General features: G+C 66.1%; 53 protein-coding genes, 2 tRNA genes and 2 pseudogenes (2 of these 57 cut by a window edge). 24 read left to right on the plus strand and 33 right to left on the minus strand.

Annotated elements, in window-relative coordinates; translation table 11 throughout:
* The 14 genes and pseudogenes from ABT392_RS04955 to flgB form a co-directional block, all read right to left on the minus strand.
* A protein-coding gene (locus ABT392_RS04955) for a sensor histidine kinase (RefSeq protein ID WP_464970979.1) crosses the window boundary here: on the minus strand, nt 1-845 show its 5' portion. Its footprint begins 172 nt before the window's first position; the window shows 845 of its 1,017 coding nt (coding positions 1-845); it begins with the start codon at nt 843-845; its stop codon lies beyond the left edge, outside the window.
* Nucleotides 846-944: 99 nt separating this feature from the next.
* Nucleotides 945-2,804: pseudogene (locus ABT392_RS04960) on the minus strand (PAS domain-containing protein); the annotation flags it as partial.
* Between the two features lie 13 nt (nt 2,805-2,817).
* Entirely contained in the window at nt 2,818-4,017 is a 1,200-nt protein-coding gene (locus ABT392_RS04965; protein WP_334277327.1) for an EAL and HDOD domain-containing protein, read from the minus strand.
* Between the two features lie 99 nt (nt 4,018-4,116).
* Complete coding sequence (gene flgL, locus ABT392_RS04970) at nt 4,117-5,325, minus strand: flagellar hook-associated protein FlgL (RefSeq protein ID WP_334277326.1); 1,209 nt, start codon at nt 5,323-5,325, stop codon at nt 4,117-4,119.
* Between the two features lie 14 nt (nt 5,326-5,339).
* Nucleotides 5,340-7,337, minus strand: coding sequence for a flagellar hook-associated protein FlgK (gene flgK, locus ABT392_RS04975; RefSeq protein ID WP_334277325.1), 1,998 nt, complete (start codon nt 7,335-7,337; stop codon nt 5,340-5,342).
* 17 nt (nt 7,338-7,354) lie between these two features.
* Entirely contained in the window at nt 7,355-8,245 is an 891-nt protein-coding gene (locus tag ABT392_RS04980; protein WP_334277324.1) for a glucosaminidase domain-containing protein, read from the minus strand.
* Between the two features lie 2 nt (nt 8,246-8,247).
* The gene (locus ABT392_RS04985) at nt 8,248-9,384 is read right to left on the minus strand and encodes a flagellar basal body P-ring protein FlgI (RefSeq protein ID WP_334277323.1); all 1,137 of its coding nucleotides are present in this window, start codon (nt 9,382-9,384) and stop codon (nt 8,248-8,250) included.
* Nucleotides 9,385-9,427: 43 nt separating this feature from the next.
* Nucleotides 9,428-10,102, minus strand: a complete 675-nt coding sequence (locus tag ABT392_RS04990; RefSeq protein WP_334277322.1) for a flagellar basal body L-ring protein FlgH — start codon at nt 10,100-10,102, stop codon at nt 9,428-9,430.
* 12 nt (nt 10,103-10,114) lie between these two features.
* On the minus strand, nt 10,115-10,897 hold the full coding sequence (gene flgG / locus ABT392_RS04995; protein WP_334277321.1) for a flagellar basal-body rod protein FlgG: 783 nt from the start codon (nt 10,895-10,897) through the stop codon (nt 10,115-10,117).
* 11 nt (nt 10,898-10,908) lie between these two features.
* Entirely contained in the window at nt 10,909-11,634 is a 726-nt protein-coding gene (gene flgF / locus ABT392_RS05000; protein WP_334277320.1) for a flagellar basal-body rod protein FlgF, read from the minus strand.
* A 22-nt stretch (nt 11,635-11,656) separates the two neighbouring features.
* Nucleotides 11,657-13,051 carry a flagellar hook protein FlgE gene (flgE, locus tag ABT392_RS05005; RefSeq protein WP_334277319.1) on the minus strand — a complete coding sequence of 465 codons (1,395 nt, stop codon included), beginning with the start codon at nt 13,049-13,051 and terminating at the stop codon, nt 11,657-11,659.
* A 48-nt stretch (nt 13,052-13,099) separates the two neighbouring features.
* Nucleotides 13,100-13,738, minus strand: coding sequence for a flagellar hook assembly protein FlgD (locus ABT392_RS05010; protein ID WP_395386440.1), 639 nt, complete (start codon nt 13,736-13,738; stop codon nt 13,100-13,102).
* 10 nt (nt 13,739-13,748) lie between these two features.
* A complete protein-coding gene (flgC, locus tag ABT392_RS05015) occupies nt 13,749-14,159 on the minus strand; it encodes a flagellar basal body rod protein FlgC (protein WP_334277317.1) in 411 nt (136 codons plus the stop codon).
* Nucleotides 14,160-14,172: 13 nt separating this feature from the next.
* Entirely contained in the window at nt 14,173-14,574 is a 402-nt protein-coding gene (flgB, locus tag ABT392_RS05020; protein ID WP_334277316.1) for a flagellar basal body rod protein FlgB, read from the minus strand.
* Nucleotides 14,575-14,735: 161 nt separating this feature from the next.
* Between flgB and flgA the strand changes: the two genes are divergently transcribed.
* The 3 genes from flgA to ABT392_RS05035 all read left to right on the plus strand — a co-directional run bounded on the left by flgA (nt 14,736) and on the right by ABT392_RS05035 (nt 16,369).
* Entirely contained in the window at nt 14,736-15,443 is a 708-nt protein-coding gene (gene flgA / locus ABT392_RS05025) for a flagellar basal body P-ring formation chaperone FlgA (protein ID WP_334277315.1), read from the plus strand.
* Between the two features lie 151 nt (nt 15,444-15,594).
* A complete protein-coding gene (flgM, locus tag ABT392_RS05030) occupies nt 15,595-15,906 on the plus strand; it encodes a flagellar biosynthesis anti-sigma factor FlgM (RefSeq protein WP_395386439.1) in 312 nt (103 codons plus the stop codon).
* A gap of 52 nt (nt 15,907-15,958) precedes the next feature.
* Nucleotides 15,959-16,369 carry a hypothetical protein gene (locus ABT392_RS05035; protein ID WP_395386438.1) on the plus strand — a complete coding sequence of 137 codons (411 nt, stop codon included), beginning with the start codon at nt 15,959-15,961 and terminating at the stop codon, nt 16,367-16,369.
* A gap of 51 nt (nt 16,370-16,420) precedes the next feature.
* Here the strand turns inward: ABT392_RS05035 and ABT392_RS05040 are convergent, their stop codons facing one another.
* The 3 genes from ABT392_RS05040 to kefF are packed head-to-tail and all read right to left on the minus strand — an operon-like array spanning nt 16,421 to nt 19,341.
* On the minus strand, nt 16,421-16,852 hold the full coding sequence (locus ABT392_RS05040; protein WP_334277312.1) for a DUF1841 family protein: 432 nt from the start codon (nt 16,850-16,852) through the stop codon (nt 16,421-16,423).
* A gap of 34 nt (nt 16,853-16,886) precedes the next feature.
* The gene (gene kefC / locus ABT392_RS05045; protein ID WP_334277311.1) at nt 16,887-18,713 is read right to left on the minus strand and encodes a glutathione-regulated potassium-efflux system protein KefC; all 1,827 of its coding nucleotides are present in this window, start codon (nt 18,711-18,713) and stop codon (nt 16,887-16,889) included.
* A complete protein-coding gene (gene kefF / locus ABT392_RS05050; protein WP_334277310.1) occupies nt 18,703-19,341 on the minus strand; it encodes a glutathione-regulated potassium-efflux system oxidoreductase KefF in 639 nt (212 codons plus the stop codon). The genes kefC and kefF overlap by 11 nt, the downstream gene beginning before the upstream one ends.
* 88 nt (nt 19,342-19,429) lie before the next feature.
* Here kefF and ABT392_RS05055 point away from each other — a divergent pair, with 88 nt between their 5' ends.
* From ABT392_RS05055 to ABT392_RS05065, 3 genes are read left to right on the plus strand one after another with little or no spacing between them, the layout of a single operon-like run.
* Nucleotides 19,430-20,056 carry a ParA family protein gene (locus tag ABT392_RS05055; RefSeq protein ID WP_334277309.1) on the plus strand — a complete coding sequence of 209 codons (627 nt, stop codon included), beginning with the start codon at nt 19,430-19,432 and terminating at the stop codon, nt 20,054-20,056.
* A gap of 7 nt (nt 20,057-20,063) precedes the next feature.
* Nucleotides 20,064-20,516 carry a MaoC family dehydratase gene (locus ABT392_RS05060; protein WP_395386437.1) on the plus strand — a complete coding sequence of 151 codons (453 nt, stop codon included), beginning with the start codon at nt 20,064-20,066 and terminating at the stop codon, nt 20,514-20,516.
* A 50-nt stretch (nt 20,517-20,566) separates the two neighbouring features.
* Nucleotides 20,567-21,283 (plus strand): response regulator transcription factor, encoded by a 717-nt coding sequence (locus ABT392_RS05065; protein ID WP_334277307.1) that lies wholly within the window; start codon nt 20,567-20,569, stop codon nt 21,281-21,283.
* A gap of 15 nt (nt 21,284-21,298) precedes the next feature.
* Here the strand turns inward: ABT392_RS05065 and ABT392_RS05070 are convergent, their stop codons facing one another.
* From ABT392_RS05070 to ABT392_RS05090, 5 genes are all read right to left on the minus strand, one after another.
* On the minus strand, nt 21,299-22,135 hold the full coding sequence (locus ABT392_RS05070) for a segregation and condensation protein A (protein WP_334277376.1): 837 nt from the start codon (nt 22,133-22,135) through the stop codon (nt 21,299-21,301).
* A 29-nt stretch (nt 22,136-22,164) separates the two neighbouring features.
* On the minus strand, nt 22,165-22,368 hold the full coding sequence (locus ABT392_RS05075; RefSeq protein ID WP_334277306.1) for a DUF3460 family protein: 204 nt from the start codon (nt 22,366-22,368) through the stop codon (nt 22,165-22,167).
* A gap of 38 nt (nt 22,369-22,406) precedes the next feature.
* Nucleotides 22,407-24,062, minus strand: coding sequence for a SulP family inorganic anion transporter (locus ABT392_RS05080; protein WP_334277305.1), 1,656 nt, complete (start codon nt 24,060-24,062; stop codon nt 22,407-22,409).
* Between the two features lie 51 nt (nt 24,063-24,113).
* A complete protein-coding gene (gene metG, locus ABT392_RS05085; protein ID WP_395386436.1) occupies nt 24,114-26,159 on the minus strand; it encodes a methionine--tRNA ligase in 2,046 nt (681 codons plus the stop codon).
* Between the two features lie 116 nt (nt 26,160-26,275).
* Nucleotides 26,276-26,467 carry a hypothetical protein gene (locus ABT392_RS05090; RefSeq protein WP_334277303.1) on the minus strand — a complete coding sequence of 64 codons (192 nt, stop codon included), beginning with the start codon at nt 26,465-26,467 and terminating at the stop codon, nt 26,276-26,278.
* Between the two features lie 660 nt (nt 26,468-27,127).
* Here ABT392_RS05090 and minC point away from each other — a divergent pair.
* The 3 genes from minC (at nt 27,128) to minE (ending at nt 29,152) form a co-directional block, all read left to right on the plus strand.
* Nucleotides 27,128-28,003: a septum site-determining protein MinC gene (gene minC / locus ABT392_RS05095; RefSeq protein ID WP_395386435.1), complete on the plus strand. Its 876-nt coding sequence runs from the start codon at nt 27,128-27,130 to the stop codon at nt 28,001-28,003.
* Between the two features lie 61 nt (nt 28,004-28,064).
* Nucleotides 28,065-28,877: a septum site-determining protein MinD gene (gene minD / locus ABT392_RS05100; protein WP_334277301.1), complete on the plus strand. Its 813-nt coding sequence runs from the start codon at nt 28,065-28,067 to the stop codon at nt 28,875-28,877.
* 14 nt (nt 28,878-28,891) lie between these two features.
* Entirely contained in the window at nt 28,892-29,152 is a 261-nt protein-coding gene (gene minE / locus ABT392_RS05105; RefSeq protein ID WP_334277300.1) for a cell division topological specificity factor MinE, read from the plus strand.
* Between the two features lie 27 nt (nt 29,153-29,179).
* On the opposite strand, the gene ABT392_RS05110 is transcribed toward minE, so the two are convergent.
* Nucleotides 29,180-29,431, minus strand: coding sequence for a VF530 family protein (locus ABT392_RS05110; RefSeq protein WP_395386434.1), 252 nt, complete (start codon nt 29,429-29,431; stop codon nt 29,180-29,182).
* A 244-nt stretch (nt 29,432-29,675) separates the two neighbouring features.
* Here ABT392_RS05110 and ABT392_RS05115 point away from each other — a divergent pair, with 244 nt between their 5' ends.
* Nucleotides 29,676-31,340 (plus strand): serine hydrolase domain-containing protein, encoded by a 1,665-nt coding sequence (locus ABT392_RS05115; RefSeq protein WP_395386433.1) that lies wholly within the window; start codon nt 29,676-29,678, stop codon nt 31,338-31,340.
* A gap of 4 nt (nt 31,341-31,344) precedes the next feature.
* Here the strand turns inward: ABT392_RS05115 and ABT392_RS05120 are convergent, their stop codons facing one another.
* Nucleotides 31,345-31,650, minus strand: coding sequence for a 2Fe-2S iron-sulfur cluster-binding protein (locus ABT392_RS05120; protein WP_395386432.1), 306 nt, complete (start codon nt 31,648-31,650; stop codon nt 31,345-31,347).
* A gap of 27 nt (nt 31,651-31,677) precedes the next feature.
* Here ABT392_RS05120 and ABT392_RS05125 point away from each other — a divergent pair, with 27 nt between their 5' ends.
* Together ABT392_RS05125 and ABT392_RS05130 are read left to right on the plus strand one after the other, a co-directional pair.
* The gene (locus tag ABT392_RS05125) at nt 31,678-32,196 is read left to right on the plus strand and encodes a YgjP-like metallopeptidase domain-containing protein (protein ID WP_395386431.1); all 519 of its coding nucleotides are present in this window, start codon (nt 31,678-31,680) and stop codon (nt 32,194-32,196) included.
* On the plus strand, nt 32,193-33,143 hold the full coding sequence (locus ABT392_RS05130) for a tRNA dihydrouridine synthase (RefSeq protein WP_334277295.1): 951 nt from the start codon (nt 32,193-32,195) through the stop codon (nt 33,141-33,143). The genes ABT392_RS05125 and ABT392_RS05130 overlap by 4 nt, the downstream gene beginning before the upstream one ends.
* A gap of 4 nt (nt 33,144-33,147) precedes the next feature.
* Here ABT392_RS05130 and ABT392_RS05135 read toward each other — a convergent pair.
* The 4 genes and pseudogenes from ABT392_RS05135 to ABT392_RS05150 form a co-directional block, all read right to left on the minus strand.
* Nucleotides 33,148-34,399 (minus strand): annotated as a pseudogene (locus tag ABT392_RS05135) (DNA polymerase Y family protein).
* A gap of 89 nt (nt 34,400-34,488) precedes the next feature.
* Nucleotides 34,489-34,959 (minus strand): hemerythrin domain-containing protein, encoded by a 471-nt coding sequence (locus ABT392_RS05140; protein WP_395386429.1) that lies wholly within the window; start codon nt 34,957-34,959, stop codon nt 34,489-34,491.
* Nucleotides 34,956-36,359: an argininosuccinate lyase gene (gene argH, locus ABT392_RS05145; RefSeq protein WP_395386428.1), complete on the minus strand. Its 1,404-nt coding sequence runs from the start codon at nt 36,357-36,359 to the stop codon at nt 34,956-34,958. The genes ABT392_RS05140 and argH overlap by 4 nt, the downstream gene beginning before the upstream one ends.
* A 114-nt stretch (nt 36,360-36,473) precedes the next feature.
* Nucleotides 36,474-36,914, minus strand: coding sequence for a hypothetical protein (locus ABT392_RS05150; protein WP_464970921.1), 441 nt, complete (start codon nt 36,912-36,914; stop codon nt 36,474-36,476).
* On the opposite strand from ABT392_RS05150, the gene ABT392_RS05155 reads away from it, so the two are divergent.
* From ABT392_RS05155 to ABT392_RS05175, 5 genes are all read left to right on the plus strand, one after another.
* Nucleotides 36,913-37,530 carry a sensor histidine kinase gene (locus ABT392_RS05155; protein WP_464970922.1) on the plus strand — a complete coding sequence of 206 codons (618 nt, stop codon included), beginning with the start codon at nt 36,913-36,915 and terminating at the stop codon, nt 37,528-37,530. The genes ABT392_RS05150 and ABT392_RS05155 overlap by 2 nt on opposite strands.
* A 10-nt stretch (nt 37,531-37,540) precedes the next feature.
* Complete coding sequence (locus ABT392_RS05160) at nt 37,541-38,344, plus strand: LytR/AlgR family response regulator transcription factor (protein ID WP_395386427.1); 804 nt, start codon at nt 37,541-37,543, stop codon at nt 38,342-38,344.
* Nucleotides 38,278-39,630 (plus strand): hypothetical protein, encoded by a 1,353-nt coding sequence (locus ABT392_RS05165; RefSeq protein ID WP_395386426.1) that lies wholly within the window; start codon nt 38,278-38,280, stop codon nt 39,628-39,630. Before ABT392_RS05160 ends, ABT392_RS05165 begins: the two co-directional genes overlap by 67 nt.
* A gap of 233 nt (nt 39,631-39,863) precedes the next feature.
* Entirely contained in the window at nt 39,864-40,784 is a 921-nt protein-coding gene (locus ABT392_RS05170; RefSeq protein WP_395386425.1) for a hypothetical protein, read from the plus strand.
* A gap of 37 nt (nt 40,785-40,821) precedes the next feature.
* Nucleotides 40,822-42,129 carry a hypothetical protein gene (locus tag ABT392_RS05175; RefSeq protein WP_395386424.1) on the plus strand — a complete coding sequence of 436 codons (1,308 nt, stop codon included), beginning with the start codon at nt 40,822-40,824 and terminating at the stop codon, nt 42,127-42,129.
* 36 nt (nt 42,130-42,165) lie between these two features.
* On the opposite strand, the gene ppc is transcribed toward ABT392_RS05175, so the two are convergent.
* Nucleotides 42,166-44,991: a phosphoenolpyruvate carboxylase gene (gene ppc / locus ABT392_RS05180; RefSeq protein WP_395386423.1), complete on the minus strand. Its 2,826-nt coding sequence runs from the start codon at nt 44,989-44,991 to the stop codon at nt 42,166-42,168.
* 217 nt (nt 44,992-45,208) lie between these two features.
* Between ppc and hemC the strand changes: the two genes are divergently transcribed.
* The 6 genes from hemC to ABT392_RS05210 all read left to right on the plus strand — a co-directional run bounded on the left by hemC (nt 45,209) and on the right by ABT392_RS05210 (nt 49,637).
* The gene (gene hemC / locus ABT392_RS05185; protein ID WP_395386422.1) at nt 45,209-46,147 is read left to right on the plus strand and encodes a hydroxymethylbilane synthase; all 939 of its coding nucleotides are present in this window, start codon (nt 45,209-45,211) and stop codon (nt 46,145-46,147) included.
* A gap of 17 nt (nt 46,148-46,164) precedes the next feature.
* Nucleotides 46,165-46,938, plus strand: coding sequence for a uroporphyrinogen-III synthase (locus tag ABT392_RS05190; RefSeq protein ID WP_464970923.1), 774 nt, complete (start codon nt 46,165-46,167; stop codon nt 46,936-46,938).
* A gap of 3 nt (nt 46,939-46,941) precedes the next feature.
* Nucleotides 46,942-48,045, plus strand: a complete 1,104-nt coding sequence (locus ABT392_RS05195; RefSeq protein WP_395386420.1) for a uroporphyrinogen-III C-methyltransferase — start codon at nt 46,942-46,944, stop codon at nt 48,043-48,045.
* Nucleotides 48,046-48,062: 17 nt separating this feature from the next.
* Nucleotides 48,063-49,310, plus strand: coding sequence for a heme biosynthesis HemY N-terminal domain-containing protein (locus ABT392_RS05200; RefSeq protein WP_395386419.1), 1,248 nt, complete (start codon nt 48,063-48,065; stop codon nt 49,308-49,310).
* Nucleotides 49,311-49,373: 63 nt separating this feature from the next.
* Nucleotides 49,374-49,450, plus strand: a tRNA-Arg gene (locus tag ABT392_RS05205).
* A 110-nt stretch (nt 49,451-49,560) separates the two neighbouring features.
* Nucleotides 49,561-49,637 (plus strand) — tRNA-Arg (locus ABT392_RS05210).
* Between the two features lie 92 nt (nt 49,638-49,729).
* Here the strand turns inward: ABT392_RS05210 and ABT392_RS05215 are convergent.
* Nucleotides 49,730-50,848 carry a CaiB/BaiF CoA transferase family protein gene (locus ABT392_RS05215; protein ID WP_464970924.1) on the minus strand — a complete coding sequence of 373 codons (1,119 nt, stop codon included), beginning with the start codon at nt 50,846-50,848 and terminating at the stop codon, nt 49,730-49,732.
* A gap of 37 nt (nt 50,849-50,885) precedes the next feature.
* Here ABT392_RS05215 and greB point away from each other — a divergent pair, with 37 nt between their 5' ends.
* Entirely contained in the window at nt 50,886-51,443 is a 558-nt protein-coding gene (gene greB / locus ABT392_RS05220) for a transcription elongation factor GreB (RefSeq protein WP_395386417.1), read from the plus strand.
* Here the strand turns inward: greB and ABT392_RS05225 are convergent, their stop codons facing one another.
* From ABT392_RS05225 to gmk, 3 genes are all read right to left on the minus strand, one after another.
* Complete coding sequence (locus ABT392_RS05225; RefSeq protein ID WP_395386416.1) at nt 51,444-53,708, minus strand: RelA/SpoT family protein; 2,265 nt, start codon at nt 53,706-53,708, stop codon at nt 51,444-51,446.
* Between the two features lie 115 nt (nt 53,709-53,823).
* Nucleotides 53,824-54,027 (minus strand): DNA-directed RNA polymerase subunit omega, encoded by a 204-nt coding sequence (gene rpoZ, locus ABT392_RS05230; RefSeq protein WP_124452325.1) that lies wholly within the window; start codon nt 54,025-54,027, stop codon nt 53,824-53,826.
* A gap of 20 nt (nt 54,028-54,047) precedes the next feature.
* Nucleotides 54,048-54,653, minus strand: the 3' portion of a protein-coding gene (gene gmk / locus ABT392_RS05235) for a guanylate kinase (RefSeq protein ID WP_395386415.1). Its footprint extends 15 nt past the window's final position; 606 of the gene's 621 nt are visible here — the last part of the coding sequence; its start codon lies off the right edge, out of view — the gene reads right to left on this strand; its stop codon occupies nt 54,048-54,050.

The raw sequence follows: 54,653 nt of genomic DNA on the forward strand, positions 1-54,653 counted from the left end.
AGCGAGCCCCGGTTGCGAATCTCGATCAACACATGGTCGGCCTCGCAAACCACCGTGCAATGCAGGCCATCGGCCGGGCCATGCTTGACCGCATTGGTCAGCAGTTCATTGAGCGACAGAGCAATCGGAATCGACTCGGCCTCGGGCAGCGACCATTGATGCACCTGCTCGGCCTGCGGGCCGGTCACGGCCAGGTGGATGACCCTGCCAAACGTTCGTTGCACCGAACCGGTGATCGACTCCACCACGCGGCGCAGCCGCAAAGGCCCGGTGCTGCCGACCTGCAGCCCATAGACCTGGGCGATGGCCTGGACCTGGCCCACCGCTTCGTTGATGACGCCCGCCACCTCGGGGCGCCGCGCCGCGATCTGTTGCAGGAGCCCGGCCACGCCTTGCAGATTGTTCTTGATGCGATGGTGTACCTCGCGCACCAGCAGTTCGCGCTGCGCGATGGCTGCTTCCAGGCGCGCGGCCTCGGCGGCGCGCTGCGAGGTCACGTCGCTGGCAACCAGCAGCAACTGCTCCGGGCTGCCGTCGCTCAGATCCACGAGATGCGTGTAGCGGGCGTCCCAGATGCGCATCTCGCCGTGCAGCGAGAGCTCGTAGTCGCGCTGGGTCACCTCGCCCGAGCTGCGCGCTGCCAGCATGTCGGCGCGAATGTGGCCGCCGCGCTCGGGCCCGAACAGCTCCTCTGGCGAGCAGCCCAGCAGCTCGGCTTCGGGCCGGCCGGCCAGCGCGGCCGCGGCCTGGTTGATCTGTTCGATGCGCAGCGTGCCGGCATCGAAGAGGCCGATCGCCAGCGGCGCCGTCTCGATGATGCGGCGCAGCGAGGCCTGGGCCTGCAGCGTTTGCGCCTCGGCCTGGCGGCGCCGCTCGACATCCAGCAGCGCATAGGTGAGCTGCCGACCCTGCGTGCCTTGGCCGGTGCTCACCACATTGCCGAATACCCAGAACACCCGGCCGTCGCGCGCCTGCAATTGGCATTCGAAGTTCTCGGCCTCGCCTTCCGCCAGTTGCTCAAGCCAGCTGCTGCGGCGGAATGGATGCTTCGGGTCGCTGGTGGCCACCACGCTGATCGGTGCGCCGGCGAAATTGACCAGGTCGCCACCGAACATGCGGCGGGCCGAGCGGTTCATCCATTCGATGCCCGTGCTGCCCACGGTGACGATGCCGGCCTGCACCGAATCGAGCACCGCACGCTCGCGCTCCAGTGCCAGTTCGCGCTCCTGCAGGAGCGCCTGCAGCTGCGTCTGCTGGGTTTTCAGGCGGCTGATGTCGCTGATCACCACAATCGTTTCGGGCTCGCTCGGTTCATGGCCGAGGGCCGGCCGCACGCGGCGCAGGCTCAGCGCCAGCCAGCGCTGCGATTCGCCCGTGGGCTGGAACTCGGCCTCGAAGGCCTCCTGCGGGTCGAGCGAGGGCAGGGCGGCCGTCAGCTCGCGGCCCAGCGTCGGCAGGCCGGCGAACAACTCGGCCACCGGCGTGCCGGCGCTGGCAGCGCGCGGCTGCAGGTCCAGCATCTGGGCAAAGCCGGGATTGCAGCGCACCAGGCGCTCGCCGCGCAGATAGGCCATGCCCAGGCCCGAGCTGTCCATGATGGTGGTCAGCTCGCGCAGCAGTTGCTCGTTGCGTGTCTGCGCCTGGTGGCGCGCCGTCACGTCCAGCGTCACCACCGACAGCGTCTGCTGACCCGAGGCCAGGGCGCCAGGCTCGACGCGGGTCAGCAGCCAGCGCTGCCCGAGCTCCGGGTGGCGAACGGCGTACTCGACCTCCAGCCGCTCGCCCTTCTTCAAGGCCTGTTGCAGCTTCTCGAATTCGGGCAGCGATTCGGGCTCGACGATGTCGCGGCCCACGCCCTGCAGGCCGGCCAGCGGATGGCTGCTACCGCCGCCGCTGTCCTTGGCGGACGTGCGCGGCCGCAGCCAGCCGGCATCCTGCTGGAAGGTGGCCAGGCCGACGCCGGCGGTGTCCATCAGGGCATCGAGCTGCTGATGCGCCAGGTCGCGCTCCTGTTCGGCCGTTCGGTCCAGCAGCACGGCCATGTAGCGCTGTGCGGTACCGGCCTGGCGCTGCACCTGCGCCTGCAGCCAGCGCGTGCGGCCGCTGGTGTCGACCAGGCTGGCCTGCGTCTGCAAGGCCTGCGTTCCCTGCAGGGCCGGCAGCATGCGGCCGCGTTGCCAGCCCAGGAGATTCTGGATGGCGGCGGGTGTTTCGTGCAGGGTGCTGGGCGAGCCCGGCATCAGCGCTGCGAAGCTGGCGTTGCAGCGCAAGAGCAGGCCGCCGGCTTCGAACAGCACCATCGGCTGCGGGCTCAGCGCCAGCCATTGATCGATTTCGTCGTAGGCGCGCTCGGCCTGCTCGCGGCTGGACTCCAGCGCAGGTTCGGCATGCTGAGGCGCCATCGGCTTGACTGCTGCCTTGCGCGCCTTGCGGGGCCGGGCCACTTCCGGCTGGGCTTGCAAGAGCCATCTCGCCGGGTCGCCGGGCTGCGGCTCCTGGCTCGCCAGGCTGACATGGGCGCAGCTGCCGTTGCGCAGCTGTACCGAGGGTGCCGCCGGCATCCGCCGGCCTTCAGCATGGGCCTGGACCGCCAGTCGCAGCCAGTCCAGCAGCTTGGTTCCGGTGGCGGTGAGCAGGCCGTGCAGTTCGCCGCCGACCTGCAGCTCCAATTGCAGGACCGCTGCCTCGTTGGCCTCCAGCACCTGTAGCGAGGCGTCCAGCAGCAGCATGGGCTCGACGGCCGCGGCCATGAGGCTGCGCAGGGCGGTCGGATCTTGAGGCAGCAGGGTCAGTTGCGAGGGCATTGGCGCCCGGTGCTCATTCGAGTTGGGAGGCCTTGGCCAGTGCGCGCATCACGCCGTCATTGATTTCCTGGGCACCGAGCATCAGCTGGTCGGCGGCACTGCGAAAGTCGAAGGCCGACTCATGCTCAATGGCCTTCACCAGCTCCAGATAGGGCTGGTACGGGCCGCTTTCATCGACCAGCGCCTGGCGCACGCGTTCAGGCATGGGGATGGCTTCGAGCAGCTTGGCGAAGGGCTGCTTGAGCATGTGGTCGAGGAAGGAGAACAGGCCGCAGATGAACATCTCGTCGCGCATGTCGGACTCGTCCATGCCCCGGGCCAGCTCTTCCATGATCAGGCCTCGGCGCAAGGCGCCGAACATGATGGGACGCATGCTGTGGTCCTTGCTCGCTGTCGCCAGCAGAAGGGCCAGCCAGCGCTTCAGGCGTGCGTAGCCGAGCAGCATGATCGCGTGCTTGAAGGAGCTGACCTCGACCGGCAGGCCGAAGGCGGCGGAGTTCATGTAGCGCAGCAGCTTGAAGGCCAGCGTCGGGTCGCGCTGCAGCGTGCGCTCGAGCTTGTCGCTGTCTTCGCCCTGGTCGAGCTGGGCCATCAGTTGCACGATGATCTGCAGGTCGCTGTGCATCTCCACCTTGGCCGGCGCGCCGGCCGGCGGCTCGTACGGGCCTTGCATCGGCCAGCCGAGCACGGCGGCGGCATTGCGCTTGAAGACCTCCAGGATGTCGGCATCGCTGCGCACGCCGGACACCAGCTTGGGAATGCCAGGCCAGGGCGGGGTGCCATCGCCGCCGCGTTCATCGTCGAGATCGAGCAGCGAATGGTTGAAGCAGGCCTGCAGCTCCGCGGTGATGGGCTGCAGGGGCCGGCCCTTCAAGACCAGCTTGCCACCGCGCGCACGCACCCCGGCCAGTGCCGCAGCATGGGCCGGGTCGCTGGCCATGAAGGCGGGCAGCTCGATCAGGAGATTCTTGGGCGCCGGTGTCTGCAGGAGCTCGGTCAGCAGGCTTTCGCTGACCGCGTTGAGCACCACGGTCTTGCCGCCTTCGGGCCAGGCTTGGGCCAGGGCCGTGATCAGTTCGGCGGCGTCCAGGCGCAAGTCCGGACGCAGGGGGAATACCGTCAGCCGGGTTGCGACAACCTGATGCTGGCGATCAATCATCGGGGCATAGCCCAGGGCCACCGAACCCCAGATTGCGAAACTGCTGCTGCTCATCGAATTTCTCAGGTAAACATTGGGCCGCAGCCGAGTTTACCTAAGGCCTCAGCGGGCGCAGCACAAGAGTGGCAGCCAAATGCAACGCCGGGTGGAACTTCAGCGGATGTAGTCGAACAGCGTCATGCGCTGTACGGTCGCATAGGTCTTCAGCGCTGCGTCGTAGCCGCTTTGCTGGTTCTGGAAATCCGAGATGCCCTGGATCATGTCCAGGTCCTCGGCCGAGGAGCGTTCGGACTGGTTGTACTGCTTGAGCGCGGCCATGCGGCCTTCCGTGCCGTCCAGGTTGTTCAGCTGTTCGCCGACCTGGCTGCGCACGTTCTGCATGTTGCTGATCAGCGAGTCGAGGTCGCGCAGCCGCCCCGAGTTGCTCTGGGTGATCTCGATATTGCTGCGCGAGCCGGTGAACAGTTCGCTGATCGCCCGGTCGAGCACGTCGAAGAGCTTCAGGTCGCTGGTCGAGGGCCGGATCTCGAACTGGTCGCCGTCCACCACGCTGCCCGAGAGCGACACGGCGATGCCGTCGAAGGTGAGGCTCTGGCCAGGCAGGTAGGGACCGCTGGCGACGCTGGCACCCAGCGTCACGTCCACGACGTTGTAGGTGGCGGCCGGGTGGTCGCCGGTGATCTGGACCTGGTAGCCGTGGCCGGTCAGCAGGGTGGCGTCGGTCACGCGGCCGGAATCGATCCAGCCCTTGGGTGCGGCACCGGTCGTCAGGTTGGGCATCGGCTCGGTCTCGAAGGTGCCGTTGCCGGTGCGGGCCTGCTCCCAGGTGCGGCGGCCGTCCACCGTGAGCGGGAAGTTGTCGAAGTTGCCGGTCTGCACCGAACCAGGGGTGCCATTGAAGCGCACGCCACCGGCCTGGTCGACAAACGGCGGGCTGGCCGAGCCCTGGCCCGAAAACAGAAAGCCGCCCGCGCCATCGGGCCGGTTGGCAATGCCCAGGAGCTGCGAGCGCAGGCCCTTGAGCTTGTTCGCGAGGCCTTGGCGCTCGGCATCGGTGTAGCTGAAGTTGCCGGCGGCGAGCATGGTCTCCCGGGCCTGTTGCAAGAGCTCGGTGGCGTCCCCCAGGGCTGCTTCACTGAGCGTCATGCCGTTGCGGCTGGCTTCCAGGGCGCGCTGGTTGGCGTCCACACGGCCGATCGCCGCCATGGCGCGCTCTGCACGCGCGGCGCCGGTTGGGTCGTCGCTGGCCAGCAGCACGCGCTTGCCCGAGGTCAGCCTCTGCTGCGCGATCGACATGCTTTCCTGGCGTTGCTGCAGGTTGGCAATGCTCGCATCAAACATGTTGGCGGTGCTGATTCTCATGATGTCTTCCTTCCTCAGCCGCCGAGCTTGAGCAGTTCGTCAAAGATGGTCTGGGCCGTCTGCAGCACCTTGGCCGCGGCCTGGTAGCCCTGCTGGTACTGCATCAGTCGCGCGGCTTCCTCGTCGATATTGACGCCGGCCTGGCCGGCGCGCGTGGCTTCAGCGCTGCTGGCCACGCTGGTCGAGACATTGCTGAGGTATTGCGCACCCTGCACCCGGGAGGCGATGTCGGTCATCGCCGTGGCGTAGGCGTCCGAGGGTGTGCTGCCGGCGCGCACGCTGCCATCGGGCTGGGGCGTGCGTCCGATGAAGGTCTCGGTCTGGATGTTCAGGAAGGCCTTGGCATTGGCGTTGTTGCTGCCCGGGAACTGCGTGATGCCCGTGGTGATCACGTCGTTCTCGCGAGGCACGCCGTTCAGGCGCAGCTCGAAGCCGAGGTCGATGCCCGATGCGGGCTCGTTGCCGATCTTGGAGCCGGGTCGCCACTTGCCGGGCAGCACCGAACCATCGGCCATGGTGATCGTGTAGTTGACGCTGGCGTCCGCAGGATCGACCGCGCCGAACAGCACCGTCATCGGCTGCTTGGTGGCGTCGTACTTGCTGTTGACGACATAGAGCGACTCGACCGTGGCCGTGCCGGTGTTGTCGACATTGGTCACCGCGGTGATCGGCGCGGCAGCCGCGATGCCATTGGTGCTGTCGAGGGCCCGCTTCATCGTCACCGCAGCCTGGGCCAGCGGTTCGACCAGGAAGCTGTCGTCGGCCGTCATCGGCAAGCCGCTGGCAGTGACCCTGAAACCGTACTGAGCTTCGATCTGCGTGGCACTGAGCGCGACGGTGACGCCGCCCGGGCGGGTCGTCATCAGATACTGGTCAGGCACGCCGCTCGGGTCGGCCTTGAACACATAGCTTTCGGGACGCAGGCGAGTGGCGTCGACAACGCTGACGGTCAGCATCGACTGATAGGTGCCGTCCGGGTTGCGCGCATTGGTCGATGCGGGCAAGGTCACTGGGTCGGCATAGCTGAAGATCGGCGAGCCCGATCCCGGTGGCGTCGACTGGTCCAGGCCCAGCGCCTGCTGATCGTTGACGCGCTTGGCAAAGCCCACGGCCAGCTGGCCCACGAGGTTGCGGGCGTCCTGCAAGTCCTGGTTCTGGTAGCGCAGCAGCGAGGTGATCGAACCACCGGTCAGCACGCTCTCGTCGAGCTTGCGGCTGCCGTTGGACTCGGTGATGCTCAATTGCACTCGCGTGCCGTCATAGGTGTCGGGCTGCAGGCCCAGCTCCTGGGAAATCGAACCGAGCACCAGGCGCTGGCCACCGCCGATGAAGACGCCCATGGTGCCGTCTTCTGAGGGCAGGGTGGTGACAGCGACGTACTCGCTCAGTCGCGAGATCAATTGATCGCGTTGGTCCAGCAGGTCGTTCGAGGTGTGGCCGGAGCCGGTGGTGCGGGCGATCTGGTCGTTGGCCGCACCGATCTGCTTGGCCAGCTGGTTGACCACATTGATATTGGCGCGCAGGTCGCTGACGATGCCCGACTGCAGATCGGCCAGTTGCTGGCCGGTGCTGCTGTAGCGCGAGGCCAGTTCCTGGGCGCGGCCCAGCACCACCTGGCGGGCCGAGGGGTCGCTCGGGCGGCTGGCCACGTCGACCATGGCATTGAGGAACTGGTTGGCGGCGGCGCCCAGGCCCTGGTCGCCCGGGGGAAAGAGCTTCTCCAGCTGCTGCAGATTGGTCAGCCGGGTCGAGTCCATGAAGGCCTGCGACTTGGCGGCGGCGGCGTCCTTGGTCAGGAAGGCGTTGTACGAGCGCGTGACCGTCTCGACGTTGACGCCCTTGCCGAAGAAGCCCGAGCCGGTGAACTGGCCTTCCGGCGTGGTCAGCGTGACCTGCTGGCGCGAATAGCCGGGCGTGTTCGCATTGGCGATGTTCTGGCCGATGGTGGTGAGCGCCGCCTGGTTGGCGAACATCGCCCGCATGCCCAGGGACAAGAGCGCGGAGGTTCCCATCGCCTAGCCCCTTTCCTTCAGGCCAGGGCGCGCTGCACGCGCACCGTGGTATTGATCACCCGGGCCAGCTTGCTGGCGTATTCGGGATCGGTGGCGTAGCCGGCCTTCTGCAGGCCCTGGGCAAAGCGCTCGGCACCGCCAGGACTGCTGATGCCGGTGCTGGCGCTTGCCTGCTGAGTCTGCTGGGCCTGGGCCACGACCTGAGCATAGCGCTGGTTGCTGCCGAGCAGCTGGCCGTAGTCCTTGAAGGCGGCCTCGTAGCTGTCGTAGGCGCGGAACTTTGCCACGACTTTCTGTGCCCGTCCGTCCACGAACTCTGTGGTCTTCACCTCGACCGTCTTGCCGGTCCAGTTGGCGCCGGCCTTGATGCCGAAGACGTTGAAGGAATTCGTGCCGTCCTTGGCCACGATCTCGCGCTTGCCCCAGCCCGACTCATGCGCGGCCTGCGCGATCATGAAGCTGGCCGGAATGCCGGTGGCCGCGGAGGCCGCCTTGGCGGCGCTGTCGTGCTTCTGGATGAACTCCTGCACATGGGGCGCGATGTTCTTCCTGGTCAGCGTGGGCAAGGCGGCCGGCTTGGCTGTGTCGGCCTTGTCGGTCTTGTCTGGCGTGATTCCCATCTGGCGCTGCAGCTGCCTGGTGATCGCATCGGACAGGCCGCCGGGCAGGCCGGTCATCTTGCTGGCGAACTGGGTATCCAGCATCTCGGTACCGAGCTGCGTGGCCGAGTTCTCCATGAGGCCCGAGGACATCGTGGCGGCGCGCATGCTCTTCATCACTTCCTGCATGAAGAGCGCTTCGAACTGCTTGGCAGCCTCGCGCACCGACGACTTGGGGTCGCGCGCGGCCGCAGCGCGCAGCGCCTCGATCGAGCGGTTGTCGGTATTGGCGATGGGGCTGCTGGACATGATCAGATCACTTCAAGTTCGGCGTTCAAGGCGCCGGCACTCTTGATCGCCTGCAGGATGGCCAGCAGGTCCTGCGGGGTTGCGCCAAGCGCGTTCAGGGCATTGACCACGTCGCTCAGCTTGGTGCCGGCCGGCAGGCGCACCAGCGCGCCGGGCTCCTGCTTGATCGCGATATCGGTCTTCTCTGCCACCGTGGTCTGGCCGCTGGACAGCGGGCCCGGCTGGCTGATGATGGGCGTGGAGCTGATGGTCACCGACAGGCTGCCATGCGCGACGGCGCAGGCGGACAGCTGTACGGCCTGGTTCATCACGACCGAGCCGGTGCGGGCATTGATGACCACGCGGGCGGCCGGTTCGGCCAGCTCCAGCGGCAGGTTTTCCACATCGGCCAGGAAGTTGACGCGGTCATCGGCGCCCATGGGTACCTTGACGCGCACCACGCGGCCGTCGAGCGCCTGCGCGACGCCGTCGCCCTTGGCCCGGTTGATCGCTCGAGCCACGGCGCGCGCGGTGGCGTAGTCGGAGGCATTCAGGTCGAGCTGGATGGTTTCGCCGCTTTGCAGCGCGCTCTGCACCGCACGTTCAACCAGCGCGCCGCTCGGGATGCGGCCAGCGCTCAAGTGATTGATCTGCACCTTGGAGCCGCCCGCCGAAGCACCGGCGCCAGCGACGATCAGGTTGCCCTGGGCAATCGCGTAGACCTGGCCGTCGGCACCGCGCAGGGGCGTGGTCACCAGCGTGCCGCCGCGCAGGCTCTTGGCATTGCCGATGGAAGAGACATTGATGTCCAGCTGCTGGCCAGGCTGCGCGAACGGCGGCAGGTTGGCCGTGACCATCACTGCGGCGATATTGCGCGGCTGCATCTGCACGCCTTGCGGCAGGATGACGCCGAACTGCTGCAGCATGGCGCTGAGGCTCTGTCCGGTGAAGGGGGCCTGGGTGGTCTGGTCGCCGGTGCCGTCCAGACCCACGATCAGGCCGTAGCCGACCAGCGGGTTGCTGCGCACGCCCTGCACGGCGGCCACTTCCTTGATGCGCGCGGCATCGGCTTGCAGCGGCAAACTCAGCAGGCCAGCGAGCAAGCCCAGGCCGAGGCAGGTGTGCAGCAGATTTTGAAGGGCTTGGGCGGGGGCTTGCATGACGGCAGCAGGGAGGGGTCCTGTCTGCCGATTCTGAAGAAACTTAAGTGGGCCAAAGATTCAAGAAGAACCTGGATAGCCAGCCTATTCCGTGCGCATCGGCGGTGGCACCGCGGCCGCGCTGCTCGATCCGCACATTGGCGATCGAGGCGGACGGCACGGTATTGCCCTGGGCGATGGCGCGCGGGTCGACCTGGCCAGAAAAGCGCAGCACGTCGACGTTGTGATTGACGCCGATCTGCTTCTCGCCGGTGATCATCAGGTGCCCATTGGGCAGCACCGCCGTGACCACGGCCGTGATCGTGCCCGAGAACTCGTTGTTGTTCTGGTTGGCGCCCTTGCCGGTGGACTTGTTCGCCGACGTGGCGCCGGCCGTGGCGCGGCCGAAGGAGTTGGGTGCGATGCCGGGCAGGGCGGTGATGCCGGCCGACAGCGCGCCGTCCTTGCTCAGCTCGCTGGTCGAGCTCTGGCTGGCCGAGACGCGCTCGACGATCTGCACCGTCAGGGTGTCGCCGACCAGGCGGGCCCGGTGGTCTTCGAACAGTGGGCGGTAGCTGTTCGCCTGGTAGATCGAGCCATTGGCCGGGCCGGCTGGCGGCAGGGCCGGCATGTTCACGACCGGGGTCGACTGCAGTTCCACATGCGGCTGCGTGTAGAGGGCGCCACAGGCGCTCAGCAGGGGTGCGGTGGCAGCGAGCAGCAGCAGGCGGGTTTTCATGGCAACACTCCTTCAGATCTGCGCGAGCTTCTGCAGCATCTGGTCCGAGGTCTGCACGGCCTTGGAGTTGAGCTCGTAGGCGCGCTGTGTCTGGATCATCTGCACCAGCTCTTCGACCACGTTGACGTTCGATGTCTCGACGAATCCCTGCTGCAGCGCGCCGATGCCGTTGGCGTTCGGTGCGCCGGCATTGGGTGTGCCGGAAGAGGCGGTTTCCGAGAACAGGTTCTGGCCGCGTGGCTCCAGGCCGGCCGGATTGACGAAGGTCGCCAGCTGGATCTGCCCCACCGTCTGCGGCGTGGCCTGGCCGGGCACCGTCACGCTGACCGTGCCGTCCTGGCCGATGGACAGGCTCAGGGCATTGGCCGGCACGGTGATGCCGGGCAGCACCGTGTTGCCATTGCTGGTGACGATCTGGCCATTGGCGTCGAGCTGGAAGGCGCCGTCGCGGGTGTAGGCCGTGGTGCCGTCGGGCATCTGGATCTGGAAGAAGCCATTGCCCTTCACGGCCAGGTCCAGGTTGTTGCCGGTCTGCTGCAGGTTGCCCTGGCTGAAATTGCGCGAGGTGGCGACCGGGCGCACGCCCAGGCCGACCTGCAGGCCGGTGGGCAACTGCGTCTGCTCGGTGCTGTTGGCACCGCTCTGGCGCAGGTTTTGATAGATCAGGTCCTCGAACACGGCATGCGAACGCTTGAAGCCGTTCGTCGCGACGTTGGCGAGGTTGTGCGAGATGGTGTCCAGCTGGGTCTGCTGGGCCTCCATGCCGGTCTTGGCGATCCAGAGTGATCGAATCATGGCGGGCTTTCTTAAGTGGTTCCGAGCAGCTTGGCCGACTGCTGGCCTTGCGTCTGGGCAATCTGCAAGAGCTTCATCTGCTGTTCGAACTGACGCGAGGCCGCGATCATGGCGACCATGGTTTCAACCGGGCTGACATTGGAGCCTTCCAGCGCACCGTCCTGCAGCCGTGCATTCGGGTCGGCCGGCAGGTCGCCGTCGGCGGCGCGAAACAGGCCGTCGGTACCCCGCGTCAGCGGGCCTTCCGAGGTGACCAGCTTCAGCCGCCCGATGGCCGTGGGCCGGCCGGTCGGGCCTTGGGCAGAGATGGTGCCGTCGCTGCCGATGATCAGCTCGCTGTTGGGTGGCACGGTGATCGGGCCGCCATCGCCCATCACCTGCAGGCCGTTGCGCTGCACCAGCAGGCCTTCTGCGTTCACGTCCAGCGCGCCAGCGCGGGTGTAGGCCTCGGTGCCGTCCGCTGCCTGCACGGCCAGCCAGGCCTTGTCCTTCATCGCCACATCCAGGTTGCGGCCGGTGGGCGTGATCGCGCCGGGGTCGGCGTTGTAGCCGATGGTGGTTTCCAGTGCATAGGCGCGGGTGCTGGCGCCGTCGCCGCGCACCGGCACCGCCCGAAACGCGGCGAGTTCGGCGCGGAAACCGTTGGTCGAGACATTGGCCAGGTTGTTGGCGAGCACGTCCTGGCGCTGCATCGAGGCCTTGGCCCCGGCCATCGACAGATAGATCATGCGGTCCATGACGTGCTCCTAGGTCTCAGGATCAGCGCAGGTTCACCAGCGTCTGCAGCACCGAGTCCAGCGTCTTGATCGACTGGGCATTGGCCTGGTAGACGCGCTGGGCGGTGACCATGTTCACCAGCTCGGCGGTCAGGTCGATGTTGGACTCTTCCAGTGCGCCGGGCTGCAAGACGCCCAGGTTGCCATCGCCAGGCACGCCGACGACAGGTTCACCCGAGGTATTGGTGCGGCCCCAGACGTTGCCGCCCTGGGGCTGCAGACCCTGGTTGTTGCGGAACGAGGCCAGCTCGACCTGGCCGGCCGGCTTGGACTCGCCGTTGGAATAGCGGGCGGTGACGATGCCGTTCTTCTCGACCACGATGCCGGTCAATTGACCCGGTGCGTAGCCGTTCTGCGTCAGGTCGGTCACGCCGAAGCTGGCACCGTTCTCGGTCGCGCCGGTGATGTCGAACTCGATGCCAACCAGGGTCGGACTCGGCGCCAGCGGGTCGTCGTAAGGGATGGGCAGCGTGGCCGCGCCAGCGGCATTGGTGCCGGCCGGGATGCGCAGGTCCAGCTTGATGCCCGGGCCTGGCACGACAGGCACGCCGCCCGTCGGTGCGAACTTGATCTGCGTGTAGGGCGTGGTCGGGTTGTTGTTGGCGTCCAGCGTGATCGCGGCGCCCGCAGAGTCGAGCTGCACCGGCGTGCCATTGGCCGTGACGTAGAGGTTCCAGACGTCGTAGCCGGTGCCCGCTTCGGGGTTGTTGGCCTTCTGGAAATACATGGTCACCGCCACCGGCTGACCCTTGGCGTCATAGGCCGTCATCGAGGTGGCGTTGTTGTAGCTACTCGGGTCGTTCAAGGTGATGCCCAGCGTGTCGACCTTGGAGGTCGGGTCGGCCGGGTCGGACAGCACATAGGGCGCGGTGGACTTGGCGCGCGAATCCAGGTTGAACTCCATGCCGATGGTGGTTGTCGGCTTGGGCTCGATGCCCTTGGTCGGCAGCGACAGCGGCTGGGCCAGGCCCGGCTGGATCTTGCCGTTGCCGTCCGCCGGATAGCCCAGCAGCTTCAGGCTGCCGTTGTTGACGATATTGCCGTCCCGGTCGACCTTGAACTGGCCGTTTCGGCTGTAGACGGTCGGGCTCTTGCCGTCGCTCAGCTGGAAGAAGCCGCCACCGTTGATGGCCAGGTCCATCGAGCTTTCGGTGATGGTGATGTTGCCCTGCGTGAACTGCTGGGCCACGGCCGCCAGCTGCGTACCGATACCGATGTTGCTGGCGCCGCCACCGCTCAGGCTGGCCGCGTACAGGTCGGCAAATTCGACGCGCGAGGACTTGGAGCCATAGGTGTTGGCATTGGCAATGTTGTTGCCGATCACCTCGAGGTTCTTGCTCGAGGCGTTCAATCCGGAGAGACCTTGCTGGAAGCCCATGGTGTGTCGTCCTTGCTGGAGAAGTGGGGGTGGCCGTGTTCGGATCGATCAGTCGATCGTCACGACCTTGCTGTAGTCAACGCTGCCAAGCGTGGCCAGTTCCAGCGTCGCCTTGGAGCCGCTGATGTTGATGGCCTCGACCTTGTCACGCGAGTAGGTGGTGGTGCTGACCACGGCGCTGCCGCTGGTGGCCGTGATGCGGAAGTTCAGGCTGGCGTTGCCTCCGGCCTTGGACATCGGCCATTCGAAGTTCTGCAGGCCCTTGCTCTGTGCGCCGAGCTCCACCGTGTCGACGACGGCGCCGGCAGGGCTCAGCACTTCGAGCTTGACGCGGTCGGCCGGGCCGGCGAGCTCGTAGGCACCGCTGGCGTTCTCGGTGCCGAACTGAAGACGGTTGCCTTCGATGGTCACGTCGCGGCCGATCAGCGAGGCGCTCTGCAGCGCCTGAGTCTGCGCGAACTGGCTGGACAGGTTCTTGATGCTGGTGTCCAGCGTGCTGATGCCCGACACGGTCTGGATCTGCGCCATCTGGCTGGTCACCTGGGCGTTGTCCATCGGGTTCATCGGATCCTGGTTCTGCATCTGCGCAACCAGCAGCTTCAGGAAGCGGTCCTGCGTGTCCTGCGCGTTCTTGCTGGCCGCGGCGGTGCCGTTGCCGGTGGTGTTGACGATTGAGCCGACGTCCATGCGCTACTCCTCAGCTCTGGCCGAGCTGCAAGGTCTTGAGCAGCAGGTTCTTGGCCGTGCTCATGACTTCGATGTTGTTCTGGTAGGAACGCGAGGCCGAGATCATGTTGACCATCTCTTCCACCGTGTTCACATTGCTGTAGGTCACATAGCCTTCGGCATCGGCCTGCGGATGCTTGGGATCGTGCACGCGGCGGCCGGGCGTCTGGTCCTCGCTGATGTTGGCGACCTTGACGCCGGCGGCGCCCGGGTCGTTGTTCAGGAGCATGGTCTGGAACACCGTCTGGCGCGCCTTGTAGGCCTGGCCATCGGGGCCGGCCACGGTGTCGGCATTGGCCAGGTTGCTGGCCACGGTGTTGAGCCGCTGGCTTTGCGCGCTGACCGCGCTGCCGGAGACGCTGAAGATCTGGAACATCGACATGGCCGTCTCCTAATCAGGAAGCGTTGTGCGACTTCATCGCGTCCAGCGCGGTACGCACGCTGCCGTTGATGAAGCGCAGGGTGGCTTCGTACTTCACAGAGTTGTCGGCGAAATTGGCGCGCTCGCGGTCCATGTCCACCGTGTTGCTGTCCAGATTGGTCTGGGCCGGCAGTGAGTACTTCTGCTGCAGCTCGTGACGGGCGCTGAACAGCGGCTTGAACGGCGCCGCAGTGCCTCCCGTCGTCTGCTGCGCGGCCGTCGCTTCGCGCAGCGCGCGGGCGAAATCGAAGTCCTTCGCCTGGTAGCCCGGGGTGTCGGCGTTGGCGATATTGCTGGCGAGCAGACGCTGGCGCTCCGACCGCAAGGTCAGCGCCTCGGTCTGGAAATTCAGCATGTCGGTCAGTCGGTTCAGCATGGCAGGCCTCCACTGGAGTCCGTTCGGGTTCTTGGGCGTCTTACAGCTGCGCTTGGACAGGATTGTGTTGGCCGGCCCCGAAAACTTGAGGCGGAAAAGAGCTTGGATTGCTGCGCATTTCCCGCCCTGTCGGCCCTGCGTCGCGCTCTAAAGTCACGGCCATGATTCAAAACGCCTTGCTCCGTCTTGCCTGCGCGCTGCTGCTTTTGCCAGCAGCGGCAGCCCTGGCCGAGCCGGGCCTGGACGCCGCCGTGCTCAAGCGCGTGCAAGAGCTGGCCGAGACGGCCGCGCGCGCTGCCGCGCCGCCGCAAGCCCGGGTGGAGGTGCTGCTGGGCCAGCTCAATCCGCGCCTGAAGCTGGCGCCCTGCGAGCAGGTGGAACCCTATATGCCCGCCGGCCACTCGGCCTGGGGCAGCAGCCGCATCGGCTTGCGCTGCCTGAAGGGCGCGACGCGCTGGAACGTCAGCCTGCCGATGCAGGTGCAGGTATTTGCCAAGGTGCTGGTGGCTGCCACGCCTCTGCCGGGCGGCACGGTCATCGCTCAAGATCAGCTGCAAATGGCCGAAGTTGATATCGCGACTCAGGGCGGCTCGGTGTTCACCGATGCCGCGCTGCTGGCTGGCCGCACCCTGGTCCGCCCCCTGGCGGCCGGCGAAGCGCCGCGCAGCAGCCATCTCAAGTCGCGCCAGTGGTTTGCTGCTGGCGAGACGGTCAAGGTCGTGGCCATGGGCGGTGGCTATGCCATCAGCGGCGAAGGTCAGGCGCTGCAGGCCGGGTTGGAAGGGCAGGAGGTGCGCGTTCGCTTTGAGAACGGTCGCATCATCACGGGCCGTCCGGTCGGCGAGCGTCGGGTCGAGGTGCTGTTATGACACAAATGCATGCTGGGCAGGCCGGGCAGGTGAAATCCTGCGCGTTTGCCGTAGTTGCCCTGCACCGAAATTCCTCAAGTCCTGTCAGAGTCTGTCGATACAGCGGTGAACCGACGTGCTCGAGCCGCGGCCCGAGCTCCTGGAGATGATCATGAAAATCGCTAACAGCCCTGACAGCAAGCTGCCCCAGACCGGCGCGGAGAAGGCCATCGAGGCCCCGCGTCCAGCCAAGTCCGAGACGGTCAAGAAGGCCCCCGAAGCCAGTGCCAAGGTGGAACTGTCCAATGCGGCAGCCGCGCTCGGCACGCAGGGAATCGACGATGGCAGCTTCGACGCGGCCAAGGTGCAACGCATCTCACAAGCGATTTCCGAAGGCAAGTTCACCATCAATGCCCAGGCAATTGCCGACAAGCTGATCTCGAACGCCCAGGAACTGGTGGGCCGCAGCCAGCCCTCGCACTGAAGTTCAGCCCCTGACTCTGGAATCGAAAGACATGGAACAGGCCGGATCAGCAATGCAACAGGCGACGCCCATCGCGGCTGCTGGCTTGGTGCCGGTCATGCCGGAAATCGAGCTGGAAGGCCCGCTGGTCGAGGTGGAAGCCTGCCTGAGCGCGCTGGGCGAGGCTCTGCTTCGCCGCGACAGCGCTGCGGTCGAGCAGCACGCCAGCCGCCTCCAGCAGGTGTTGCAGCAAGCCATTGCCAGCTTCGGTGAAGCCGCCCGTGCGGGTGGCGTGCCGCCTCAACTGCGTCACCGCCTGGTGGCCGCCGGTGGCCGCGTGGCCGCCCAGCGCGAAACGCTGGCTCGCGCCACCGCGGCGCTGGACCGGGCGATGGACGTGCTGATGCCCGCTGAGCCGACTGGCCTGTATGGCGCCAGCGGCAAGGCCGAACGCAAGTCTTACGGCGGGTTCTTCCAGGCCTGAGATTTCCGGGCCGGAGTCAACAGAAGCCACCTTGCGGTGGCTTTTTGCTTCCTAGCTCGTGGCCTTGCGTCTCACGCAATCCAGGTACTGATGCCCGTCCGGCGGCAGGCCGCTGCGCTGCGAGGCCCAGATCATCTCGCCCAGGCAGTCCATCGCTGCGTGCTGGGCTTCGTGCATGGAGTTGCGCCTGGCGGCCAGCAGCTCGACGGCCTGGCGGATGCCGGTGGGCTGGTCGATGGACAGCTGCTCGGTGATGGTCAGATGCATGGACAGATGCAGGAAGGGGTTGGTCTTGCCTTCCTCGACCGTGTAGACGGTGTTGACCGCCAGCTCCTCGTCGGCCAGCAGGTCGAAGTACTCGGGATGCTGCTCGATCCAGCTGGCGGCCAGCGCTTCCATCGGGATCAGGGGCTGCTTGTCGCGGATCTTGCGGTAGGTGGCGCAGAAAAAGCGACGCACCTCGATTTGGGAGGGGGCAAACATGGGCTGGATTGTCGCAGGGAGGCCAGAGTCGCGTTCAGTCCTGCCCGGTCCAGCCGGGGGGCTGCTTTCTTTGCTGCTGCCGCTGTTCGCGCTCCTGCGCAAACAGCTCTTCCAGCTGCTGGCGGCCTTGTTTGGCGACAGCGATCAGCGCGGCTTCGTCCTTGTGAAGGGGCCAGGTCTGCTCGATCTGAGCCAGGTTGCGCTGGCGGAAGCGCCAGGCCTGCTTGCGTGCGGCATGCGGCTCCAGGCCCATCAGCTCCAGCACCGAACGGCCGCTCATCAGGGCCGAGTCGAAGGTCTCGCGCTCGATCAGGGTCACGCCCAGGGCGCGCAGCTTGTAGAAGTGCTGGACGTTGCGAGCCCGGGCCACCACTTGCAGATGCGGCCAGTGTTCCTTGGCCAGCGTTGCGATGGCCAGGCTTTGCTCCACGTCGTCCACAGCCAGCACCAGCACGCGGGCCTGCGCGGCGCCAGCGGTGCGCAGCAGGTCCAGCCGCGAGGCATCGCCGAAGTACACCCGCCAGCCGAAGCGGCGCAGGCTCTCCACGGCTTCGGCATCATGGTCCAGCACGGTCGCCTCGAAGCCATTGGCATAGAGCAGGCGGCCGATGATCTGGCCCCAGCGGCCGAAGCCGGCAATGATGATGGGCGCCTGCTGCTGTTCGTCCATCGAAGCGCCTTGCGGCACATGCTTGCGCGCCAGGCGAGGCGCCAGCAGCCGCTCGGCCCCTTGCAGAAGCGCCGGCGTGCAGGCGAGCGACAGGGCGACCGCTGCAATCAATGCCGAAGCCTGCGTGCCGGTCAGCAAGCCAGTCTGCTGGCCGAGCTGGAACACCACGAAGCCGAACTCGCCGCCCTGGGCCAGTAGCAGGATGAAGAGCGGGCGCTCCATCACCGGGATCTTCATCGCCCTGGACATCAGCGTCAGCACGGTGGCCTTGGCGACCAGCAGGATGACGAGCAGGCCCAGCACCTCCAGCGGCTTGTCGCGCAGGACCTGCAAGTCCAGCCCCATGCCCACGGCCATGAAGAACAGGCCCAGCAAGAGGCCCTTGAAGGGCTCCAGATCGGTTTCGAGCTCGCGCCGGTAGGCACTCTCGGCCAGCAGCACGCCGGCCAGGAAGGCGCCCAGTGCCATCGACAAGCCGACCGCCTGCATCAGCGCAGCCGTGCCCAGCACGAGCAGCAGGGCGGCGGCGGTGAAGATCTCGGGAATGTCGCTGCGGGCGATCCAGCGCAGCGCCGGGCGCAGGGCCAGGCGGCCGCCCAGGATGATGGTCAACACGGCCGCGACGGCCTTCAGCGCCTGCCAGGAGCCTTCCTCCTCGGCATTGGCGCCGCTCAGCGCCAGGATGGGAATCAGGGCCAGCACCGGGATGGCTGCGATGTCCTGCAACAGTGCCACGCTCAGGACGCTCTGGCCGGCCGTCGTATTGCCGACGTTGCGCTCGGCGAGCACGGCCAGCGCCACTGCGGTTGACGACATCGCCAGGCCCAGGCTGGCCCCCAGCGCCAGACGCCAGGGCGCGCCCAGCAGCAGGGCAATGCCCATCAGCGCCGCGGTGCAGCCCAGGAGCTGCAGGGAGCCCCAGCCAAAGATGGGCCGGCGCATCGCCCACAGGCGCTTGGGTTCGAGTTCCAGGCCGACCAGGAACATCATCAGCACGACGCCGAATTCTGCGAACTCCAGCACCGTGGCCGGCTTGCTGACCAGGCTCAGGGCCGAAGGGCCCAGGAGCACGCCGGCGATCAGGTAGCCGAGGATGCTGCCGAGCTTGAGCCAGCGCGCCAGGGGCACGATGAGCACCGCCGCCGCCAGGAAGACCAGCGGCAGTCGCAGCCATTGGGCGTCATGCTCCATCGCCGCCTCCTGTCAGATCCTTCATGTCTGGCGTCGGGACGCTCCAGCAGGCGAGGTTGTCCTCGCCGCCCTCAGGTGCGCCGCACCAGGCCGGATAGTCAAGCAACTGCTGCACAAAGCCGAGTGCCTGCTGATGCAGTGCTTCGTCGCTGATCTCATGGGCGGCGTAGATCAAGGTGGGCGGCAGCGTCTGCATGCCGCAGAGCCGCGCGATCTGGGCATAGGGCAGGAGGAAATCGAGCAGTTCGTGGCCGTTGTATCCGCCGCTCGCGAAAGACTCCGGCGAGCCACCGGCCGAGAGCGTCAGCCACAAGCGCTTGCCACGCAAGGCCCGCTGGCCCACGCCGTAGGCCCAGCCGTGGCCGAAGACTTCATCGACCCAGAGCTTCATCAGCGCCGGCATGCCGTACCAGTGCAGCGGATGCAGCCAGATGATCAGCGACGCCCTGGCCAGCGCCTCCTGCTCGGCGGCGATGTCGATCGCGTAGTCCGGATAGAGGCGGTAGAGATCGCGCACTTGCAGGCGCGAGGGTTCGATGGCGGCCCGGTCAACGGCCGTCAGCAAGGCGCGGCTGACGCGCGAATGCTGCAGGTCGGGATGGGCTGCGATGAGGAGGATCTCGGCCATGGGCTGCGAGTATCTCCGCAAGTCCAGATGTGCCGGCGCGCAGCCGCTTGCTAATATGCCGCGGCCTTGATTCCTCGAAGGAGCGAGCATGCCCGTGATCCTGATCGCCAACCCCAAGGGTGGCGTTGGCAAGAGCACCATCGCCAGCAATGTGGCTGGCTACCTGGCCCGGCAGGGCCATGCGGTGATGCTCGGAGATGTGGACCGCCAGCAGAGCAGCCGCCGCTGGCTCGCGCTGCGCCCCGCCCAATTGCCGCCCATCCAGGGCTGGGGCATGGTGGATGAGCACCTGGCCAAGCCGCCCAAGGGCGTCAGCCATGTGGTGCTCGACACGCCCGCCGGTCTGCATGGCAAGCCGCTGGAGGACCTGGTCCGAATCGCCGACAAGCTCCTGATACCGCTGCAGCCCAGCCTCTTTGACATCCAGGCGACATACGACTTCGTCGCCGAGCTGCATGATCTGCGCAGGCGGCGACACGGTGCGGGCCCCAAGCTTGCCGTTGTCGGCATGCGGGCCAAGGAGGGCACGCTGTCGGTGGAGCAGTTGCAGCAGTTCTTGCAGACCCAGGAAGTCCCGGTGCTGGGCTACCTGCGTGACACGCAGAACTATGTGCAGCTGGCCGCCCGCGGCGCCAGCCTCTGGGACGTGGCGCCTAGCCGGGTCGAGCGCGACCTGGCGCAGTGGCAGCCGCTGTGTGCCTGGCTGGACTCCTGATGATGTGATGCAACGTTTCGAGACGCTGGCCGAGCTGGCCGGCCATGTGGGCCAGGAGATCGGCCTGAGCCCTTGGGTGGAGATTGACCAGGCGCGCATCCAGTGCTTTGCCGACGCGACCGATGACCAGCAGTGGATACACACCGACCCGGCCCGAGCCTCTGAAGGGCCGTTCGGTACCACCATCGCCCATGGCTTCCTGACGCTGTCGATGCTTTCGTACTTCTTCGACCAGGGCTTCGAGATCGGTGATGGCCGCATGGGCCTGAACTACGGGCTCAACAAGGTGCGCTTTCCGGCGCCGGTGCCGGTGGGCAGCCGGCTGCGCGCGCGTTTCAAGCTGCTGAGCTATGAACCGCTGGCCGGTGGTGCGCAACTGGCCGTGGAAGTGACGGTGGAACGCGAGGGCGGTGACAAACCCGTTTGTGTCGCGGAGTCGCTGACGAGGCGTTACACCTGAGTATGATCCCGGCTTCTGGCAAAAGAACATAGAAGCAAGGGAACCCAGGCATGCGCGTGCTGCTGATCGATGACCATCCGCTGATACTTTCAGCGCTGCAGCTCGTGATCGAAGGCCTGAGCGACAACGTCAGCGTCGTGGGCCTGGACAGTGCCGGCGCCGCCCGCGAGGCTCTGCGCGCTGACGACAACTTCGACCTGGTGATGCTGGACCTGCAGCTGGCGGATGCCGACGGCTTCGAAGTGCTCGAGGAGTTCCGCGCCGGTTACCCGGCCTTGCCCGTGGTCGTGATCTCGGCCTCCGACCGCGCCAGCGACGTGATCCGCGCCATCGACCTGGGTGCGATGGGCTTTGTGCCCAAGCGCATCAGCACCGACATGCTCTCGAGCGCCTTGAAGCTGGTGATGTCGGGCGGCATCTATGTGCCGCCGATGGCCATGAGCGGCAGCGAAAGCCTGCCAGCCAAGGCCGAGCAGGTGCCGGCTCGCCAGGAGCCGATGGCCACCTTCCAGACGCCCGCCAGCCTCGATGGCCTGGGCCTCACCCCGCGCCAGACCGATGTGCTGGCCCTGCTCCTGCAAGGCCTGCCGAACAAGCTGATCGCCCGCGAGCTGGGCGTCTCGGTCGACACGGTCAAGGACCATGTCGCTGCGGTGCTGAAGGCCCTGGGCGTCAACTCGCGCACCCAGGCCGTGCTGGCGGTCAGCCAGATGGCCCAGCGCCAGCCCTCCAGCAGCTTCTCGGCCTGGCGTCACAGCGAGGCCTGAGCGGCCGCACCTGCTTCAGTTCGGCGTGTAGGCCAGGCGCACGTAGATCGGCGCAAAGGCCTCGGCCTGCGTCACTTCGAGCAGGCGCTCGCGCGAAAGTTCCAGCATCGCGATGAAGGTGACGACCAGCACCTGCGAGCCGCGGCTCGCGTCGAACAGGGCTTCGAACTCGACGAAACGTTCGCCCTGCAGGCGGCGCAGCAGCATGCTCATGTGCTCTCGTACCGAGAGCTGCTCGCGGCTGATCTTGTGATGCTGGTTCAGCTTGGCGCGCTTGAGCAGCTCGGCCCAGGCCTGGCGCAGGTCGTCGACATCCACGTCCGGAAAACGCGGCTGCAGCGATTGCTCGATATGCACCTGCGCCCGCAGAAAGTCGCGGCCCAGCACCGGCAATGCATCGAGCCGCGCGGCGGCCAGCTTGATGCGCTCGTACTCCAGCAGGCGGCGCACCAGCTCGGCGCGCGGGTCCTCGGGCTCGGCACCGTCGTCGGTCTTGCGCGGCGGCAGCAGCATGCGCGACTTGATCTCGATCAGCATCGCCGCCATCAGGAGGTATTCGCTCGCGAGCTCGAGATTGGTCTTGCGCAGCTGGTCGACATAGCTCAGGTACTGGCGCGTGACGTCGGCCAGTGGAATGTCGAGGATGTTGAAGTTCTGCTTGCGAATGAGGTAGAGCAGCAGGTCCAGCGGGCCTTCGAAGGCCTCGAGGAACACCTCCAGTGCATCCGGCGGGATGTAGAGGTCCTGCGGCATGGCGAACAGCGGTTCGCCATAAAGCCGCGCCACGGCAATGTTGTCGACCGGCAGCGCATCGACCGTGGCTTCAGGCGCCGCGGCCAGGGCCGTGGCGATGTCGGGCGCCTCGCTGCTCACGGCAGTGTTCAGTGCTCTTTGGTCTGGTAGACGTAGGCCTGCTGCGCCACCTTGGCCGCACGGAAGTCGGCTTGCTCGTTGCGGTCAATGGCCTTGTCCCAAAGCAGGGCGCGGCCCGCGCGTTGCTCGGCTTCCAGCGTGGGCTTCTTGGCCTTCAGTTCGTCAATGAACTGCGTGACTTCGGACTTGTAGGGCTTCCAGAACAGCGGCATGGTGGCTTGTCGGTGAACGATGCGGGAAAGTGCGGATTTTAGCTGCCCCTCGCGGCCCGCCAGTCATCCAGCGTGGTGAATAGTCCCGCTGGGCCCAGTGCCTCGGCCAGGCCGCCTCGCCGCACCAGGCTGGCAGGCTGCTCCAGCAGGCCGCAGATGACCAGGCTGCGCCCCTGGCGGGTCAGCTCCCGGCGCAATTGCTCCAGTGCGTCGAGGCCGGAGGTGTCCAGGGCAAACAGGTGCCGGGCATCAAGCACCAGTTCGCGGCAGTCGGGCGGGAGGCCCTCCGCCAGGCGTTCGAGCTTGCCCACGGCGCCAAAGAACAGGGCACCGCGCAGCGTCAGGACCCTGCTGCCAAGTGTCGCCTCGGCCTGCGGCTCGGCGCGGAAAAGGCTGCTCATCCGGTAGATGAAGAACACGCAGGCCAGTACCAGACCGACCTCGACCGCCACGGTCAGGTCAAAGACCACGGTCAACACAAAGGTTCCCAGCAGGATGGTGCGGTATTGCGGGCTGAAGCGTCGCAGCCGGGCGAACTCATGCCAGTCGCCCATGTTCCACGCGACGACGAGCAGGATGCCGGCCAGTGCGGCCAGCGGGATGTGAGTCGCCAGCGGCGCGGCCACCAGCACGATCAGGGCCAAGGTGCCGGCATGCACCATGCCGGCGACCGGGCTTGTGCCACCGGCACGGATGTTGGTGACGGTGCGGGCGATGGTGCCGGTGGCTGGAATGCCGCCGAACAGCGGTGTAACCAGGTTGGCGATGCCTTGGGCCATCAGTTCCTGGTTGGGGTCGTGGCGGGGCTGGTCGCTCATGCCGTCGGCCACGCGCGCGCAGAGCAGCGACTCGATGGCGCCGAGCAGGGCAATGGTCAGCGTGGGCAGCACCAGGCCGCGCGCCCCGGCCCAGCTCAGCTCGGGCCAGGCCAGCGGCGGCAGGCTGCGGGGAATCTCGCCAAACCGGCTGCCGATGGTCTCGACTGGCAGTGCCAGCGCGTAGGCCGCGATGCTGGCCAGCAGCAACGCGACCAGGGTGCCGGGCAGGTGAGCGAGCAGGCGCCGGCTCCTGTCGCGCCAGCCCTGGGGGCCGACGGGCATGCTGTAGCTCTTGGGCCAGAGCGCCACCAGTGCCGCTGAGCCCAGGCCTAGCGTCAGGGCCGCGCCGTTGAATGCGCCCGCATGGCTGGCAAGGGCCTGCAATTGCCCCGTGAAATCGGCCGGCAGATCCGGAATCCGCAGGCCCAGAATGTCCTTCAGCTGAGCAAAGCCGATCAGTACCGCAATACCGTTGGTAAAGCCGATGACGATGCTCACCGGGATGTAGCGCACCAGCGCGCCCAGCCTGAGCGCACCCAGGGCAATCAGGAGCACGCCGGCCAGCATGGTGGCGACGAGAAGATTGGCCAGCCCGTAGCGCTGTAGGATGCCGTAGACGATGACGATGAAGGCGCCGGCCGGCCCGCCGATCTGCACGCTGGAGCCGCCCAGCAGCGAGACCAGGAAACCGGCGACGATGGCCGTCACCAGGCCTTGTTCGGGTTTGACGCCAGAGCCGATGGCAAAGGCCAGGGCCAAGGGCAGGGCGACGATACCCACCGTCAGGCCGGCGCCGATATCCTTGACGAAGCGCTCGCGCGAGTAGTCGCGCAGCAGATCCAGCGAGCGCGGTCTGAAGCGGTGCAGGGTGGGCATCAGCGGTTGATTGTGGGGAGTGATCCCGGCAACAGCTTGATGCCGATCAACTTAGCGGATGCGCATGCCCGGCTGGGCGCCCGGGAAGGGCTCGAGCACGAAGATGCCTGGGTTGGCCTTCTCGTTTGCGTGGCTGGCGGCCAGCACCATGCCTTCGCTGATGCCGAACTTCATCTTGCGCGGCGCCAGGTTGGCCACCAGCACGGTCAGCTTGCCCTCCAGGTCTTCGGGCTTGTAGGCGCTCTTGATGCCGGAGAAAACATTGCGCATGCGGCCTTCACCGGCATCGAGTGTCAGTCGCAGCAGCTTGTCCGAACCTTCGACATGCTCGGCCTTGACGATCCTGGCCACGCGCAGGTCGACCTTGGTGAAGTCGTCGATCTTGATCTCGGGTGCGAGGTCTTCGCCACCTGGAATGACCTTGGGTGCCGGCGGCGGCTCGAACAGCGCTTCCACGACCTTGGGGTCGACGCGCTGCATCAGGTGCTCGTACGCGCCGATCTGGTGGGCGCCCAGCGAGCGTTGCGCATCCGCAAACTGCATGGCCTCGACCCTCAGGAAGGCCTCGACCCTGGCGGCCAGCGCCGGCAGCACCGGCTTCAGGTAGATGGTGAGCAGGCGGAAGGCCTCGATGCAGACGCTGCAGACGTCGTGCAGCACCGCGTCCTTGCCTTCGAGCTTGGCCAGCTCCCAGGGCTTGTTCTGGTCCACGTATTCGTTCACGCGGTCGGCCAGCAGCATGGTTTCGCGCAACGCCTTGCCGAACTCGCGCTCCTCATACAGCTCGGCAATCACCGGCGCGTGGGCGCGCAGGCCGTCCAGCAGCGCGCGGCCTTCAACGCCCAGGTCGCCGCTCAGGTGGCCGCCGAAGCGCTTGGTCAGGAAGCCCGCGGCGCGCGAGGCGATGTTGATGTACTTGCCGACCAGGTCGGAGTTGACGCGGGCGACGAAGTCCTCCGGGTTGAAGTCGAGGTCTTCGACCCGCGCATTCAGCTTGGCAGCGATGTAGTAGCGCAGTGCTTCGGCATTCAGGCCGAGCTTGAGGTACTTGAGCGGGTCGAGGCCGGTGCCGCGGCTCTTGCTCATCTTCTCGCCGCCGTTGACGGTCATGAAGCCGTGCACGAACACGTGGTTCGGGGTCTTGCGGCCGCTGAAATGCAGCATGGCCGGCCAGAACAGCGTGTGGAAGTAGGTGATGTCCTTGCCGATGAAATGGATCTGCTCCACCGTCGGGTCGGCCATGAAGGCATCGAAGTCCGCACCGACTTTGCCGAAGTAGTTCTTCAGCGAGGCCAGGTAGCCGATGGGCGCGTCCAGCCAGACGTAGAAGTACTTGCCCGGCGCGTCCGGGATCTCGATGCCGAAGTAGGGTGCGTCGCGGCTGATGTCCCAGTCGCCCAGGCCGCCATTGCCCTCGGCGTCCTTGGTGAACCATTCCTTGATCTTGTTGAGCACTTCGCTCTGCAGGCGGTTCGGCGTCTGCGTCCATTCCTCGAGGAAGGCCACGCAGCGCGGGTCGGAGAGCTTGAAGAAGTAGTGCTCCGAGCTCTTTATGACCGGCGTCGCGCCGGTCAGCACCGAGAACGGGTGCTTCAGTTCGGTGGGCGTGTAGACCGCGCCGCAGACCTCGCAGGAATCGCCGTACTGGTCTTTCGCGCCGCACTTGGGGCACTCGCCCTTGATGAAGCGGTCGGGCAGGAACATCTGCTTCTGTGGGTCGAAGAACTGCTCGATGGTCTTCACCTCGATCAGCTCGTTCTTGCGCAGCGAGCGGTAGACCTCCTGCGACAGCTCGTGGTTCTCCGGGCCGTCGGTCGAATGCCAGTTGTCGAAGCTGATGTGAAAGCCGTCGAGATAGGCCTTGCGGCCGGCAGCGATATTGGCCACGAAGGCTTGCGGCGTGATGCCGGCCTTCTCGGCCGCGATCATGATCGGCGCGCCATGGGCATCGTCAGCACAAACGAAGTGCACCTGCTGCCCCTGCATGCGCTGGAAGCGCACCCAGATGTCGGCCTGGGTGTACTCCATGATGTGGCCAATGTGGAAATTGGCGTTCGCGTAGGGCAGGGCGGTCGTGACGAAGAGCTTGCGGGTCATGGCTGGGGAAATGCGTGCAGTGCATGGCGGAGCGCCATGGGGAGCGAGATTTTAGGCGAGCGCGACACTCGGCACGCCCTGCACGCCGCAGCGCTGCGGCAAGCGTCTCGAGGCGTTCAGCCTTGGGGCGGCTCGGCGGGGGCGCCGGCTGCGGTACCGGCCTCCTCGGCCTGGCCGGCGTCGTCGCCCGATCCGTCTTCCGGACCATCGGGCTTGCCGCTCAGCTTGCGCATGCGCTTTTCTTCGGCCTTGCGCTTCTTGGCCAACTCACGCTGGCGTTTTTCATAGGAATAGTTCGGTGTTGCCAAGCCTTGCTCCTCGCTGCGGCTGACGGAATGCCAACGCAATGCAGGCAATATAGCCTGCGCCGCGCCTCGCGCGCGTAGCGCGGGCGTGAACCAGCCGGGTGTCACAGAAACAAAACAATTGGGGATAAATCAAACATGTCGGCCCAATTTTTTTGTATTTGGCCAATTCGAATCTGAATCACGCGAAGCCCTGCGTCGAATGGCAATCAGTTAGCGGCGAATGCTGTGCGCCAGACTCAGCTTCAAGCGCTAAGTCAATGATTCGTATGGCGCTACCCAGCTATCCACTTTTCGTGTGGATAACTTTGTGGAGAACTTGCCCCCGCCCTCGCTAAACCCTTGTGGCTGCGCGGCGGGGCTTTCACTGCCTCATTTCTGAGCACTTGCAAGCTCATCATATGAATCAACGACTTAGCTGAGCTTGCACAGCGCCTGGCCAGGATTTCGGGAAAACGAGCAGTTGCAACGCAGCATGTTCACGTACACGCCTCGGTGGCCCTCGAATGGGGATAAGTCAAGCCCCCCGGACATTCTTTTTAGGGACTTCTGCAGGTCTCGGAGGCCTGCCGCCAGCGCGCGGCGGCGGCCCTGGGGCCAACGCCTAGAAGTGCGTCTCGGGGCGGCCTCTAAAATGCCCAGCTTTGCACACACAAGCGTTTCATGGCCGAACAGATGGCAGGTAAGGTGAGGGGCCGGTCTTCCGGTGCGGTGACGGGCTCCCAGGCTGCGGGCGGCGGCCGAGCTGCCGATTTGTTCGAGCTCAAGAGCGCCTCGGTGAGCCTGTTGGCCCTGGTGCTGCGCAGTGTCGACCTGGACGCGCTGGCGGCAGAAATGCAGCAGCGCCTGGGTGAGCAGCAGTTCGAGGACGAGGGCGTGCTGGTCGACCTGTCGCAGCTGCCCACCGAACCCTTGCAAGCGCAATCCGGCCAGCTGAGCCTGACGGAAGGCACCCAGCGCCTGGACATGGCGGGCCTGCTGGCGCTTCTGCGTCGCTACGGGCTGCGGCCGGTGGCTGTGGCGGGTGCCAACGATGTTCAGCGCGAGCAGGCGCTGGCCTTGGGCCTGGTCGAGGCGCCTCTGGGTGCTACCCGCGCTGAACCGCGAGCCGCCGAGCCGCGGGTGCAGACCGTGATCAAGGAAGTGGTGAAGGAAGTGGTTCGCGAGGTCGAGGTGGTGCGTGAAGTGCCCGCCGAGACGAGCGGCCGCACCGTCATCGTCGACAAGCCCCTGCGCTCCGGCCAGCAGGTCTATGCCAAGGGCGCCGACCTCGTTGTGCTGGCCCTGGTGAACCACGGTGCCGAAGTGATTGCCGACGGCAGCATCCACGTCTACGCACCGCTGCGCGGCAAGGCGATTGCAGGCGCACGTGGCAATACCGAGGCGCGCATCTTTGCGGCCAGCCTGGAAGCCGAATTGATCGCCATCGCCGGCATCTATCGCACCACCGAGAACCCGCTGCCGCCCGAGGTGCTGGCCAAGCCGGCACAGGTGCGGCTGGAGGGCGAGAAGCTGGTGATGGAAGCATTGAAGCTCTGAGCGCCGTGTTGTTGATTCAACAGGGCGCGTTGTTTTTGTTTTTGAAGAAGGACCTGATTCGATGACCAAGATCGTCGTGGTGACCTCGGGCAAGGGCGGGGTCGGCAAGACCACCACCAGCGCCAGCTTTGCGACCGGCCTTGCACTGCGCGGCTACAAGACCGCAGTGATCGACTTCGACGTCGGCCTGCGCAACCTCGACCTGATCATGGGCGTGGAGCGCCGCGTGGTCTATGACCTGATCAACGTCATCAACGACGAGATCAAGCTGAGCCAGGCGCTGATCAAGGACAAGCAGCTCGAGAAGCTCTACATCCTCGCTGCCTCGCAAACGCGCGACAAGGACGCGCTGAAGCAGGAAGGCGTCGAGCGCGTGCTCAACGAGCTCAAGGAGATGGAGTTCGACTTCATCGTCTGCGACTCGCCGGCCGGTATCGAGACCGGCGCGCTGATGGCCATGCACTTTGCTGACGAAGCGCTGGTGGTGACCAATCCCGAGGTCTCCTCGGTGCGCGACTCCGACCGCATCCTGGGCATGCTCAACAGCAAGACCAAGCGCGCCATCGACGGCAAGGAGCCGATCAAGGAACACCTCCTGATCACGCGCTACAACCCGAACCGCGTCGAAGGTGGCCAGATGCTGTCACTGGAGGACATCCACGAGATCCTGCGTTGCCCGCTGATCGGCGTGATCCCGGAGAGCGAGATCGTGCTGCAGGCGTCCAATCAGGGCACGCCGGCGATCCACATGAAGGGCAGCGAAGTGGCCGAGGCCTATGCTGACGTCGTCTCGCGCTTCCTGGGCGAGGAAAAGCCGATGCGCTTCATCGAAGCCGACAAGCCCGGCTTCTTCAAGCGCCTGTTCGGCCGCTGATCGGGAGTCGCGACATGGGATTCCTGACCTTTTTCCTCGGCGAGAAAAAGAACACCGCCAGCGTGGCCAAGGAGCGGCTGCAGCTGATCCTCGCGCATGAGCGCAACGGCCGCAGCGCGAGCCCCGACTATCTGCCGCAGCTTCAGCGCGAGCTGGTGGCTGTGATCTCCAAGTACGTGTCGATCAATCCGTCCGACATCAAGGTGCACATGGAGCGCCAGGATGACCTCGATGTGCTCGAGGTCAAGATCGAGCTGCCTGAAGCTGCCAGATAAGGCGGCTCGCCAAGCCTCAGGCAATCGTCAAGGCGCGGAGCGGGGCGCGTTGCGTGCCCGCTCCCTCAGCATGAAGAGATAGAGGCTTTCCACCTTGGCGCGCGCCCACGGCGTCTTGCGCAGGAACTTGAGGCTCGAGGCCACGCTCGGGTCGCTCTGGAAGCAGCGGATCGCGATTCTCTGCCCGAGCTCCTCCCAACCGAAGTGCTCGACCAGCTCGGTCACGATGGCCTCCAGCGTGAGGCCGTGCAGCGGGTCTTTGTTGGGCTTGGGGTTCATTGCGGGCGATTATCGGCTGCCCCGAACCAGGCTCACCGGCGCTGCTTCATTCTGTGGCAGAGCAAGAAACTCCCCGGCGCATCAAGCACTTGGCGCCGCCGCCCGCAGGCTGTGCACGGACTTGTCCACAGATGCTGTGGAGCATCTGTAGCTCATGCCGCGTTTCGTGCAGCCTGTCGCTCGCCGGCTTGTCCTGATTGGGCAGCGCTGCGATGCTTCGCGGCTTCACATCATGGAGTACCGCATGCGCAATCCGACGCTACCTGCCGCCCTGCTGCTGGGCCTCATGCTGGGCGCCGCCCAGGCCGGCACGCCCGCCACGCCCGCTGCGATGGTGGCCTATGCCGAGAAGCTGCTGAGCGAGCAGAAGCTCGGCGACGGTCCCGGCCTGACGGTGCTGGTGGCCCGCGGTGAGCAGTTGCTCTACCAAGGCGCCCGTGGCATGGCCAGCATCGAGCTGGGCGTGCCGATGAAGCCGGAGTACCTGCTGCGCATCGGCTCGGTGACCAAGCAGTTCGCTGCTGCCACGCTCTTGAAGCTGATCGACGAAGGCAAGGTCAAGCTCGACGACCCGCTGTCCAAGTTCCTGCCCGACTATCCCAATGGCGCGCAGATCACGGTGCTGCAACTGCTCAATCACACCTCTGGCGTGAAGAGCTACACCGGCATCCCCGGCTACATGAACGGGCCGATCCGGCGCGACCTGGATACCACCGCGCTGATCAAGGAATTCAAGGACCTGCCGGTCGACTTCGCACCGGGCCAGGCATGGGCCTACAACAACTCCGGCTATGTGCTGGTCGGCGCCGTGATCGAGGCTGTCTCGGGCAAGACCTGGCACCAGCAGCTGAACGACTCGCTGCTGGCGCCCAACAAGCTGGGCATGGTGCGCTACCAGGCGCCCGACCAGCTCTTCAAGGGCATGGTCGAGGGCTACACCACGAATGCACGCGGTGATGTCACGCCGGCGGGCCTGATCAGCATGACCCAGCCGCATGCGGCGGGCGCGCTGATTGCCAACGTCGAATCGCTGTGGCGCTGGAACCAGGCGCTGCATGGCGGCAAGCTGATTTCCTCTGCCAGCTATCAAAGGATGATCACCCCCGAGGGCGCAGCCAAGCCGCGCAACTACGGCTTTGGCATCACGACTGCCAAGCTGCGTGGCCAGCCGGTGCTGATGCATGGCGGCGGCATCCACGGCTTTGTTTCCACCTTGAACTATCTGCCGCAAAGCCAGGTGACCATCGCCATGGTGCGCAACACCAATGGCGCAGGCCCGAACCTCGACCTCCTGTGGCGCAAGTTGGCTGCCTTTGCCATTGGCGAGCCGTTTGCTGAACGCAAGGCCGTGGCTGTAGCCACTGAACAGCTGCAGGCCGCCGAAGGGCTCTATGCCCTGGACGACAAGCAGACCCGTACCTTGCGAGTCAAGGACGGCGTGCTGCAGAGCCAGCGCAGCGGCAGTGGCGTCGTGGTCATGGTGCCGATGGGTGAGGACCGTTTCGGCTTTCCCGATTCGGTCAGTGACATGAAGCTGGAACGTGACGCATCGGGCAAGGTCGTCGCGATGCGGGTGTTCAACGACGGCGAAGGCGAGGGCGACCGCTGGGTCCGTCGCGGCGACCTGCCTGCCGAGCGTGCTGCCATCGCCTTGAGTCCGGCGCAGGTCCAGGCACTGGTGGGTGACTACAGCTCACCGCAGTTCTCGATGAGGATCTATGTCGACGATAAGGGCGTGCTGTGGACGCAGGCTCAGAGCCAGGCACCGGCCCAACTGAAGGCAGCCACGCCACGCCTGATGTACCTGACCGTGGTCGATGCAACGCTGGAGTTCAGTGCGGAAGAGGGCGCGGCCCAATCGGTGACGCTGAACCAGGGCGCGACCAAGCTGGTGATGAAGCGCAAGTAAGCCCTCAGAGCGGCCGGGCCGCTGGCGCCTCGATCACCACATCGCTGCGCGGGCAGGCCACGCAGGGCAGGATCTGCCCTGCGGCCTTCTCCTCGGCCGAGAGGCCCGGCCATTCGATCCGGTACTCGATCTGCCCTTCGAGCAACTGCGCCATGCAGGCCCGGCAGGTGCCGTTGCGGCAGGAGTGCGGCAGCCGCCAGCCTGCGGCCAGGGCGCTCAAGAGCAGGGTTTGATCAGCTGCGCAGCGCCATTGCTGCTGCTGCGGGACAATCCGTACCTCGTAGTCCTCTGGCTTTGTCTCTATCGGCATGCCGCCATCATGCCCGCTCCGTCCCTCATGTCTCCCGTCCTCCCCAACAGCCCGGCGCTGAAATACCTGGCCGGCTATCCGCCCGCGCTGATCCAGCAGGTGCAAGGCCTGATCGCTGAAGGCCGCCTGGCCGAGTCTCTGGCAAGGCGCCACGGTGAGCCGCATGAAGTGCGCAGCGACAAGGCCTTGTTCGACTATTGCCAGTCGCTCAAGGAGCGGCATCTGCGCAATGCGCCGCCGCTGGACAAGGTGCATTACGACGCCAAGTTGCGCGTGCTCCAGCATGCGTTGGGCACGCATACCCGCGCGCCCAAGGTGCAGGGAAGCAAGCTCAAGATGCGCCGCGAGATCCGCATTGCCAGCCTGTTCCGCGAGGCGCCGGCCAACTTCCTCAAGATGATCGTCGTGCATGAGCTGGCGCATCTGCGCGAGCTGGAGCACAACAGGGCCTTCTACCAGCTGTGCCAGCACATGGAGCCGGACTACGCGCAGCTGGAATTTGACCTGCGCCTTTACCTGATCACGCTGGAGCTTGCGAAGACATGATCTTGCTGGCGCCCATGGAAGGCTTGCTGGACCACACCTTGCGAGACACCTTGACGCGCGTTGGCGGCATCGACCGCTGCGTGTCGGAGTTCATCCGCATCACCGACATGCTGATGCCCAAGAAGGTCTTCACCCGCATCGTGCCCGAGCTGCTGAATGGCGGCCTCACGCCGGCTGGTGTGCCGGTGCGAGCGCAACTGCTGGGTTCCGACCCGGTCTGCATGGCGGAAAACGCTGCGCGCCTGGCCGAGCTCAAGCCCGCCGGCATCGACCTCAATTTCGGCTGCCCGGCCAAGTGCGTGAACCGTCATCGCGGCGGCGCGGTGCTGCTGGACGAGCCCGAGCTGATCTTCGAGATCGTCAGTGCCGTGCGCCGTGCGATGCCTGAGGCCATGCCGCTGTCTGTGAAGATGCGCCTGGGCTATATGGACCAGTCGCGCACGCTCGATTGCGCGCAGGCCATGGTCGAAGCGGGCGCCGAAGAGCTGGTCGTCCACGGCCGTACCAAGGCCGATGGCTACAAGCCGCCAGCCTATTGGGACCGCATCGCCGCCGTTCGCGAGGCCGTGCCCGTGAATGTGGTCGCCAACGGCGAAATCTGGAATGTCGAAGATGCGCTGAGATGCCAGGCCGAGTCGGGCTGTGCTGACCTGATGCTGGGCAGAGGCATCGTGGCTGACCCCGGCTTGGCGCTGGCCATCATGAACCCAGGGCACGCTCCGCTCAGCTGGGCGCAGCTCATGCCCCTGATCGAGCAGTTCTGGGGCCTGGTGCGCCAGCATGTGGGCCACAAACACCAAGGTGGCCGGCTCAAGCAGTGGCTGCACTATCTGCGACGCCGCTATCCGGAAGCGCAGGAGGCCTACCTGCGCCTGCGGACCATCAACGACCCCGAGGTCTTGCAGGCACAGTTCTTCCGTGCAACAGCCGGCCGAGCGGTCGGGTGATGCCTCAGAGCGGCAGGTCCTCGAACAACGACAGTGATTCGGCGTCCGGCGTTTCGCTGGCCGCAGCCGGCTTGGCCTTGCGGGCAGGCCTGCCCCGCAGCGCATCTCCGGGGTGAGAGAGATTGCCGGCGCGCACGCCCAGCAGGCGCAGCCGCTTGCTGAGATCCACGCGCTTCAGGCACAGGCCGGCAGCGTGGCGAATCGCGGCGGCATCGGCAATCGGCAGATCCAGTGTCAGGTCGCGTGTCACGGTGACAAAGCCTTCGAAGCGCAGCTTGATGCCGATGGTGCGGCTCAAATAGCCCTTGCGAGAACAGGTCGCCTGCCAGTTGCTCGCACAGCTGCGTGAAGATGCGGCCAAGCAGCGCGCGATCCTGCTTGGCATGCAGGTCGCGCTCGAAGGTGGTTTCGCGGCTGATCGATACGGGCTCGCTGTACGTGACGACCGGCCGCCGGTCTCGCCCATGCGAGGCTTCATGCAGCCAGGCGCCATAGCTCTTGCCGAAGTTCTCCACCAGCCAGGGCAGCGTCTTGCCCGCAATGTCTCCCACCGTCTCCACGCCCAAAGCCGCCAGCTTGGCTGCAGCCTTCGGGCCGATGCCGTTGACCTTGCGAACCGCGAGCGGCCAGATGCGCGTCTCCAGATCTTCCATGGTCAGCACGGTGACGCCGTCCGGCTTTTCGAGCTCGGAGGCGATCTTGGAGAGCAGCTTGTTGGGCGTGATGCCGATGGAGCAGGTCAGCCCCGTGGCCTTGAGGACCGAATTCTTGATCTCGCGTGCCACCGCCTTGGCGCCGCCCAGCGGGTCGTGGCCCACGGGCTCGCGGATGCCGGGCACGTCCGTGAGGTCGATATAGATTTCATCGATGCCGCGGTCCTCGATCACTGGCGCGATCTCGGCCACGGCGGCCTTGAACAGGCGCGAATAGTGCCGGTAGGAATCGAAATCGGTGGGCAGGAGGATGGCGTCCGGCGCGCGCAAGGCTGCCTTCATCAGGCCCATGGCCGAAAACACGCCGAGGTCGCGCGCTGCGTAGGTCGATGTCGTCACCACGCCGCGGCCGGTGTAGTCGCGCAGCAGGGAATATTCGCGAGTACCGTCAGCAAGCGTCCTGGGCGCATGCTCGCGCCGCCCGCCAATCACCACCGCCCGGCCCTTCAGCTCGGGGTAGCGCAAGAGCTCCACCGAGGCATAGAAGGCGTCCATGTCCAAGTGCGCAATCAGGCGCTCGGGCAGGGAAGGTGCAGCTTGCATGGCGGCATTGTGGCGCCGCTCTGCTGACGAGGTTTGTCAGCAGTTGCGGTCGCGGATCAGGCGATGCCCAGGCGATGTTCAGGCGATATTCAGGCGCAAGTGCCACCACTGCACGCGTGGCTGGCTTCGGCCTGCGGCACAGCGATCTTGCCCGTCGTCGGGTCAAAGCCGACCTGGCTCATGTGGAAGACCAGGGCCGCGTCCATCATCTCGGCGTGGGCGGGCAGCCACTGCGCCAGTTCGCCGCCGATGATCTTCATCGGCTCCAGATTATTCAGCTCCAGCGCATAGCGGCGCACCTCGTGCAAGACGTTCAAGACCATCTTGTGCTGGCTGCTGTGGCAGTTCTCGGGCTCGAAGCCGGTGGCGGCCATCCAGCCTTCCTCGAGCGCGAAATGCGCCTCGGTGTGCTCGAGCAGGGCCAGGAAGGCCGGCATAGGATCAGCGCCCGAGGCCAGTGCGGCATCGAGGCCGTTGATCAGGTCGACCATCTCGTGATGGGTCTGATCGAGCTGCGGCTGATTGAGGACGAGCGATTCGCTCCAGGTCAGGAGGCTCATGCCGACAGCCTTTCGCGATGGCGTGCCACCTGCGCGCGCACTTGCACCGGCGCCGTGCCCCCGAGGATGTTGCGCGCGTTCAAGGAGCCGCGCAGCGACAGCACCTCGAACACATCGGCCTCGATGCGCGCATCGAACTTCTGCAGCTCGGCCAGCGGCAGCTGTGACAGATCCACACCAGTGCCAATGGCCGTCTTCACCGCGTGCGCCACGATCTCGTGCGCATCGCGGAAGGCCAGGCCCTTCTTGACTAGGTAGTCGGCCAGGTCGGTGGCGGTGGCATAGCCGCGCAGCGCGGCGCGCTCCATCGCTTCCGGCTTGACGGTCAGACCGCCCATCATTTCGGCAAAGATGCGCAGCGTGTCGCGCAGCGTGTCCACCGTGTCGAACAGCGGTTCCTTGTCTTCCTGGTTGTCCTTGTTGTAGGCCAGGGGCTGGCCCTTCATCAGGGTGATCAGGCCCATCAGGTGGCCGACCACCCGGCCGGTCTTGCCGCGCGCCAGCTCGGGCACGTCAGGGTTCTTCTTCTGCGGCATGATCGACGAGCCGGTGCAGAAGCGGTCTGCCAGGTCGATGAAGCCGAAGCTCTGGCTCATCCACAGGATCAGCTCTTCGCTCATGCGCGAGATGTGCACCATCACGAGCGTTGCGGCCGAGGTGAACTCGATCGCGAAGTCGCGGTCGCTCACGGCGTCCAGGCTGTTCTGGCAAACACCTTCCATGCCCAGCGTCCTTGCCACGCGCTCGCGGTCCAGCGGATAGCTGGTGCCAGCCAGCGCGGCGGCGCCCAGGGGCAGGCGGTTCACGCGGCGGCGCAGGTCCGTCATGCGCTCGGCATCGCGGGCGAACATCTCCACATAGGCCAGCAGGTGATGGCCGAAAGCCACCGGCTGCGCCACCTGCAGATGGGTGAAGCCGGGCAGGATGACCTCGGCATTCTTCTCCGCCACGTCAACCAGGGCGACCTGCAGACCGGTCAGGAGCTTCGTCAACTCGTCGATTTCGCTGCGCAGCCACAGGCGCACATCGGTGGCGACCTGGTCGTTGCGGCTGCGCCCGGTGTGCAGCCGCTTGCCGGCAATGCCCACCAGCTCGGTCAGGCGGGCTTCGATGTTCAGGTGCACGTCTTCCAGGTCCAGCTTCCATTCGAAGGTGCCGGCCTCGATCTCGCTGCGGATCTGCGCCATTCCGCGCTGGATGGCGGCGTGGTCTTCGGCGCTCAGGATGCCTTGGGCAGTGAGCATCTCGGCGTGCGCCAGGCTGCCGGTGATGTCGGCCAGCCAGAGGCGCTTGTCGAAGTCCACGCTGGCGGTGTAGCGCTTGACCAGATCGCTCATCGGCTCGGAGAACAGCGCGGACCAGGCCTGGGACTTGTTGGCGAGTTGGTTGTCGGACGACATCGGAAGGGCGAGCGCGGGCAGGCGCTGATGGAGAATGCAGGAGCTTGCAATTCTATCGACCCCCTCAAGGGACACCACTGGAGCCTCATGCGCCAAGCCCGTGACAGCGAATGGTCAGAAAGCACCGGCCTCAGCAGCCTCCTCGGCTTCGAGCCGACGGCGCCAGAGCCCGAAACCCTGGCACCGCTGTTCGATCCCGAGCGCATGTTCGATGTCTGCCATGTCGGCCTTGTGCTGCGCGCGGTGCTGGGTGTGCAGGTGCTGCTCGGCCTGGGCCTGTCGCTGGCGGCTCGCAACTTTGCCCAGTGGGTTGAGCTGCTGGCCAGCGGAACGGTCGTGAGCCTGACCGCCGTGCTCCTGTGGCTGTTGCTGGTCTGCGCAGCCAAGCGGCCGCTGGCCCGGCTCGCCGAAGGCTGGCAATGGGCCGGCCTCAGTGTTCTTGGTGCCGGCTGCGCGCTCGCCGGCTGGCAGTTCCTCGCCCTGGCCAGCGATGAGCCGGTGTCCGTCTTCCGTTCTCGTCAGCCTGGCTTTGATAGGCGCGGCCGGCTCGGTCATGCTGCTGGCCTGGCTCAAGCTGCGCGAGCGCTCGCAGCGACCGGCGGCGGCGCTGGCGCAACTGGTGGAACTGCAGTCGCGCATCCGCCCGCACTTCCTTTTCAACACCTTGAACAGCGCCATTGCGCTGGTGCAGATCGAACCCAACAAGGCCGAGGCGATGCTGGAAGACCTGAGCGAGCTTTTTCGCGTGGCGCTGGCTGACAGCCAGGCGGCCGTCAACCTGACCGAAGAGATTGAGCTGGCGCGCCGCTACCTCGACATCGAGCAGATGCGCTTTGGCGACAGGCTGCGAGTTCGCTGGGAGCTCGAGCCGGCGGCTGGCCGCGCCAAGCTGCCGCCCTTGCTCTTGCAGCCGCTCGTCGAGAATGCTGTCCGCCATGGCGTGGAACCCAATGACACCGGTGGCGAAGTGCTGATCAGCACCGCGCTGCGCGGTGCCGAGGTCGAGATCAAGGTAGTCAACAGCGTTGGTGCGCCGGCCCGTACAGCCGGTCACGGTCTGGCGCTGCGCAATGTGCGCCAGCGCCTGCGCCTGATGCATGATGTGGCCGCCCGATTCGAGCTGGACACGGCGCCGGGCAGATTCACGGTACGCATCCTCCTGCCTCGATGAATGCACTGACATGAGCGAAGCCCTCAAGGTCCTGATCGTTGACGATGAACCGCTGGCCCGGTTGCGGCTCAGAGGCCTGGTCGAGGCCTGCTCCGAGCCCAGGGCGGAGGTGGTGGCCGAGGCTGGTTCTGCCACGCAGGCCCAGCATTGGCTGCGTGACCATGCCTGCGATCTGGTGCTGCTGGACGTGCAGATGCCTGGGCCCGATGGCCTGCATCTGGCCGACGTCTTGCGGGACCGTGCCTTGCAAGGCGTACCCATGCCGGCGATCGTGTTCGTCACCGCTCATGGCGAACATGCCTTGCGTGCCTTCGAACTCGACGCGATGGACTACCTCACCAAGCCGGTTCGTCGCGAGCGCCTGCAGGCCGCGCTGTCGCGCGTGGCCCAGCGCCTGAGCGAACGTGCGGCGGTGCAGGTTCGGCCGGCGCTTGAGGCAGCGGAGGGCGGCGTCATCGTGGTCAACGACCGCGGCCGCATGCTGCGCATTCCGCTGGGCGAGGTGCTCTACCTGAAGGCCGAACTGAAGTACCTGACGCTGCGCACCGCCACGCAGAGCCTGGTGATGGACGGCAGCCTGTCGGACTACGAACAGCGCCTGGGCGAGCGCTTCCTGCGCGTGCATCGCAATGCCCTGGTGGCCAAGGCCGCGGTGCGCGAGCTGCAGAAGCATGCCATGGCGCCGGGTGAAGAAGAGGGCGGCGAAGCGGCCGAAGGCTGGGCGGTGCGGATCGCCCAGGTCGATGAATGGCTGGCCGTCTCGCGCCGCCAGGTGGCCGCGGTGCGCGAGGCGCTGGCGGCCAGCGGGTCTTGAGCTTGCGGCGTTTGGGGAGACGGGCTTGGGTCTGGCTGGCCCTGCTGGTGCTGGCCTGCCTTGCGCTATGGCTGCTGCGCGGTCGCGCCGAACCGGCCACGCGCCATTCACTCGATGGCGCCACAGGACCGAGCACGTTTCAAACACAAGACGTCGCTGCCTCCAGCAGCGGCCAGGCCTGGGCGCTCCTGAACGAGGCGACCTTGCAGGCGGATGCCGCGAGCAATGTGCTGGTGCTTGATGCCGCGGAGCTGCAGCGACTGGACCAGGCCGATTGCGCACGCATGGGGCCGGCGCTGCAGAAGCTGGAGCCCGGCGCCTTGCCGGGTGACGAGGTCAGCCAATGGGATGCCGATGCCCGGGAGCATGACGCCTGGCTGCGTCGATGGATCATTGCCTTGCGTCAGCGGGGTGATGAGCGCTCGCTGGCAGCGCTCGATTTCCTGGATCCGCTGCTGGCACGCGAGGACCTGGAACGGCGCAATGCCGCCAGCCAGCGCCTGAACCAGCGAGCCCTGCGCAGCAGCGACGGCTTCGTGCTGGCGCTCGCCGCTCAGAGGCCGTGCCTGCCGGGGATGGGCTGCAGCCAGACCTTGCCACGCCAGCGCTGGGCTCAGATGGAGCCAGGCAACCTCAGTGCCTGGCTGGCGGCCGTCCCCAGCGAACAGCCGCTGCCCGAAACCTGGCTGAACGGCGTGATGCAGGCCACGCACGACAACAGTCATCGGGCCGAGTTGATGTCAATGCTGCTGTCGCTGCCGCCGGAGTTGCCGCCCGGGCCCCGTCGACTGGCCCGCGACCTGGCATTGTTTGGCATCAGCACCTCGCTCGAAGTTCCGCAGTTCGCGCCCTTGATCCGGTACTGCCGCGCAGGCAACGATGCGCAGCGTTGCCGCGCGATGGCAGGAAAGCTGTGGGCCCTGCGCGAGCCCAGCTTGCTCAACTGGAGCCTGACTCTTGCCCTGGCCCGCCAATCGCCACCGCTTGATCCGCACTGGGAGTCTCGATCACGGCAAGTCGAGGCAGCTCGCCAATGGGCCACCAGCGACGCATTGGCCTCCGCGGTCGAACCGATGATCCTGGCTTTCCAATGCAAGCCGGCCCAGGACTTCGAACGTCAGACCCTGGGCCGCCTGCTGGAGGGCGAAGGGCCCATGCTGCTGGCCGAGATGCAGCGCGCCGGGGCCGACATGGCCAGCTTGTCGAAGCAGTTCCGGCAGGCCAATGGACGCAGCCTGTTGGAGCCTGGCAAGCCCTCGGCCGCCGCGGCAGGGGCGTCGCGATGAGCCGCCGCGTCGCCACCTGGATCGCTTCGGCGATAGCGCTGCTGGTCTTGCTCGCCGGGTGGCTTCTTCAAGTACCTTCGGACGATGGCGCTTCCGTGGAGCGCGCAAAGCCCGCTCAAGCAGGAGTGCCGGGCGACGCGGTGTCGACGCTTGGATCACAGAATCCACCATGGACAGCGGCCAGCGCAGCCGACCTTGCCAATGACCAACTGGCGTTGTGCGGCCAGCCGAGCATGCAACTGCCGCGCTCCGTCGGCGAACTCAAGGCGCTCATCCAGCGCCTCAGCCAGAGCGAGGAAGCCGCTCTGGCGCAAGTGCAGCAGACGCAGCAGCGGCTCGCCGCGCGTCTGCGCGCCCGTCCCACGGCGCTGGAACAACTGGCCGGCCAGGTGCTTGCCAACGATCCGGTGCCGCCATCCGAGGCACTGCTGCGCAGTGATCCGCGAGCCTATGCCCTGCGCTATCTGCAATGCCAGGACGAAAGCTCGCGCCTTGCAACTTTCAAGCGGGCGGCTGTTCCGGCTCATTGCTCGCCCTACACGGCGCAGGGCTGGGCGGCGCTGGAGCCTGACAACGGCCGCGCGTGGCTTGCTGTGTGGCGCGCGGCTCGGCAGCGTCAAGACGAAGCCGCGGCGACAGCGGCCTGGAGTCGGCTGACGCTTGCTTCTCGGTTCGAGATGCACACCGGGCTCATGGGCTTGCAGGTGCAGCAGATGGCCGGTGACCTGAACGAATTCGAACGCTTCGGCCTCGCCGTGCAAGTCGATGCCTTGCCTTCAGGTTCGGCGATGGAGCAAATGCTGGGTGACAAGGCCTTGCGGGATGCCTGCTCGGGCAAGGCCTCGGAGGATGGGCAACGCCGCGAGGAATGTCGACGCCTGGCTCGGAATCTGTCGCAAGGCGGTGCAGATCTGTCGGATAAACGCCTGGCCCTCAAGCTGGCCGCGTCGACGGGCCTTGCGGCCGAGGACTTGGCTGTCACCGATGTCGACTTGAAGGCCGCTCAAAGGTGGCGCGACGGCCATTTGCCCCTGTTGGGCAAGGACATCATGCAATCCTTCAGTTGCAACTCGCTGAGGCAAGACCTGACCCGCATGGCCGAGCGCGCCGAGCAAGGCGAATGGGCCGCGATACGCAATGCGATGCGGCGCTGACCCTAAGATGACAAGCCACAAGAAGCAGGGCGCTGCGATGTCGATTCGACGCCGCTGGTGGCTCGGCGGCGCAGCATTGCTGTTGACGACTGGGCTGCTGGCACTGCTTGTCTTTGATCGCCCATCCGGCGGTCTGTGGCCCGGCGTCAGCAGTGTGTCTTCAGGCTCGTCAGCGGTATCTTCAGCGAACGAGGCCGCGAGCGGCGCAATCAATCCCTGGGGCCTGGCCGCGCAAGTGGGTGCAGCAGCAGACCAGGCTGCAGCCAGCGCCGCGGCCGAGAAGGCCTGGCTGCTCGATCCGAAGAACGATGCCGCCTGGTGCGAGCAGGGCCCGCCGCGTGTTGCCGAGGCTCTGCGCACGCATGGCGAAGGTGGTCGGCAAGGAAGCCCTCGTGGGCCCGCCACTGAAGCGCTGGCTCAATCGGCTGAGGAGCTGCTGCAGAGCTGGGCGGCGCTGTTGTCGGCCCGCGGCGATGCAGTCTCGATTGCGACAAGAGAATTCCTTCTGGCCAACCTGGATACCACGAACCTCTTGCACGGTGGTCCGGTGGCGAGTTCGCAGCAGCGCCTGGCCAGTGCGAAGCGCCTGATGCAATCCGGGCTCGGTGCCAATGAAGGCTATGTTTCGCGCCTGGCGACGCAGCAAGCCTGTCGCAAGTCAGAAAGCTCGCTGTGCGCAACGATCCTGCAGCGCTGGCTACAGCTCGAGCCCTGGAACCTGGACGCGCAACTGTGGAGCCTGTCCCTGTTGCCGGAGTCGGCGCCCGAGGCGCAGTGGCTGCCGCTCTTGAACCAGGCGCTGGCATCGAATCAGGAGGAGCCGCATCGGCAACGCTATTACCAGACCTTGCTTCAGCTGATGTCCGAGGACGGTCTAGCGGGGCTCAGGTCTGCGGCTGCCTTGCAACTCGCGACGGCAGCCATCTACACGCTGGACGAGACCCGCTATTTCGTGCTGGTGGAGCGCTGCCGGGAAGCGAGCTCCACCGCTGCCAAGGCTGCCTGCACCGGTGTCGCCGAGCGCCTCTATTCCCAGCCTTTCAGTCCCGTGCTCGCCAAGATGGTGGCAGTGTCGATTGCACGCCACCAGGAAACCGCTGCGGGCCTCTGGCAGGAGCGGCATGAAGAAGTGCAAGCCTTGCAGTACTGGTCGCGCGAGCACCGGGACCTGAACGACGCACAGGTCGAGAGCCTGAATCTGGGTTCCTGCGCCTTGCAGCCGGCGCTGCGTCAACGGCTGCGCAGCGTCGCGCAGTTGGATGACCTGGCAGCCATGCGCGAGAGTCTGGCTGCGCAGGGCCTGAACCCGAAGATCTACTTGGGCACGGTGCGCAGCGGGAAGTAGAGGCGTATCGGATGCGTCCTCGTCAATGGCCCGCCCTCAGCCGGTATTCCGCAGCCCCGCCGCAATCCCGTTGATCGAGAGATGGATGCCGCGCTGCACGCGCTCCATCGTCGGGTCCTCGGCACGCTTCTCCGGTGCTACCGCACGGTAGCGGCGCATCAGCTCGACCTGCAGGTGATTCAGTGGGTCGATGTAGGGGAAGCGGTGCTCGATCGAGCGGGCCAGGGCCGGGTTGGCGGCCAGGCGCTTGTTCTCGCCGGTGATCAGGGCGAGTGCCGCTTGCGTGCGTTCGAACTCGCGCTGCACGGCAGCGAAGATCTTCTTGCCCAGGCGCTTGTCTTCCACCAGCTCCACATAGCGCTGCGCGATGCCGATGTCGGTCTTGGCCAGCACCATGTCAAGGTTGGACAGCAAGGTGCTGAAGAAGGGCCATTGCTTGTGCATGCGCTTGAGCAAGGCCAGGTTTTGCGCCCGCTCCTTGGGCTCGCTGCCCAGGAAGGCCTCGACGCCGGAACCGAAGCCGCACCAGCCGGGCAGGGCGATGCGCGACTGGCCCCAGCTGAAGCCCCAGGGAATGGCGCGCAGGTCTTCGATGGCGCGCGTGGCCTTGCGTGAGGCCGGGCGCGAGCCGATGTTCAGTTCGGCGATTTCGCGAATCGGCGTGGCGGCGAAGAAGTAGTCGGCGAAGCCCGGCGTGTCGTAGACCAGGCCGCGGTAGGCCTTGAAGCTGGTGTCGCTCAGGGCTTGGGCGGCTTCGAGGAAGCTCTTCGGCGCGCTCTTGGTCGGATGCAGCAGCGTCGCTTCCAGCGTGGCAGCCACCAGCGTTTCGAGATTGCGGCGGCCGATCTCGGGGTTGGCGTACTTGGAGGCGATCACCTCGCCCTGTTCGGTCAGGCGGATCTGGCCGTTCACGGTGCCGGGAGGCTGGGCCAGGATGGCCTGGTAGCTCGGGCCGCCGCCACGGCCCACCGTGCCGCCACGACCGTGGAACAGTCGCAGGGTGATCGGCTGGGTCTTCTTCAGCTCCTCGAACAACGACACCAGCGCGATCTCGGCGCGGTACAGCTCCCAGGAGCTGGTGAACATGCCGCCGTCCTTGTTGGAGTCGGAGTAGCCGAGCATGATGTCCTGCTCGGCGCCGCTGCGCTTGATCAGCTCGGCAATGCCCGGCAGCGCATAGAACTCGCGCATGATCACCGGCGCCTCGCGCAGGTCGCCGATGGTCTCGAACAAGGGCGAGACGATCAGGTCGTTCACGGCGCCACTGTCCAGGGTGCCGCGCAGGAGTCCTGCTTCCTTCAGCAGCAGCATCACTTCGAGCAGGTCGGAGACCGACTCGGTGTGCGAAATGATGTAGTGCCGGATCGACTCGCGGCCAAAGCGCTGGCGCGCTTCGCGGGCCGCTTCGAAGATGGCCAGTTCACCGAGCGACTTCTCGCTGTACTCGCCACCGATCACCCGCAGCGGGCGCGCATCCTGCAGCAATTGAATCAGCAGCGCGCGGCGGCCGGCTTCGTCCAGCGCGCTGTAGTTGGGGCAGACCTTGGCCGTGGCCAGCAACTCGACAATGACAGCCTCGTGCTGGTCAGAGCTTTGTCGCAGGTCCAGAGTGGCGAGGTGGAAGCCGAACACCTGCACGGCGCGCATCAGGGGCTGCAGGCGCGGTGCAATCAGGGCCTCGGCGTGATGGCTTCTCAGCGAAGCCTCGATCACACGCAGGTCGGCCAGCAGCTCGTCGGGCGAAAGATAGGCGTCTTGCGGGGCCACGGCGTGGCGCAATGCCTCGGTGCCGGTCAGGTCATGCAAGGTAGCGGCCAGGCGGGCATACATGCCGGTCAGCGCACGGCGATAGGGCTCGTCCATGCGGTGCTCGTTGCGGTCCGGGCTGCGCTCGGCGAGCAGCTGCATCTGCGGCGTGACATGGGCCAGGCGAGCCGAGATCGACAACTCGGCGCCGAGTTCATGCAGCTCGGTCAGGTAGTGGCGCAACGCCACTTCGCTCTGGCGCTTCAAGGCGTGGCGCAGTGTGGTGGCCGTGACGTTCGGGTTGCCGTCGCGGTCGCCGCCGATCCAGTGGCCCATGCGCAGGAAGCTGTTCAGCTCGTGGCCCGGCAGCGCTTCTTCCAGCTCGGCGTAGAGCTTGGGAATCTGGCGCAGGAAGGTGGCCTGGTAGTAGGAGAGGGCGTTTTCGATTTCATCCGCCACCGTCAGCTTGGAGTAGCGCAGCATGCGCGTCTGCCAGAGCTGGGTGATGCGGGCGCGGATCAAGTTCTCGTTGTCGCGCTTCTCGCGTTCGGTGTGCAGGCCGTCGCGCTGACCCACCAGTTCGGCGATGGCGCGCTCGGCGTCCAGGATGCTCTTGCGCTGGACTTCGGTCGGGTGGGCGGTCAGCACCGGCGATATGAAGCCGTGCTGGAGCGTCTTGGCCACTTCGGAGGGGCGCACGCCAGCGTCGTGCAGGCGCTCCAGGCAGTAAGCCAGTGAACCGGCCTGCGTGCTGCCGGCACGCTCATGGATCTCGCGGCGGCGCACATGGTGACGGTCTTCCGCGATGTTCGCGAGATGCGAGAAATAGCTGAAAGCGCGGATCACGCTGACGGTCTGCTCGCCCGACAGGCCCTTGAGCAGCTTGTCGAAGATCTTGCCGGCCTGCGCGTCGCGCTTCAGGCGAAAAGCCACGGCCAGCTTGCGCACCCGCTCGACCAGCTCGTAGGCCTCGCGGCCTTCCTGTTCACGAATCACTTCGCCAAGAATGCGACCGAGGAGCCGGATGTCATCCATCAAGGGTTGGTTCTTGGCGTGGACGGCGGACGACTTCTTGGCCGGGGCGGCCGAAGACTTGGAAGCGGGCTTGGCGGGCATGGTGTTCGACGGCTGAGGTGAAGCGGAGTGAGGCAACCGGGTCTGTAACCAAGTTACCTGATTCTGACTGTAGCAGTTTCTTCCATGCTTTCGTGCGCTGCAGCATTGCGTTTCAGCGAAGCGCGCCTGTCCTGGCGTCGAAGCCCCGGGCCGCAGCCGGCGCCTGGCCTTGCTTTGGCGCAGTCGCGCAGGCGAGCCTGCCTGCTAGCATGGGCGCATGAGTGAAAACGTTGTGATCGCCACCCGGGAAAGCCGGCTGGCGCTGTGGCAGGCCGAGCATGTCAAGGCGCTGCTGGAAGATCGTGGCCTGGCCGTGAGCCTCCTGGGCATGACCACCAAGGGCGACCAGATCCTGGATCGCGCGCTGTCCAAGGTCGGCGGCAAGGGGCTGTTCGTCAAGGAACTGGAAACCGCGCTGGAAGAGGGGAGGGCCCAGCTGGCCGTGCATTCCCTGAAGGACGTGCCGATGGAGCTGCCCGAGGGCTTCGAGCTGGCTGCCATCCTGGAACGCGAAGATCCTCGCGATGCGCTGGTCTCGAACGACTACGCCAGCCTGGCAGAGCTGCCCGAGGGCGCGGTCGTTGGCACCTCCAGTCTTCGCCGCGTCGTGCAGATCAAGGCCGTGCGGCCGGACATCCGCATCGAGCCGCTGCGTGGCAACCTCGACACCCGCTTGCGCAAGCTGGATGAGGGCGGTTATGCGGCCATCGTCCTGGCCGCTGCCGGTCTCAAGCGGCTGGGCCTGGCCTCGCGCATCAAGGCGGTGTTCTCGGTCGACGAGATGATTCCCTGCGCCGGGCAGGGCGCCTTGGGGCTCGAGCTGAGGGCTGATGCTCACGCGCTGAAGGCGCAGCTCGCCGCCATGAGCCACGCGCCGACCTGGCTGGCCACGCAGGCCGAGCGGGCGGTTTCGCGCGCCATGGGTGGCAGCTGCAGCATGCCGCTGGCTGCGCACGCGCTGTGGTCGCCGGGTGTGCGGGGTCAGGTCTTGCGCCTGAGCGCCGCCTTGGGCCATCCGGAACGCCACGACCTGCCGCTCCTGAAAATTCAGCTGGAGGCCGCCGTGGCTGATGAAGCCCAGGCCCGGGCCTTGGGTCAAGCGGCAGCCGATGCCTTGCGCGCCCAGGGCGCGCAGGCCTATCTGGCCGCGGCCTGAGGCCGCGAAGGGCAGTGATGCGCCTGGTGCTCACCCGGCCTCGGCCCCAATGTACAGACTGGCTGGCGCGCCTGTCGGCGCAGGGCGTTGATGCAGTCGCTCTGCCTTTGATTGCAATCGAAGCGGGTCACGATGAAACTGCGGCCGCGCGGGCCTGGGAGCGCCTGCCGGGTTCGGCCCTGGCCATGTTCGTCAGCCCCAATGCGGTGGATCGATTCTTCGCGGCGCGCCCGGTGAGTCAAACATGGCCGGCTGGCGTGCTCGCGGCCACCGTCGGCCCCGGCAGCGCCCAGGCCTTGCTGGCTGCTGGCGTGCCGGCCGAGCTGCTGCGCCAGCCGCCGGCTGAGGCCGAGAGTTTTGATTCCGAACACCTCTGGCCACTGCTGGCTCGTGAGCCCTGGCAGGGCCGCCGCGCGCTGATGCTGCGCGGCGAGGGCGGCCGCGACTGGCTGGCCGAGCGGCTGCGAGAACACGGCGCCGAAGTCGAGTCCTTCAACATCTATCGCCGCGCCTGCCCGAGCCTTGATACGGCTGAGCAAGGCCTGCTCGATCAGGCGCTGCTGTCGCCGCGTGAGCATGTCTGGCTCTTCAGCAGCTCCGAAGCCATCCAGAACCTGGTTGAACTAGGGGGGCAGCCTCGCGCCGACTCGTTGGCCATCGCCACCCATCCCCGCATTGCCGAGACCGCCCGCTCCCAGGGCTGGACCCATGTCGTATTGGCGCGACCCGATGCCAGCGCTGTCGCCGCGGCCTACCGTACGCTGCCGGGGGGCGCCCCTACAATCATTTGAACCGTGAGCGACGACCAAAACACCACCGCCGCCGAGCCCGCGCCAGCCCCGTCTGCGCTGCCGGCCAAGCCCATCCCCTGGCCCCAAGTGGGCTTTGCTGCCATTGCGCTTTTTGCTGTGGCCGGGCTGGCCATGGCCTGGCTCAGCCACAGCCGTCTTCTGTCATTGGAACAGGAGCTGGTGCGCCGCCAGGCCAGCAGCCAGGGTGAGGCGAGCGAAGCCCGTGCCCAGTCGCGCCAGGCCCAGGATCTGAGTCGCGACACGGCAGCCAAGGTGGCCTTGCTGGATGCGCGTCTGGCTGAAGTGGCCTTGCAGCGCAGTCAGCTGGAAGAGCTGATCCAGTCGATGTCGCGTTCGCGCGATGAAAACGTGATCGGTGATATCGAAGCCTCGATCCGCGTCGCCTTGCAGCAAGCCGCCATCACCGGCAGTGCCGAGCCCCTGGTGGCTGCCTTGCGCCAGGCCGATGAGCGACTGGCCCGCAGCAAGCAGCCGCGCATGGAAGGCGTGCGCCGGGCCGTGGTGCGCGACCTGGATCGCGTGAAGTCGGTCAGCGTCATTGATGTGGCCACACTGGCCATCAAGCTCGATGAAGTGGCGCGCCTGCTGGACGAGCTGCCCCTGGTGGCCAGTGCCGACAAGGCCGATGCGCTGCAATCCGTGCGTGAGCGTCGTGCTGCCAAGCCGGCGGCAAAGCCGGCACCGCTCAAGGGCCAGGAGCCTGGCTGGCTTGATGCTGCCAATGAGCGCTGGCAGGAAGTCTGGGGCCTGGTCTGGGGTGAGGCGCGCAGCCTGATCCGGGTCACGCGCATCGAACATCCCGAAGCCATGCTGCTGGCGCCCGACCAGCGCTATTTCCTGCGTGAAAACCTGAAGCTGCGACTGCTCAATGCGCGGCTGGCACTGCTGAGCCGCCAGTACGACACGGCGCAGGCCGATCTGCGCGATGTGCAGGCGCTGCTCGAGCGCTACTTCGATCCGCAATCGCGCAAGGTCGGCGTGGCCAACGAGCTCTTGCGCCAGGTGCAAGGCCAGGCCCGCCAGGTGGTGCTGCCGCGTCCGGACGACACGCTGGCGGCACTCACCGCTGCCGTGCCCGGCCGCTGAGAGGGTAGGGCGATCAGATGCGCAGCGTGATCTGGCTGGTGCTCTTGTTCGGCGTGGCGGTAGTTGCCGCGCTGACCCTGGGCAGCAATGACGGCCTGGCAAGTTTTTACTGGAATGGCTGGCGACTCGACCTGTCGCTGAACCTGTTCCTCCTGATCCTGGTGGCCACCTGTTTTGCGGTGGTGACCCTGATCCACACGGCCAATTCACTGACCAGCCTGCCGCGCCGTGCGCGCGAATGGCGCGTGGCCCAACGGGACCGTTCCGCGCAAGCCGCGCTGCGGGAAGCGCTGGCCGAGTTCTTCGGTGCCCGCTACGGCCGTGCACAGAAGGCTGCGCAGAAGGCATTGACCATCCAGGCGCAGACGGCCGGGTTGAATCAAGACGGCGCCTTCCTGGCCTTGAGCCACCTGCTGGCGGCGCAAAGTGCGCACCGTCTGCAAGACCGCCGCCGCCGCGACGAGCAATTGCAGCAGGCCCTGGACCTGAGTCGCGAGCAGGGCTCGGCCCGCATCGTCGAAGACGGCACCCGCCTGCTCGCAGCTGAATGGGCGCTCGATGATCGCGATGCCGCGCGGGCCCTGGGCCTCCTGGCCGAGCTGGGCCCGGGTGTCGGGCGGCGCACGCAGGCCTTGCGCTTGAAGTTGCAGGCTCAGCGCATGGCCGGCCAATCGCTGGAAGCCTTGCGCACGGCGCGCATGCTGGCCAAGCACCAGGGCTTTTCCAAGCTGGCCGCACAGGGCTTGCTGCGTTCGTTGGCCATCGAGGCACTGGAAGCTGCGCGCGATGCTGATCAGCTGCGCATGGTCTGGCAGCAGCTGGACCCGGCCGACCGGCGCGATGCCTTCGTGGCCTCGCGTGCAGCCAGTGTGGCTGTCACTTTTGGCGCACCCGAAGACGGCCGCGGCTGGCTGCGGCCTTTCTGGGAGCAGATTGCCGAGCTGGCCGCCGATGAGCGTGCTGCCCTGGCCGAGGCCTTGGTCCAGGCCTTGCCCGGTCTGGGTCCCGAATGGCTGCAACGCCTGGAGCTAGCGCAGCAGCGCTGGCCGCGCGACGCGCATCTCAGCTATGCACTCGGACATGCGCTCGCCGAACGCCAGCTCTGGGGCAAGGCTCGCCTGATCCTGGAACAGGTTTGCGATGACCGCAGCCTGCCACTGGCTGCGCGCCGCCGCAGCTGGCTGGTGCTGGCCCAGCTGGCAGCCAACGATGGCGATATGGAACGCCGCGCGCGGTGCCATGAGGCGGCGGCGATGGTTCATTGAGCATGAGTCTTGGTGTTTTTCTTGCGAAGGCCTGAAAAATCAGGTTAGAATGCAAGGCTTCGGGCGGCTGTAGCTCAGTTGGATAGAGTACTTGGCTACGAACCAAGGGGTCGTGGGTTCGAATCCTGCCAGCCGCACCAAAAAACACCTGAGAGATCAGGAGCGAAGAATAAAAATAGATTGAAGCGCGTGCCACAAGAGTCACAAGGGCCGCGAGAGCTGGTCAAGAAGACGGCTCACAAAGAAGTTAGCGGCTGTAGCTCAGTTGGATAGAGTACTTGGCTACGAACCAAGGGGTCGTGGGTTCGAATCCTGCCAGCCGCACCAAAAAAGAAGAAAAGGCAAAGGCCAGCGAGAAATCGCTGGCCTTTTTGCTTTGTGCACCGTGCCCGGTGCCTGCTTGGCCGCATGGTTGCTTCTCAGTTGCCACGGGCTGCAGCAATGTTGCCCTCGTTCATGCCCAGCTCGCGCAGCAGCTCGGACGTGTCTTCGCCGGGCTCGGGAGACCGCCCGGGCGTGCGGGCGGCGGTGCGTGAGAAGCGCGGGGCCGGCGATGGCTGAAGATGCCCGTCCACCACAACGAAATTGCCTCGCGCCCGCTGGTGTGGATGCTGCGGTGCTTCGGCCAGCGTCAGCACGGGCGCGAAGCAGGCATCGCTGCCTTCCATCAGGGCGCTCCATTCATCGCGATTCTTTTCGCGGATGCGCGCAGCAACCCGCGCTCGCAAGGCGGGCCAGTCGTCGAAGCTGTACTGGCGCTTCGGGTTGACATCGTCCAGCCCCAGGCGCTTCAGGAGCTCGGCATAGAAGGGGGGCTCGATGGCGCCCAGCGTGATGTGGCGGCCATCGGCGCATTCAAAGCTGTCGTAGAAGGGCGAGTCGTGCAGGAAGAAATTGCGAGCCGGGTCGTCTCCCCAGAAGCCGACGCCGCGCAAGGCATGCACAAGGCCGCTGAGCACGCCCACGCCATCGACCATGGCCGCGTCCACCACCTGGCCCCGACCGGACTGGCGGGCCTCCATCAGCGCACAGACGAGCCCGAACGCCAGGAACATCGCGCCGCCGGCCATGTCGCCGATCAGTGTGGCCGGCACCGTCGGCGCCTGGCCAGCGCGCGAAGCGATGCTCAGGATGCCGGTCAACGCGAGGTAGTTGATGTCATGGCCGGCCGTTTGCGCGAGCGGGCCGGTCTGGCCCCAGCCGGTGACGCGGCCGTAGACCAGGCGCGGATGGCTGGTCTCGAACACTTCGGGTCCGAGACCTAGGCGCTCCATCACGCCGGGCCGATAGCCCTCGATCAGTGCATCTGCGCTTTGCACCAGTCGCTTGACTGCATCCAGCCCTTGGGCCGACTTCAGGTCGAGGCAGACCGAGCGCTTGCCCCGGTTCATGGCGCCGCCGCCACCCAGGGTGCGCAAGGCCGCCGGCCGCTCAACGACGATCACTTCGGCGCCCATATCGGCCAGCAGCATGCCGGCCATGGGCCCGGGGCCGATGCCGGCGAATTCGATGATGCGCAGTCCGTGCAGAGGACCCATGATTTCTCCTGTTTCAACCAAGATCACAATACAGGCCATGAGCAAGGCCTTCACCAAGGAAAACGATAGCGATGACGACGAGGACGTGGGCCTGCCCGCGCTGCCTCAAGGTAAGCGCAACTACATGACGCCCGAGGGCTATGCGCGCCTGCGCAGCGAGTTCATGACGCTGCTGGATGAAGAGCGGCCCAAGATCGTCGAAATCGTGTCCTGGGCGGCCAAGAATGGCGACCGCTCGGAAAACGGCGACTACCTCTACGGCAAGAAGCGGCTGCGCGAGATCGATCGCCGCCTGCGCTTCCTCACTAAGCGCCTGGACATTGCCGAGGTCGCCGACCCGAGCCTGCATCACGGCAACGACCAGATCTATTTTGGCGCTACCGTCACCTATGCCAACGCAAGAGGCGAAGAGCGCACGATCACGATCAAGGGTATCGACGAGTCGGACAGCCTGGCTGGCGAGGTCTCGTGGGTTTCGCCCATTGCCCGCGCCCTCCTGAAGGCGCGTGAAGGCGACGAGGTTCAGTTGATGACACCGGGCGGCATCGAGAAGCTGGAGATCATCGAGGTCAACTACCCCAAGCCCAAGCAGTGATCAGGGTTTGATCCGCCAGACGCGCAGCACAGTGGCGCTGCGTTTGAGCGTGCGCAGGACATCGGCCAGGTGCAGCCGGTCCCGCACGGACAAGAGCAGGCTCATCTCGGCGGTCTCGCGGGTCTGCGGCTCTTCCACCATCGAGATGTGCGTGATGTCGGCCTCGGCGCTGCTCACGGCAGAAGCAACCTGGGCGAGCACGCCCTTGCCATTGTTGAGCAGCAGGCCCACGGCGGCCTCGAAAGGGCGGCTGAGTTCCTCGGCCCAGGCCACGGCGATCCAGTGCTCGGCATCCCGCTGAAACAGGCGCCGGCCGACCTGGCATTCGGCGGTGTGCACGACCAGGCCCTCGCCACGGCCCAGGTAGCCCTTGATGTCGTCGCCCGGAATTGGCCGGCAGCAGGTGGCCAGGCGCACCGATGCGCCTTCGCTGCCGTCGATCATCACCATGCCTTGGGCTGGCGCGTCGTCAGTGGCAAAGCGGCCCAAGGTCAGCGTGACCGCGTCCGGCCGCTCGCCCTGGTCGGCCAGCATGCGGGCCAGCTTCTTGGCCACGATCGTGGCAATCTTGCGGCCCAGGCCGATCTCGGTCAGCAGCTCGTCCACGTGGCGGTTGCCCGCCCAGCGTGCCAACTGCTGCCAGAGTTGGGCGGCCCTGAGTTCTTCGTCATCGAGACTCGGCAAGGCCAGGCCTTCCGCGCGCAGCGCTTGCGCCAGCATCTTCTGGCCCAGTTCCCGAGATTCTTCCTGCTCCAGGTTCTTCAGGAAATGGCGGATCTTGGAGCGGGCCCGGCCGGTGCGCACAAAGCTGAGCCAAGCCGGGTTCGGGCGGGCGCTGTCGGCCGTGACGATCTCGATCACATCGCCGCTGTGCAGCTCGGTGCGCAAGGGAACCGGCTCGCCATTGATCTGGGCGGCCACGCAATGGTCGCCCACGTCGGAATGGATGGCATAGGCGAAGTCCACCGGCGTGGCGCCGCGGGGCAGGGCCATGATCTTGGACTTGGGCGTGAACACATAGACCGCGTCCGGGAACAGGTCGATCTTGACGTGCTCGAGGAACTCGTTGGCGTCGCGGGTTTCGTCCTGGATGTCCAGGAGCGACTGCAGCCAGTGCGCGCCAAGCTGCTGGGCACTCTGGCTGTTGCTCTTGTAGAGCCAGTGCGCCGCCACGCCCTTCTCGGCCACCATGTGCATGGTCTCGGTGCGGATCTGGAACTCCACCGGCGTGCCCAGCGGGCTCACCAGCGTCGTGTGCAGCGACTGGTAGCCGTTGGGTTTGGGGATGGCGATATAGTCCTTGAAGCGGCCAGGCTGCGGCTTGTAGAGCTGGTGCAGCACGCCCAGCGCCAGGTAGCAATGCGGCAGGTCGGCCACGACGATGCGGAAGCCGAAGATGTCGCTGACCTGGGCAAAGCTCAGGTGCTTGTCGCGCATCTTCTTGTAGATCGAGTAGAGCGTCTTCTCGCGGCCGTGCACCTCGACCTTGAGCTCCGACTCTCCCACCGCCTTCATCACGTCGCGTTCGATGCGTGAGACCAGGTCGCGCCGGTTGCCGCGCGCCTTGCTGATGGCCTTGCTGAGTGCCGCATGTCGCCACGGATGGATGAACTTGAACGAAAGCTCCTGCAGCTCGCGGTAGATCTCGTTCAAACCCAGCCGGTGGGCAATCGGGGCGTAAATCTCCAGCGTCTCGCGGGCGATGCGACGCTGCTTGCTGGCTGCCATCGCCTCCATCGTGCGCATATTGTGCAGACGGTCGGCGAGCTTGATCAGGATCACGCGCACATCGCGCGCCATCGCCAGCAGCATCTTGCGGAAGGACTCTGCCTGCGATTCTTCCTTGGTCGAGAACTGCAGCTTGTCGAGCTTGGTCAGGCCATCCACCAGCTCGGCGGTCGGGGCCTCGAACTTCTCGATCAGCTCGATCTTGGTGACGCCGCAGTCCTCCATGGCGTCATGCATCAACGCGGCCTGGATCGCCTGCGAATCCAGCCGCCAGTCGGCGCAGATGCCGGCCACGGCGATGGGGTGCGTGATGTAGGGCTGGCCGCTGGCGCGCAATTGGCCCAGATGGGCCTCGTCGGCGAACTTGTAGGCCTCGCGGATGCGCTTGATCTCGGCCTTGGGCAGGTAATGCAGCTTGTGCACCAGGGCATCGAAGCTTGCCGCCTCGGCCGGCGTGGGTTCAACGGGCGCGCGCAGGGCGGTCAGCCCAGTCAAGGCGGCTGGCAGTCGTGCGGCGGCAAATGATCGAAGACCCATGCCTTGGAATTTAACCCATGAATCTCTGACGCCCGGGCGACAAGGCCATTGCTGACACTCGCAGAAACGACAACGGGCACCCGAAGGTGCCCGTCTTGGCTCAAGCGTGGCGGATTTAGACCGGCACCTTGCGCAGCATTTCGATGCCGACTTCGCCGGCAGCAATTTCGCGCAGAGCGGTCACGCCCGGCTTGTTCTTGCTTTCGATCTTGGGCGTGTGGCCCTGGCTCAGCATGCGAGCGCGGTAGGTTGCGGCAAGCACCAACTGGAAGCGGTTGGGGATCTTGGTCAGGCAATCTTCAACGGTGATGCGGGCCATTTGGGTTCCAGTACAGGTATTCAGGGAAGATCAAGAGCGCGGAAGACGGCAGAGCGATTCCGGCGCTGAGCGGCGTATTTTAGCCTTTGTGCGTGGACGATGGATTTCAGGTCGAAAACAGCCGTGTCGAACACCGCGTTCACGACCACGAAATCGAAGTTCTGCGCCTGTGCCACCTCGATCCGGGCGTTGGCCATGCGGGTCTCGATGACCTCGGCTTCGGTGTCGCCGCGGCGGTTCAGCCGCTGCTTCAATTCATCCCAACTGGGCGGCAGGATGAAGATCAGCACGGCGTACGGAAACAACTGCTTGATCTGCAGAGCGCCCTGGAAGTCGATCTCCAGCACCACGTCATCGCCATGGGCCATGCGGGCCTCGATGGCGGCGCGCGAAGTGCCATACAGGTTGCCATGAACCTCGGCCCACTCGAAGAACTCGCCACGAGCGGCCATGGCGCGGAATTCGTCCGAGCTGATGAACCAGTATTCGCGGCCATGCTGCTCCTGGCCGCGCGGCGCGCGCGAGGTGTGCGAGATCGAGACGTCCAGCTTGGAGTCCAGCTCCAGCAGGGCCTTCACCAGGCTGGACTTGCCCGCACCACTGGGCGCTGCAACGACGAAGAGATT

Origin of the sequence: Paucibacter sp. JuS9 (assembly GCF_044043925.2) — a bacterium.
In the GTDB taxonomy this organism is placed as follows: Bacteria; Pseudomonadota; Gammaproteobacteria; order Burkholderiales; family Burkholderiaceae_C; genus JAUASW01.

Bases quoted from the DNA above. Each gene is read 5' to 3' on its own strand.
- ABT392_RS04965 (WP_334277327.1), bottom strand. From the start codon at position 4,017: ATGAGCAGCAGCAGTTTCGCAATCTGGGGTTCGGTGGCCCTGGGCTAT.
- flgL (WP_334277326.1), bottom strand. From the start codon at position 5,325: ATGAGAATCAGCACCGCCAACATGTTTGATGCGAGCATTGCCAACCTG.
- flgK (WP_334277325.1), bottom strand. From the start codon at position 7,337: ATGGGAACCTCCGCGCTCTTGTCCCTGGGCATGCGGGCGATGTTCGCC.
- ABT392_RS04980 (WP_334277324.1), bottom strand. From the start codon at position 8,245: ATGTCCAGCAGCCCCATCGCCAATACCGACAACCGCTCGATCGAGGCG.
- ABT392_RS04985 (WP_334277323.1), bottom strand. From the start codon at position 9,384: ATGCAAGCCCCCGCCCAAGCCCTTCAAAATCTGCTGCACACCTGCCTC.
- ABT392_RS04990 (WP_334277322.1), bottom strand. From the start codon at position 10,102: ATGAAAACCCGCCTGCTGCTGCTCGCTGCCACCGCACCCCTGCTGAGC.
- flgG (WP_334277321.1), bottom strand. From the start codon at position 10,897: ATGATTCGATCACTCTGGATCGCCAAGACCGGCATGGAGGCCCAGCAG.
- flgF (WP_334277320.1), bottom strand. From the start codon at position 11,634: ATGGACCGCATGATCTATCTGTCGATGGCCGGGGCCAAGGCCTCGATG.
- flgE (WP_334277319.1), bottom strand. From the start codon at position 13,051: ATGGGCTTCCAGCAAGGTCTCTCCGGATTGAACGCCTCGAGCAAGAAC.
- ABT392_RS05010 (WP_395386440.1), bottom strand. From the start codon at position 13,738: ATGGACGTCGGCTCAATCGTCAACACCACCGGCAACGGCACCGCCGCG.
- flgC (WP_334277317.1), bottom strand. From the start codon at position 14,159: ATGTCGATGTTCCAGATCTTCAGCGTCTCCGGCAGCGCGGTCAGCGCG.
- flgB (WP_334277316.1), bottom strand. From the start codon at position 14,574: ATGCTGAACCGACTGACCGACATGCTGAATTTCCAGACCGAGGCGCTG.
- flgA (WP_334277315.1), top strand. From the start codon at position 14,736: ATGATTCAAAACGCCTTGCTCCGTCTTGCCTGCGCGCTGCTGCTTTTG.
- flgM (WP_395386439.1), top strand. From the start codon at position 15,595: ATGAAAATCGCTAACAGCCCTGACAGCAAGCTGCCCCAGACCGGCGCG.
- ABT392_RS05035 (WP_395386438.1), top strand. From the start codon at position 15,959: ATGCAACAGGCGACGCCCATCGCGGCTGCTGGCTTGGTGCCGGTCATG.
- ABT392_RS05040 (WP_334277312.1), bottom strand. From the start codon at position 16,852: ATGTTTGCCCCCTCCCAAATCGAGGTGCGTCGCTTTTTCTGCGCCACC.
- kefC (WP_334277311.1), bottom strand. From the start codon at position 18,713: ATGGAGCATGACGCCCAATGGCTGCGACTGCCGCTGGTCTTCCTGGCG.
- kefF (WP_334277310.1), bottom strand. From the start codon at position 19,341: ATGGCCGAGATCCTCCTCATCGCAGCCCATCCCGACCTGCAGCATTCG.
- ABT392_RS05055 (WP_334277309.1), top strand. From the start codon at position 19,430: ATGCCCGTGATCCTGATCGCCAACCCCAAGGGTGGCGTTGGCAAGAGC.
- ABT392_RS05060 (WP_395386437.1), top strand. From the start codon at position 20,064: ATGCAACGTTTCGAGACGCTGGCCGAGCTGGCCGGCCATGTGGGCCAG.
- ABT392_RS05065 (WP_334277307.1), top strand. From the start codon at position 20,567: ATGCGCGTGCTGCTGATCGATGACCATCCGCTGATACTTTCAGCGCTG.
- ABT392_RS05075 (WP_334277306.1), bottom strand. From the start codon at position 22,368: ATGCCGCTGTTCTGGAAGCCCTACAAGTCCGAAGTCACGCAGTTCATT.
- ABT392_RS05080 (WP_334277305.1), bottom strand. From the start codon at position 24,062: ATGCCCACCCTGCACCGCTTCAGACCGCGCTCGCTGGATCTGCTGCGC.
- metG (WP_395386436.1), bottom strand. From the start codon at position 26,159: ATGACCCGCAAGCTCTTCGTCACGACCGCCCTGCCCTACGCGAACGCC.
- minC (WP_395386435.1), top strand. From the start codon at position 27,128: ATGGCCGAACAGATGGCAGGTAAGGTGAGGGGCCGGTCTTCCGGTGCG.
- minD (WP_334277301.1), top strand. From the start codon at position 28,065: ATGACCAAGATCGTCGTGGTGACCTCGGGCAAGGGCGGGGTCGGCAAG.
- minE (WP_334277300.1), top strand. From the start codon at position 28,892: ATGGGATTCCTGACCTTTTTCCTCGGCGAGAAAAAGAACACCGCCAGC.
- ABT392_RS05110 (WP_395386434.1), bottom strand. From the start codon at position 29,431: ATGAACCCCAAGCCCAACAAAGACCCGCTGCACGGCCTCACGCTGGAG.
- ABT392_RS05115 (WP_395386433.1), top strand. From the start codon at position 29,676: ATGCGCAATCCGACGCTACCTGCCGCCCTGCTGCTGGGCCTCATGCTG.
- ABT392_RS05120 (WP_395386432.1), bottom strand. From the start codon at position 31,650: ATGCCGATAGAGACAAAGCCAGAGGACTACGAGGTACGGATTGTCCCG.
- ABT392_RS05125 (WP_395386431.1), top strand. From the start codon at position 31,678: ATGTCTCCCGTCCTCCCCAACAGCCCGGCGCTGAAATACCTGGCCGGC.
- ABT392_RS05130 (WP_334277295.1), top strand. From the start codon at position 32,193: ATGATCTTGCTGGCGCCCATGGAAGGCTTGCTGGACCACACCTTGCGA.
- ABT392_RS05140 (WP_395386429.1), bottom strand. From the start codon at position 34,959: ATGAGCCTCCTGACCTGGAGCGAATCGCTCGTCCTCAATCAGCCGCAG.
- argH (WP_395386428.1), bottom strand. From the start codon at position 36,359: ATGTCGTCCGACAACCAACTCGCCAACAAGTCCCAGGCCTGGTCCGCG.
- ABT392_RS05155 (WP_464970922.1), top strand. From the start codon at position 36,913: ATGCTGCTGGCCTGGCTCAAGCTGCGCGAGCGCTCGCAGCGACCGGCG.
- ABT392_RS05150 (WP_464970921.1), bottom strand. From the start codon at position 36,914: ATGACCGAGCCGGCCGCGCCTATCAAAGCCAGGCTGACGAGAACGGAA.
- ABT392_RS05160 (WP_395386427.1), top strand. From the start codon at position 37,541: ATGAGCGAAGCCCTCAAGGTCCTGATCGTTGACGATGAACCGCTGGCC.
- ABT392_RS05165 (WP_395386426.1), top strand. From the start codon at position 38,278: ATGGCTGGCCGTCTCGCGCCGCCAGGTGGCCGCGGTGCGCGAGGCGCT.
- ABT392_RS05170 (WP_395386425.1), top strand. From the start codon at position 39,864: ATGCAACTGCCGCGCTCCGTCGGCGAACTCAAGGCGCTCATCCAGCGC.
- ABT392_RS05175 (WP_395386424.1), top strand. From the start codon at position 40,822: ATGTCGATTCGACGCCGCTGGTGGCTCGGCGGCGCAGCATTGCTGTTG.
- ppc (WP_395386423.1), bottom strand. From the start codon at position 44,991: ATGCCCGCCAAGCCCGCTTCCAAGTCTTCGGCCGCCCCGGCCAAGAAG.
- hemC (WP_395386422.1), top strand. From the start codon at position 45,209: ATGAGTGAAAACGTTGTGATCGCCACCCGGGAAAGCCGGCTGGCGCTG.
- ABT392_RS05190 (WP_464970923.1), top strand. From the start codon at position 46,165: ATGCGCCTGGTGCTCACCCGGCCTCGGCCCCAATGTACAGACTGGCTG.
- ABT392_RS05200 (WP_395386419.1), top strand. From the start codon at position 48,063: ATGCGCAGCGTGATCTGGCTGGTGCTCTTGTTCGGCGTGGCGGTAGTT.
- ABT392_RS05215 (WP_464970924.1), bottom strand. From the start codon at position 50,848: ATGGGTCCTCTGCACGGACTGCGCATCATCGAATTCGCCGGCATCGGC.
- greB (WP_395386417.1), top strand. From the start codon at position 50,886: ATGAGCAAGGCCTTCACCAAGGAAAACGATAGCGATGACGACGAGGAC.
- ABT392_RS05225 (WP_395386416.1), bottom strand. From the start codon at position 53,708: ATGGGTCTTCGATCATTTGCCGCCGCACGACTGCCAGCCGCCTTGACT.
- rpoZ (WP_124452325.1), bottom strand. From the start codon at position 54,027: ATGGCCCGCATCACCGTTGAAGATTGCCTGACCAAGATCCCCAACCGC.